This window comes from Rhodococcus sp. PML026 (assembly GCF_000963615.1).
GTDB classification, from domain to species: domain Bacteria; phylum Actinomycetota; class Actinomycetes; order Mycobacteriales; family Mycobacteriaceae; genus Rhodococcoides; species Rhodococcoides fascians.
On the sequence record NZ_KQ031373.1, the window covers coordinates 134,979 to 192,649 of the forward strand.

The following is a 57,671-nucleotide window of genomic DNA, read 5'->3' on the forward strand; positions in this document are numbered from 1 at the left end:
GCCCGCCCCGGCCAATGCAGCGAGATCGGCCGCCGACTGCGCCTGATGACGAGCGCCCACCGCCGAACCGACGTGCATCACCATCACCACGACGGCGATCAACGCCGACATCGCCAGCGCCGCCAACACCGTCGCCCCGCCCTCGTCATCACGCACACCTGATTTCATTCCGCTGCAACCGGTTCCGCAGCAGCAACCGCCTCCGCCGACAGCATCAATCCCGGCAGCGGACTCTCCACCTCCACCCGCGCGACGAAGAATTCACCGTCTTCGCGCACCGTGATCCGAGCACCCTCCGGCGCAACCCGCTCCCCTACCGACACAGCCCGGGCCCCATCACCTCTCGCCGCCAATCGAGCCGCTTCCCGCGCAGCGTCGACGCAGCCGATGTGCATCGTCACCGACACGATCGCACCGATGCACACCACGATCACTGCGACGATGGACGCGACGGCGATCGCCGCCTCCACCGTCACAGCCCCGTCCTCACCGCCCGGAATCAGACGGCTGTGTTGAGCGCTCGATCGATGATCCCCGTCAGCGCGGTCACGATACTGTCCCCCGTCACCACCGTGTAGAGCACCGCGCCGAACGCCGCGGCGGCGATGGTGCCGATCGCGTACTCCGCGGTCGACATACCGTCGTCCTCCACACCGAACAATGCGATTCGAGTCTTGATCTCCTGCAGTGCATTCCCCATCATGACGCTTCCCCTCCCAGTATTCCGGCGCGGCGTGTCCGCACCGGACGATTCGTTGTTCGGCGGTCACATCAGACCGCCGCCCAGAACATTGCCCGCAAGGCCGATCACCACGGGGACGATGCCCAGGCAAATGAAGGCGGGCAGAAAACACAGACCCAGCGGTCCGCTGATCAGCACACCGGCCCGTTCGGCCGCAGCCGCCGACGCGTCCTCGGCCCGAGTTCGTTGGGTGGCAGCCAGTTCCGTCATCGCCGACGCCATGGACGACCCGGCCCGGGCGGATCGTCGCGCCATCCGTGACAGCGCCTCGGTCTCCGGATCCTTCGCCACTGCGTCCCACGCCGTAGCCGCATCGGCCCCCAGCTCGAGTAGATCGGCGGCCTTGCGCAGAGCGATACCGAATGCGGGCGGAGCGGAGTGGGCTGCGGCCGCCGCGGCAGTCGAGATCGGAAGTCCGGAACGCAGACACGCAGCGAGAAGGTCGAACGTCGTGGCCACGGCGAGCGGATCGGGTCCGGAGTCGTCGACGGCATCGGTCGTCGAAAGCCCCGCAACCTCCACCCGCGACAAACCACCACGGGCAGCGGGGACGACGACCAATGCCGTTGCCAGACATAGTGCGATCGCCCACGTCATGTCGTCACCTTGCCGGTGATCGCATCGGTCCACAGCAGACCTGCGCAGCCGAGAGCGGTGCCGATGAGGAGCAGAATTCCGCCCAGCCCGCCGCCCAGCAGTATGCGCAGCGGATCGGCCCCCATCAGTTGTCCGAGCGCGACCCCGAGGACGGGCAGTCCAGCCAACACCAATGCAGTAGCGCGGGCCCCTGCCAGCGAGGCCTCGGTTCGTTCCCGGAATCGCCGACGTCCGAGCAGGTCCTCGCGCACGGCGTCGAGCAACTCGGCGAGTGCGAGGCCGTGTTCGTCGGCCACCCGCCACGCCGCCGCCAAACGGTCCAGTTCGGGGTTCAACAGTGGATCCGACGCGGCTATCCCGTCGGCAGCGCGTCCACCGAGTCGCGATCTGGACGCAGCACCGCGCAGCGCCTCCGATGCGATCCCGCCGCACTCGTCCGCAGCCACCTCGCCGGCAGTCGCCGGGTGAGCACCGACGCGCAATTCACCGATGACCACTTCGACTCCGGTTGCCAACCAATCCAATTCGGCCGTCCGACGGGCGCGTACGGTGCGACGGCCATGTCGGTACCATCCGGTACCGCCCGCCACGAACAGAGCCGCCGCGCCCCACGGACCGCCGATCCAGAACATGCCCACGGCCGACACCGACGCTACAGCCACAGGGAACGCCCACCCAGGAACCCCGACGGCACCTCGACCGCGGCGCGATAGTCGGCGAGAGCTGCTGGGCCACAGCATGAATGCAGCGGCCAGGACGCACAGTGCCGCCGTCATCGCATCTCGCCACAGCGCCGAGCGAGCAGTTCGTGCAGCCCGCGCCGCCCCGGCACGGCATCGGATTCAGCGGACCACGCCGGCACGATATGGACACGGCCTGTCGAATCCACCTCGACCAATCCGATCTCCCGCAATCGCCGCGTACCGTCGGCGCTCCGGTGGACGTGCAGGACGACCTGCACGGCCGCCGCAAGTTGACTGTGCAGGGCGTCGCGACCCATTCCGCCCAGTGCGGCAAGAGCTTCGAGGCGAGCGGGAACTTCCGAGGGCGAATTGGCATGGATGGTTCCGGCGCCGCCGTCGTGCCCGGTGTTGAGCGCCGTCATCAGGTCGATCACCTCGGCCCCGCGCACCTCACCGACGACGAGCCGATCGGGTCGCATCCGCAGTGCCTGGCGAACCAATTGCCGAACCGACACCTCGCCCACACCTTCGACGTTCGGAGCACGGGCCACCAGGCGCACCACATGAGGATGCGCCGGTGCCAACTCGGCCGCGTCCTCCACGCAGACGATTCGTTCGGCCGGGTCGACCTCGCCCAGCAGAGCAGCCAGAAGCGTGGTCTTTCCAGCGCCGGTACCTCCGACGACCAGAAACGCCAAGCGCGCGAGCACAATCCGCGCGAGCAGATCGTAGCCCTCCTCGGTCACCGCACCGGACGCCCGGAGCGCGGCGAGCCCCTGGGTAGCAGGGCGGAGCACTCGCAACGACAGGCAGGTTCCACCGCTCGCCACCGGTGCCAGCACCGCGTGCAGACGGACCCCGAACGCTCCCTGTCCGACGCCGGGTAATCGGCCGTCGACCCACGGCTGCGCATCGTCCAATCGCCGACCGGCCGAGAGAGCGAGCCGTTGCGCCAGCCGCCTGACCGCGGCTTCGTCGGCGAACTGGACTCCGGTGCGTTCCAGGCCTCTACCGCGATCGATCCACACCTGATCCGGCGCCGTGACCAGGACATCGGTCACCCCTGGCTCGGACAGGAGCGGCTCCAACGGTCCTGCTCCGGTGAGCTCGGTCTGCAGAATACGCAGTGCCGCAAGCATATCGGTGTCACCGATGACTCCCCCGGCCTCGGTGCGGATGGCCGCGGCAACGGTCGCCGGCATTGGAGACTGCGCCGAGGCAGCCAGCCGATCTCGTACGCGGTCGAGCAGATCGGCGGTGACGACTGCGCTCATGCGGCCCACCGCTGACCACCGGGCTTGTGCGCGAACGTATCCAGTACCACGGTTGCCGCCGCCGCGAGCGGTGACCGGCGGCCGAGAGCAAGTCCGCCCCGCTCGAGACGCTCGGCCAATCCCGGCTCGGCCCGCATCGACGTCAGCAGCGACAGGTCGAGGGCGGCCGCGATGTCCGCGGCCCGCAGTCCCCCGGGGGCGGGGCCACGAACGACCAATCCGACGTTCGCATTTCGACTCGAGATCTCGTCCGCTACTGCTTCTGCCGACGTCACGGCCCGCAATTCCGCAGGCAGCACCAGTACGACGAGGTCGGCCGCGGCGTACAGGGCGTCCGAGAGGTCATCGGAGTGGCGCGGGGCGTCGCACACCACGAGATCGCCTCCAGCGCGCCCTGCGTCGAGCACAGCCGCCGCGGAAACGGCCGAGAGTCCGGTTCGCCGGTCGTCGGTTCGCCCGAGTGCCAGCACCGACAATCCGTTCTTCGATGGCAGCGCGCCGTGGAGTGCGTCGCCGGATACTCGCCCGCCCTCGACGACGAGGCCGGACCATCGCAAACCTGGGGCGTTCTCCCAGCCGAGCAGCAGATCGAGGCCGCTGCCGTACCGGTCGGCTTCGACCATGAGTGTGCGTTGCCCCGTGCGACTGCTGCACAGGCCCAGCGCCGCCGCAAACGTGGAGGCACCCGCACCTCCGCGGGCACCGACGACCACGATGACGCCACCGCCGCCCGGCGATGTGGCGACGGGTTCACCGAGGATGCGAACGAGCGTGTCCTCGTCCGAGGGTAACGAGACGACGTGTTCGGCACCGAGCGCTGTGGCCGTCCGCCAATCGTCGAGTGTCGGCGAGGCGGCCGTGACCAGAACGACGCCGGGCCGCCGCGGAAATCCGCCTGCGAGCGCCGACTCGGCAGAAGAAAAATCGATCAAAATAGTTCCTTGGAATTCCCAAATCGGGCGCGCCGATCCGATACCGACCAGTAAGTTCTGCTCTTCCACAACACAATCCGCGGCTGCGGCGATTCGATACACGTCCTGACGCAGTCCGTGATGGTCGATCGACATCGACGCGTTCGCATTCGTCCGCCGTGAAATCGGATCCGTTTTCATGGACCCAAGCGTGCGCGAGAATCCGCTCGCGCGGCGCGCGACTTGGGGAAATGTGAATAGATCGGCCCCTGTGGATGAATACCGGTACCGCGGTACCAGTTTTCGGCCTACCCCGAAAAAGAGGACGACCCTCGCCAGGGGGGGAGGAGGCGAGGGTCGTCTGGTTCAGCCCCGGGGGGTCGGGCTGAACACCGCCCGGAATGAACCGGGCTCGTGGAAAATACTACACCCGTGGACGTCCTTGTTTGCAAGTTCAACCGTCTCAATTTGTGGACATGTTCGGAGCGAGTCGAGAAGAGAAGTTGCGCGACATCCACCGGTCACCACCGGCCACTATGGTGACAATCGTGACCCTCAGCGCAGACACCGACGACGCCCCCGCCGGCCGACGCGCAGCGCGCGTCGCCGCCTTCTTCGACCTCGACAAAACGATCATCGCGAAGTCCAGCACTCTGGCCTTCAGCAAGCCGTTCTTCGACCAAGGTCTGATCAACCGGCGAGCGGTACTCAAGAGCAGCTATGCGCAGTTCTTGTTCCTGCTCTCCGGTGCCGATCACGACCAGATGGAACGCATGCGCGCACACATCGCCGGTATGACCGCCGGGTGGGACGTCGAACAGGTGCGAGCAGTGGTGGCCGAAACCCTGCACGACATCGTCGATCCCCTCGTCTTCGCCGAAGCGGCCGATCTGATCGCGGACCACAAGCTCCGCGGACACGACGTGGTGGTCGTCTCAGCGTCGGGCGACGAGATCGTGCATCCCATCGCCGAACTGCTGGGTGCCGACCACAGCATGGCCACGACGATGGTGACTGTCGACGGCAAGTACATCGGCGAGGTCGACTTCTACTGCTACGGCGAGGGCAAGGTCGACGCCATGAAGTCCCTGGCGGCACAACATGATTACGACCTGTCCAAGAGCTACGCCTACTCGGATTCGATCACCGACGTGCCGATGCTGCGGGCGGTCGGGCACCCCACCGCCGTCAATCCAGACCGCGCGCTCCGCAAAGAGGCCTCGTCCCTCGGCTGGCCGATTCTGACATTCTCGAACCCCGTTTCGCTGCGCTCCCGCATTCCGAATCCGTCCGGAAAGACCGTAGTAGCCAGTGCTGCAGCAGGTTTCAGCGCCATAGCGGCCGGCGCGATCACCTACGGACTACTCCGCAGAAAACGATGAGCCCAAACCCTTGATGTGAGCGGCGTCACGGGGTACAAATGACGTACGGAAGAACGGAAGGCCAAGAACGAACCGGAAGAGAAGGTTCGCTTCTCCCGACCGCGATTCCCAGCACGGACACCGGCACCCACGCGGAGCTTGCCACCTAATGGCAGAAGCGCTGTGGGCCTGCGATATTCGTGGGTGATCAGCAAGAACCCTGCACCGGTTGCAGGGATGACCTCATCACCGTCGAGTTCTCGCCGAGGCCACGTGGTAGTCCATCACAGCCCACCTGTGCACGCTTGGTAACCAGGCGCTCCGTGCTAACGGGCGGCGACGTCGACGCAAGTCGGCATCGCCGCCCTTTTACGTGTGCACAACTCCTACTGTGCAGCTTCTGCAATCGAAGTCGCTTCTGCCGCACCAGCTTCGAATGCTCCGAGGCAGAGGATCACCCAACTACCGACGCCCGTTGCCGTGCCCTCGGCGAACCCGGCGGCTCCATCCCGGTACGCGTTCGCTCGACGCATCCAGCTCACCTCGGGCACGCCCAGGTTGTGCGGATCAAATCCCGACGATGCGGCCACCAACCTCGATGCAGCACGCGCGACGATGCCGTCGGCAGTTCCGAAAGGCCGCAGCGTCAACAGTTCACCGTGCACGACTGCGGCGATCACCGGAGCGGGCGCGGACGTTCCACCCGTCACCAACTGTGCGAGCAGATCGAGCCGCTCACCGATGCCGGCGTCCGTGCGCGGCCGACCGAGCGAGGACGCGTCGTCGACGAGATCCGCGGCAGCCAACAGATGTAGGCGGGCCAGCGTCTGCAGTGGTGCGCGCTTCCACGTCGACAACGTGTTCTGCAGGGCGTCACCATCGAGAGCAGCGGCCACTCGCAGCGCACCCGCCAGAATCGGGTCGCCCTCCTCGCCTTCGCGAGGGAAATCCATCGAACCGCCCTCGAGCGCGGAGGACGAACGAGCTGCCCGCACAGCGGCCTCGGCCGCGGTCGCCGGCCACCCACGACGATTGGCCTTGTGCCGATGCACGGCACCGAGGGCATCGCGTGCCCGTTCGGCGGAATCGACAACTCCGGGCAATTCCAGCAGCGGGGCGAGGGGGTCCGTCACGACAGACGACGGTACCCCCTCACCTCACGCTCTACTTCGCCCCTGCCGCCAACAACTCGGCGCGGGCCCGACGACGCTTGGCCTGTTCGGCCGGGTCGGGCACCGGGACGGCTGCGAGCAGCCGCTTGGTGTATTCATTGGTTGGACGACGCAGGATCTGGTCCGTCGTACCGAACTCGGCCAACTTACCCTTGTTCAGGACCGCGATGCGCTTGGCCAGCACCTCCACGACAGCGAGGTCGTGACTGATGAACAAGCACGCGAACCCGTACTCCCGCTGCAGCTCTTTGAACAGCTCGAGCACCTTTGCCTGCACCGACACATCGAGTGCCGACGTCGGTTCGTCGGCCACCAGCAACGTCGGCTCCAAGGCGAGCGCCCGCGCGATACCGACGCGCTGACGCTGGCCGCCGGACAGCTGGTGCGGATAGCGGTTGCGCATGGTCCGCGACAGGTGGACCCGGTCGAGAAGTTCCTCGACCTTCCGATTTCGATCTGCCGCACTGTGCTCGGTGTGCAACAGCATCGGTTCGGCGATCGACTGCCCGATCGGCCAGCGTGGGTTCAGCGACGAACCCGGGTCCTGAAACACGATGCCGACCTTGCTGCGCACCGACCGCAGTTCGCGATTCGACATGTTCGTGATATCGACACCACCGATCGACAACGAGCCGCCGGTGAGCTTGTTGAGCCCCACCACAGCCTTGCCGATCGTGGACTTACCCGAGCCGGATTCACCGACCAGGCCGACGACCTCACCCATCTCGATATCGAGGCTGACGCCGTCGACAGCCCGGAACACGGTACGGCCCGGGTACTCGATGACACCGTCGACGATGCTCAGTGCGCGAGTGTCCTCGGCCGCCTTCGGTGCGGCGACGGTCCCCGCGGCCACGGACTCGATGCTGCTGCCGAGGTGCGGAACCGACGCGAGCAACTGCTGTGTGTACGGATGCGACGCGTTCTTGAATATTGTTTGCGCCGCATCGGTTTCGACGATGACGCCGTCCTTCATCACCGCGATGCGGTCGGCCATGTCGGCCACCACACCCATGTCGTGGGTGATCAACACGATCGACGCGTCGATGCGGTTCCGGAGATCGCGCATCAGGTCGAGAATCTCGGCCTGCACCGTGACGTCCAGGGCCGTGGTCGGCTCGTCCGCTATCAGTAGCGACGGATCCGAGGACAGCGCCTGTGCGATCATGGCGCGCTGACGCTGACCACCGGAGAGCTGGTGCGGGTAGTAGTCCACCCGAGTCTCCGGATCAGGCATCTCGACAAGCTTGAGGAGCTCGACGGCCCGTGCCTTCGCTTCCTTCTTCGACAAAGAAGTGTGCGCCCGGATGGCCTCGGTGATCTGCCAGCCGATCGAGTAGACCGGATTGAGCGCCGTCATGGGCTCCTGGAAAATCACCGCGACGTTCTTGCCGCGGATGGGTGCGAGCTGCTTCTCGGGCAGCCCGACCAGTTCTTTCTCGCCCAGCACGATGCTGCCCGACACCCGCGAATTATCCGCCAGCAGACCGGGAATGGCCATCGCCGTCGTCGACTTACCCGATCCGGACTCACCTACGATGGCGAGAACTTCGCCTGCGGCGACCGTGAACGAAACGGTGTCGACGGCCTTGCGCCACACCTTTTCGACCTCGAACTCGACCGTCAGATCGGTGACGGTCAGGACCGTGTCCTTCTCAATACTCATGTCAGTTCCGTTTCGGATCGAGTGCGTCACGGAGTGCGTCGCCGAGCATGATGAATGCGAGCACCGTGACCGAGAGGAACGCGGCCGGGAACAGCACCAGGTGCGGCGACGTGAGGAACCTGGCCTGACCGAGGTTGATCTGTAGGCCCCAGGAGATCTCGGGCGCCTGCAATCCGATTCCGAGGAACGTCAGCGTCGCCTCGGCCGCGATGAACGTACCCACCGAGATGGTGGCGTAGATGATCACCGGAGCCAGCGCGTTGGGAAGGATGTGTCGCACCAGAATGCGGTAGGTCGACGCTCCCAATGCCTGTGCCGCCTGGACGTATTCACTGTTCTTGATCGAGATCACCGACGATCGCACCAGGCGCATCGCCGTCATCCAACCGAAGGCCACCAGGGCCAACGACACGGTGAAGATCGTGCGCTGGGCGGTGACGGTGAGCAGGATCAGGGCACCGAGCAGCAGCGGAATTCCGAAGAACACGTCCGTGAAGCGCGCCAGGACGCTGTCGATCGCACCGCCGAAGTAGCCGGCGAGAGCACCGATCAGAACGCCGATGATCAGCACGCCGATCACCGAGAGCACACCGATGGACAGCGAGATCCGCGCACCGTAGATGACGTTGGCGTAGTAGTCGCAGCCCTGGATGTCGGTGCCGAACCAGTGTGCTGCACTGGGTTTTTGACCGGAATTCGACAGCGAACACACTCGCGGGTCGATGCCGCGGGCGAACAGTTGCGGGAACACCGCCATGACCAACAGCACCAGCAGCAGGAACGTGCCGATGATGAAGAACGGGCTCTTACGCAAGAACTTCCACGCGTTACCCCAGAGGCTTGCCTGCCCGACAAGATCGACGGCCTCCCCGGTGGCGACATTTCCGGGCTGACCCTCCTCGGCGAGGTGGCGAGCTGCGCTCGAATCTTCCTTATTCATAACGAATCCTTGGATCGAGTACCGCGTAGAGAACATCCACCACGAGGTTGAAGAAGATGTAGAAGAACACGAAGAGCGTCACGATGCCGACGACGACGGCCCCCTCCTGGCGAGCCAGCCCGTCGTAGATCGCGCGACCGAGCCCGGGGAGGTTGAACACCGTCTCGGTCACGATCGCACCGCCGAGCAATCCGCCGACATCGGCACCGATGAAGGTGACCACAGGAATGAGCGAATTCCGCAGTGCATGGCGAACGATGATGCGACGGTTGCTGATTCCCTTGGACTTGGCGGTGCGGATGTAATCGGCAGCCATGGATTCGGCCACCGACGTACGCGTCAGACGAGCGACGTAGGCCATCGACAGCGACGCGAGCACCAGGCCGGGAAGCAGGTAACTGGACCACCCGTCGTTGATGCCGGAGATGGGAAAGATACCCAGCTTGAGCCCCAGCGTGAACTGCGCGATGAAGCCGAGTACGAACACGGGCACCGAGACCAGCAGCGTCGTCGAGATGAGCACCAGGTTGTCGAAGAAAGATCCGCGCTTCAGTGCGGCCAGCACGCCTGCCGCGATACCCATGACGGTCTCGATGACGACGGCGACGATGGTCAACCGGACCGTCACCGGAAGTGCCCGCTCGATGGTGTCGAGGACGGGACGGCCGGAGAAGTCGGTTCCGAAGTCGCCCTGGAAGAAGCCTGCGATGTACTTGAAGTATTGGACGAACAGATTGTCGTCGAGGTTGAACTCGTCTCGCAGCTGGGCGACGACGCCGGGTGCGAGGGGACGGTCTCCAGCAAGGGCGCGGATGGGATCACCCGGCAGCGCGTAGACCATCGCGAAGATCAAGAACGAGGAGCCGATCAGGACGGGAATCGTCAGCAGTAATCGGCGAGTGATGTAGCGACCCACTGTGTGTCTTCTCCTTGAACAAGGGACGAACCTGCGCCTCGGGTCTTGCCGGCGCAGGTCGGTGTGGGACGGTTACGCCCCACGGTTGAACGAGACCCGGTGGGTGACAACCGATTACGCCTGGTTGCCACCCACCTGGGCGCGCCGTCAGCTGACTACGACGTCTTCGAGGATGATGTTGCCTCGGTTGTCGATCTTGACGTCGGAGACGCGGTCGGACCACACGGCCTGGTTCAGGCCGTAGAACAGCGGGGTCGCGGGCATCTGGTCGATCAGGATGTCCTCGGCCTTCTGGTAATCCGCCGCTGCAGCGTCGATGTCCTCCGCGTTGTTGCCCTCGGCCAACGCGGCGTCGAATGCCGGGTCGTTGAAGAAGACGTAGTTGCTACCGGCCGGCGGGGTTGCCGCAGCCGAGTACAGCGGGGACAGGAAGTTGTAGATCGACGGGTAGTCCATGATCCAACCCGAACGGAACGGACCGGTCATGCCCTTGGCGTCCTGCAGCGGCAGGTACTGCGCAAACTGGAGGTCACCGCGCAGTGCGTAGTTCACGCCCAGGTTGTCACGCAACTGGTTGCCCACCGCGGTCATCCACGAATCGTGGCCCGCACCGGCGTTGAACCACAGGTCCACCGGCTGGCTGCGGTCGAACCCGGCCTCGTCGAGCAGACGGTTTGCCTCGTCGGGGTTGAGTTCGCAGTTGGCACCACATGCGTCCTCGCGGTAACCGTCCACGACGGGCGAGGCGAAAGAATTTGCCGGAGTACGGGTATCGGTGAAGATAGCGGTTGCGATGGCCTGACGATCGATGGCCATCGAGAATGCCTTACGCACGTTCGGATCCTGGAAGCGCGGATCGTACGTCGGGAACCCGAGAGAGGTGATGTCGGGACGTGCACGCTCGCCGTACCGGTCACCGAACTGATCCCGCGCGGTGGCCCACGCGTCCTCGGGCAGATCGAGCATGACGTCGAGTCCGCCGCCCTGAACATCGTTGTAGCCGGTGTTCAGCTCGGTGTAGACCTTGAAGTTGACGCCTGCGGACTTGGCGGCGTTGTCGCCTGCGTAGTCGTCGTACTTCGTAACGGTGAATCCCTGTCCCGGAACGAAGTCCGAGTCGGCCTTGAACGGGCCGTTACCGATCGGGCGAGCACCGAAAGCGTCGGGGTCGGCGTAGAACGCCTCCGGCAGCGGATCGAATGCGGTGTAGCCCAGCGTCAGTGGGAAGATGGCGAACGGTCCGTTGAGCTTGACGGTGAAGGTCGTGTTGTCGACGACGTTCAGTCCACTCAATTCGGTTGCAACAGGTTCTGCGGTGTCACTGCCCTGCAGATCTGCGTAGCCCTCGATGTTCTCGAAGAAGTACGACGCACCGAATGCGTTGGTGCTGAGCGCGTTGTAGCTCCACGCCTTGGTGTAGGACTCGGCGGTGACCGGCGTGCCGTCGTGGAAGGTCCAGCCATCCTTGAGCTTGATGGTCCACGTCGTGTTGTCCTCGGACTCGACGGACTCGGCAACGCCGTTGTACTCGACACTGTTGTCGTCGTCGTTGAACGTCACCAGTGGAGTGAACAGCGCCTCGAGAACCTGGCTGCCCTCGCTCTCGGTGGTGTTACCGGGAATCAGCGGGTTCTCCGGCTCGCCGATGTAGATGCTGTAGACCCCATCGGCACTGCCGCCGGAGCTCGAGCCCCCACCGCCACAAGCGGCGAGCAAGCTCGCACTCATCAGCACAGCCGTGGTGACTACCGCGGCACGTTTGATACGCAAGGAAATCCTCCATCCAGATGTGAACACGGGGTCGTCCGTGCTCAGTTCCTCGGGCGCGACGCCCGGGGATTCGTGGGCGACCGCAAGACACGGCCTGTGAGCCGTACCAACGATCTGATGGAACGAACTTTAGACACATCCTGAAACGAACATGTGAACTCCCCCGGGTTTTGTTGACCGGCGAGTAAGTCGGAAACATGATCGAAACGTTTCGGCAAGTCGATTTCCCACAGTGCGGGCAGAGTCGCCGAGACAACCTCCCGTCGACGACGGCGATGACCGTCCATCGTGCGGAAACAACCGATCACCGCAGATCAAGGGGTTGCAGCCGATTGCAACGGTGCGATCGCCATCACATGTGACTACCCTCACTAGGGGCTCGAGACCGGCTAGTGAGTGCCGTTTCATGGGCGAAAAGCATCGGACGAAAGAGAGCTATTCGAGATGACGACCAGTACCTCCGGCAGCGACGAGACCGCGGTTGCCTCCTACGCACCCTCGGCCGAGTTCGCGGCGCAGGCGAACGCTCAGGCGGATATGTACGCCGCTGCTGAGAAGGATCGGCTCGGGTTCTGGGCCGAGCAGGCCCGCCGGCTGCACTGGCACACCCCGTTCACCGAGGTACTCGACTGGTCCGACGCCCCCGTCGCCAAATGGTTCGCCGACGGCGAGCTCAACGTCGCCTACAACTGCGTCGACCGCCACGTCCTCGACGGCCACGGCGACCAGGTCGCCATCCACTGGGAAGGTGAACCCGGCGACAGCCGCGACATCACCTACTCCGATCTGCTCGCCGAGGTCAGCCAGGCGGCCAACACCCTGACCGAACTCGGCCTCGTCTCCGGCGACCGCGTCGCGATCTACATGCCGATGATCCCCGAGGCCATCGTCTCGATCCTCGCCTGTGCACGCCTCGGTCTGACCCACTCGGTCGTCTTCGCCGGGTTCTCCGCCACCGCACTGCGCTCGCGCATCGACGACGCCGAAGCCAAACTCGTCATCACCACCGACGGCCAGTGGCGACGCGGCAAGCCCGCCCCCATCAAGGACACCGTCGACGAAGCCGTCGACGGAGCCGCTTCCATCCGGAACGTTCTGGTCGTCAAGCGCACCGACTCCGACGTCGCCTGGACCGAGGGACGCGACCTGTGGTGGCACGAGACCGTCGCGAAAGCGTCGAAAGAGCATGAGGCGCAGCCGTTCCCGGCCGAGCACCCCCTGTTCATCCTCTACACCTCGGGTACGACGGGTAAGCCCAAGGGCATCATCCACACCTCCGGTGGTTACCTGACGCAGACCTCGTACACCCACCACAACGTCTTCGACCACAAGGCCGGCACGGACGTCTACTGGTGCACCGCCGACATCGGCTGGGTCACCGGGCACTCCTACATCGTCTACGGACCGCTCTCCAACCGCGCCACGCAGGTCGTCTACGAGGGCACGCCCAATTCGCCCGACGAGCACCGGCACTGGAACGTCATCGAGAAGTACAAGGTGTCGATCTACTACACCTCCCCCACCCTGGTGCGTACATTCATGAAGTGGGGCAAGGAGATTCCCGAGGCACACGATCTGTCCTCGATCCGCCTGCTCGGGTCCGTCGGCGAGCCCATCAACCCCGAGGCGTGGCGCTGGTTCCGCGACGTCGTCGGCGGCGGCAGCGCACCGATCGTCGACACCTGGTGGCAGACCGAGACCGGCGCGATCATGATTTCTCCGCTCCCCGGCGTCACATCCACCAAGCCCGGCTCGGCCATGACTCCGCTGCCCGGTATCTCGGCCAAGATCGTCGACGACGACGCCAAGCCACTGGGCAACGGCGGCAACGGATACCTCGTTCTCTCCGAGCCGTGGCCGGCGATGCTCCGCGGGATCTGGGGCGACATGGACCGCTACAAGGACACCTACTGGTCCCGCTACGCCGAGGAAGGCTGGTACTTCGCCGGTGACGGTGCCAAGTACGACGAGGACGGCGCCCTGTGGGTCCTCGGCCGCGTCGACGACGTCATGAACGTCTCCGGCCACCGCATCTCCACGTCGGAAGTGGAGTCGGCACTGGTCAGTCATCACAGTGTCGCCGAGGCTGCCGTCGTCGGTGCCGCCGACGAGACCACCGGTCAGGGCATCGTCGCGTTCGTCATCCTGCGCGGCGGCGAGGAGAACACCGGCGACGCATTGATCGCCGAGCTCAAAGCTCAGGTCTCCAAGGAGATTTCGCCGATCGCGCGGCCACGGGAAATCTCGATCGTGCCGGAGTTGCCGAAGACCAGGTCCGGCAAGATCATGCGCCGCCTGCTCCGTGACGTGGCCGAGGGCCGCGAACTCGGTGACGTCTCCACCCTCGTCGACCCGAAGGTGTTCGAGGCTATCAAGAAGGGTCGCTAGCGCTCCCATGTGAGTGGAACCTCGTAGCCCACTACGAGGTTCCACTCACATGCGGCGAAGCCGCTCAGACGCTGTCGAGCGACTGGTCTCGCGTTTCCTTCATGATGATCAACGAGATCAGGGTCAGCGCAGCGGCGATGGCGAGATAGACGCCCACCCAGCCGACGCCGTAGGAACTCACCAGCCAGGTTGCGATGAACGGGGCCACTGCAGCTCCGAGGATCGACGCGGTGTTGTACGAAATTCCCGAGCCCGTGTAGCGCACGTTCGTCGGAAACAGTTCCGGCAGAACGGCACTCATGGGCCCGAACGTCAGGCCCATCAGTCCCAGGCCGACGCACATGAACACCAGCATCTTGCCTGCCGACGCGGACGACGGGTCGGCGAACCAGTGGAACGACAGACCGAACAGCACGATCGCCGCGGTGATGACGATGAGCGTGGGGCGGCGGCCGTACTTGTCGGCCAGCAGCCCGGCGACCGGGATCAGCGCCGCGAAGAACAGCACCGCGATGAGCTGGAGTTCCAGGAAGTCCGTGTACGGAATCGCGAGCTTGGGCCCGTTGACGTCGGCCACCTTGCCTGTTCCGTAACTGACCACCCACGTCGTCATGATGTAGAAGAGCGAGTACGTGGCGAGCATGACGAACGTGCCGATGATCAGCTGACGCCAGCTCGTCTTGAACACCTGGGCCAACGGGGTCTTGACCTTCTGGCCGCGCTCGACTGCCAGCTTGAACACCGGCGTCTCCTCGAGCTTGAGGCGGACGTACAGGCCGATGATCACCATGATCGCGCTGAGCAGGAACGGGATGCGCCAGCCCCACGTGAGGAACGCATGGTCGGTGCCGGAGTTCGCGGAGTCGTAGCCGGTCGCGATGACGATGAGCAGGAAGATGCCGTTGGCGAAGAAGAAGCCGATCGGCGCGCCCAGCTGCGGGTACATCGCCGCCCAGGCTCGCTTGCCCGGCTTCGCGGTTTCGGTGGCCAGCAACGCCGCACCACTCCATTCGCCGCCGAGGCCGACGCCCTGAGTGAAGCGCATGAGCGCCAGCAGAGCCGGCGCCCACAGACCCGCCGCGGCGTAGGTCGGCAGGAGCCCGATCGCGAACGTCGCGACACCCATCGTCAGCAGGGACCCGACGAGGGTGGCCTTGCGTCCGATGCGATCACCGAAGTGCCCGAACAGAATCGAGCCGATGGGTCGCGCGACGAACGCCAAACCGAACGTCGCGAACGACGCCAGCAGCGCGGTCGTGTCGTTGCCCGCGGGGAAGAACAGGCGGGGAAAGACGAGCACTGCGGCCGTTGCATAGATATAGAAGTCGAAGAACTCGATGGACGTACCGACCATCGAGGCGATGACGATTCGGGACCGAGGCACCTGAGGTGCGGGAATTGCGCCGTCGTCCGTGACGGCGTGTGGTGAACTCACGAGTGCTCCTGAAGGGGAAAGTTCCCTGAAAATTACCTGATGAATACCTGAGAATTTCACGCCCCCGGGCCGTTCGTTGCCGATTCGTGCAACATTCCCGTGTTTGTCGCGACGGGCGGAGAGGTAACCGACGACGGGCCGAGCGTCGCTCGGCCCCCGCGGGACAGATAATCTGCTACTTAGGCACTACTGTCGATACGATCTTCCGCAACACCGAGCAGAGCGATCACCGCAATACCGAGCACAGCGATTACAAGGGGTCGAGAGTTGAGCGTCAGCAATGACAAGGGATACGGCAACGGCGTCCCGAACACGATTTCGTCGATACCTCTCACCGATGTCGATGCCCGCACACCCGGTAGCGCGAGCATCGGAAACCTGGTCAAGGACGCCACGACTCAGGTCTCGACCCTCGTGCGTGCCGAGGTGGCCCTCGCCAAGGCCGAGGTCACCGGCGAGGTCAAGAAGGGTCTGCAGGGCAGCGTCTTCTTCATCGTCGCGCTGACGGTGCTGCTGTTCAGCTCGTTCTTCTTCTTCTTCTTCGCCGCCGAGCTCCTCGACGTGTGGCTCTATCGATGGGCCTCGTTCCTCATCGTCTTCGTGTTCATGGTGCTGGTTGCCGGCCTGTTCGGGTTCCTCGGCTACCGCAGGGTCAAGAAACTGCGCAAGCCCGAGAAGACCATCGACTCCCTCAAGCAGGCGTCGACCGTGCTGCCGAACCAGCACGAGAGCATTCCCGGAATCCCCGGCTACAAGAAGTAGACGACGCCCGGCGAGTCGAGCAGTATGAATCATCCCGATCCGTCCACGGTCCGTTACCCGGGACAGTGGATCCATCGCGACATCCATGCCAACGGAATCCGGTTCCATACCGTGGAGGTCGGCGAGCATGCTCCCGACGCCCCGCTGGTGGTGTTGCTGCACGGCTTCGCCGACTTCTGGTACTCCTGGCGTCACCAGCTCGACGCGCTCGCGCGTTCCGGAGTGCGAGCGGTCGCAGTCGACCTCCGCGGCTACGGCGACTCCGACAAGCCCCCACGTGGTTACGACGGATGGACCCTGGCCGGCGACATCGTCGGTCTCGTTCGGGCGCTGGGGTACCCACACGCGACGTTCGTCGGCCATGCGGACGGCGGCCTGGTGTGCTGGGCAAGCTCGGCTCTGCATCCGCGAATGGTCCGCTCGATGGTCCTGATCAATGCACCGCACCCGATCTCGCTGCGCCGCGCCGTGCTGAAGGATTCCGAACAGCGCGGTGCTCTGCTGCCGCACTTCGTTCGATATCAAGTTCCGCTGCGCCCCGAGAAGCTGCTCACCCGGCGAGGGGGCGCGGCAGTCGAGGAGTTGATGCGCAGCCGCGCCGGGTCGCAATGGCAGCGCACCGACGATTTCGCCGATACCGCAGGCAAGATGCGCTCGGCCATCCGAATTCCCGGGGCCGCGCACAGCGCACTCGAATATCAGCGCTGGGCGTTCCGTAGCCAGTTCCGCGCCGAGGGCCGACGCTTCATGGACGCCGTCGACGTGAAGACCTCGATCCCCGTCGCGCAGATCAGCGGTGACCTCGATCCGTACGTCCTACCCACCACCCTCGATCGCGATCGGCACTGGGCACCGGGGCTGACGCGTCGAACAGTGCGGGACGTCGGGCACTACGTGCACCAGGAAGCCCCAGACGTCGTGTCCGAGGAAATCCTGCGCGTCGCGCTCGAAAGCTGACGTCCCGCCGTCAGACGATGCAGTCGCCGGTACCCACACTGACCGGCGCATCGAAGCTGCGGGCGAGCTCGTCCGAGATCTCGGTTGCGGTCAAGACGAATCCGGTATCGGGGTCGTCGACGGCAGCACCGAACACCACACCGAGTACCTCACCGTTCGAATTGACCAGTGGCCCACCGGAATTGCCCTGCCGCACCGATCCGCGAACCGTATAGACCTCGCGTTGAACAGTTCCGGTGCGGTAGATGTCCGGTCCGCTGAGGTTGATGATCTCGCGAATGCGCGCTGGGCTCGCCGTATACGGACCGCCGCCCGGGTAACCCAACACGATGGCGTCGGATCCGGATTCGGCCGGGTTCGGCGCGAACGGCAACACCGGAGCTTGCAGCTGCGAAACACGAAGCACAGCAACATCTTCTTCGGGATCGAACAGGACGACGTCGGCGTCGAGAGGGCCGTCCGGAGAATCGACGGTCACCTCGGAGGTACCGGCCACCACGTGGGCGTTGGTCATCACCAGATCCGGCCCGACGACGAAACCCGAACCCTCGAGCGCCTTCTGGCAACTCGGGGCGATTCCGTTGATCTTGATGACGCTCGCCTGCAACGCTATCGGGACGGGGCCTGCGGCGATCCCGGAGTCGGGAGCAGCGACGTCGGCGACCGGAGTGCGTCCGAACGGACCGATGACGTCCGGCAGCCCGGACGTGTCGAGCAGCGCCGAGAATTCCTTGGGCACCTGACGCAGCCACTCGGGTGCCACCTCGTCGACCTTGCCCAGGACCGTCGAGCCACGCACGGCACTGGCCACCTCGGGCTGCGACGAGGACGTCAGCGGAATGGCGAGCAACCATGCGGCAGCGAGCACGGCCGCGGCCTGCAGACCTGCCCCGATCGTGCTGTCCACGGATCTGGCTGAGCGCGAATGTATTCCGCTGCGCAACGCACGACCCAGAACCATGCCGGCCACCTCACCGACGATCACCAACACCACGATCAACGCGATACCGACGAACACCCTCGTGCGTGATCCGTCGACGTGTTCGAGCACGTGCGGTGCCACCAGAATCCCGGCGACGGCACCCAGAACGACTCCCAGAAACGCCAACGCCGACGCCACCGCCCCCTGTCGCCATCCCGACGTCGCCGCCAGCAGCGCGACGGCGAGCACCGCGATATCGACCCACCCTGAACCCGTCACCGATCGAGCCTCGCTCCTACCGCAGTCAAGCTGGCCTCCAGATCGCGTATATCCCCCGTGTCCCATTCGGACTCCCAGCCCGACACAGCGAGCAGGCCCGCCAGAATACCGCCCGTGAATCCCCACACCAGCATTCCCTGCACCGAGAAGGCCGGGCCCTGGTAGCCGGCGGGGTGACGCACCTGGAATCGGTTGGCCGGATCGAGCAACTCGCGCAGGGGAACTCGCACCACGCGCTCGGTTTCGCCGGCGTCGACGACGCGGACCGGGGTTGGACTCCGCCAGTACGAGAGCACGGGAACCACATCGAATCGAGACGGCGGCACGTAGATGCCGGGCATCGTCGCGAGCGGTACGACGCCGGCCGGGTCGAGACCGGTTTCTTCCTGGGCCTCGCGCAGCGCCGTTCCGATGGGCCCGTCGTCACCCGGGTCGGTGGCACCGCCGGGGAAGGCGATCTGCCCACTGTGGTCGCGCAAGGTCGACGCCCGCTGGGTCAGCAGAACGTCGGCCTCGGCGGGCAGCCCACCGGGCGCGGTCGGATCGGCGGCAGCCGGACCACCGAACAGCACCAACACCGCCGCCGAGCGGGTTCGATCGGCCGGCTGCGCCTGTCGTTGCAGCACCGGGTTGATGCCGGTGGTGTCGGTCAGTCCGTTTTCGCTGCCGGCGACGTCGAGCATGCGCCCGAGCCACTCGGGTGCGCTCACGACGCGACTCCGAGGTTCTCGCGGACTGCGTCGGCGATGTCGTCGACGCTTGTGAAGGGTTCGGTCAGCACCTTGGCGACAGTGCCATCCGCAGATATCAAAACGGATACGGGCAACACGTTCGGCGCTTCCGTCGCCGCGGCGACGCGTCCGGCACCGTCCTGAACGCCGGGCAGCGTGACGCCGTACTCGGCCAGACGGGTCAGCCCGTTGGACTCGTTGGCATCGTTGTGGACAGTCAACACCGTGACTGCATCACCCGCCCGCTGCGCGTATTGCTGCAGGTAAGGCAACTCCTTCGCGCACGGGCCGCACCAGTAGGCCCAGATGTTGAGCAGTGCGGGTCGCCCGGCCAGAGCCTGGCCGAGGTCGACGGACGAGCCGTCGCCGATGCATTCGAGGGTGATGCCCGTCAACGGTCCTGCTGCAGCGCCCGACGGCGTCGGACATGCGTCGAGACCGGCGGTCTGCCGCAGCGGTGCCAGAGCCTCGGGAGTATCGGCGGCCCGACGCTCGGCCGTCGACGGTCCTTGCTGCCCCAGACCGGGACCATCGGCGCGCTGCGTTGCCGGAGATTCATTGCGTGGCCAGAGGGCATAGACCATCCCGACGACGAGAATGAGCGCGACCAGAGACCAGCGGAGTGCAGCCTTGTTCACGACACGATTCCGGCGACAGCGAGCAGATGATCGGTCTCGGGACCTCTCACCAGGGCGGCAGCGGTCGCCGGATCGGTCGGGCCGAGGCCGAACGACGGGCAGTCCTTGGCGAGGACGCACACCCCGCACGCCGGCGTGCGGGAGTGGCAGACGCGTCGACCGTGAAAGATGACGCGATGGGAGAGCACGGTCCACTCTTTCCGCTCGATCAGCGCGCCGACGGCGTGCTCCACCTTGACCGGGTCCTCTTCTTCGGTCCACTGCCAGCGCCGTACCAACCGACCGAAGTGGGTGTCGACGGTGATGCCGGGAACGTCGAACGCGTTGCCGAGCACGACGTTGGCCGTCTTGCGGCCGATGCCGGGCAACGTCACCAGGTCCTTCAACGATGCGGGGACTTCGCCGTCGAAGTTCTCGAGTAACTTCTGCCCGAGCCCGATCAGCGAGTTGGCCTTGTTGCGGTAGAAGCCGGTGGTTCGGATGAACTCCTCGAGCTCGGTGCGGTCGGCTTCGGCGTAGTCGCGAGCTGTGCGGTATCTCACGAACAGTGCCGGAGTGACCATGTTGACGCGCTTGTCGGTGCACTGCGCCGAGAGGATGGTCGCGACGGCGAGTTCGAGGGGCGTGGTGAAGTCGAGTTCGCAGTAGACGTGCGGAAACGCGACCCCGAGCGTTCGGTTCATCCGCCGAGCCCGCCGCACGAGGCCGAGTCGCGTCTCCTCGCGTTTGCGCACGTCGGGGCGTTTCGGGGCTGTCGATTCCACGCCACAACTGTACGGACAAGAATGCGTAACGAACTACGCGAGCGCGCCGAGCTGTGTTTGTATCGAGACCTTTTCGGTGTTAACTGGCCGGTATGCAAGGACTCGCCGTGGTGCTCTTTCCGGTACTACTCATGCTCTTCGCACTCGCGATGGAGCGCGTCGAGTTCCGGCTCAGCAAGCTCGGCGTCCGGGAGCACGAAGTAGAGGAATTCCTCGATCAGGCGAGCAAGTCCGAGGTCGCCACACTGGCGAACGAGGGCTTCCCCCACGCCCTGGCTCGGTTCAACACCCGCAAGCGTCACCAGACTCCTCCGCGCACGATCGACACGCGCGACGGCATGGTCGACCAACGGGCCAGTTGAGCACCCAATTGTCCGCATTCGGATGAATTTACGGTGAACGCGAACAGACGTACCGTTCCTCTGGCAACCTGTGGTGGCGTCGATCACTCGGTTTCGGCCGAGTCGAAGTAGACTCCCCTGAGGTAATTGTTGTGTTTGAACATTGCATCGGCATCGACGCCTGAATCGCAGCGCGATTCGGTGGTGAGACGAGTGTGTACAGACGCCTTCGGGGGTGCGGGTCACCGCATCGCCGACATCCCAAAAGGAGCGCAAGTGGACGACGTCCTGGCACGGGCCGGCATCTTCCAAGGAGTCGAACCCTCTGCGGTTGCGGCACTGACGAAGCAGCTGCAGCCTGTCGATTTCCCCCGGGGACACGTGGTGTTCAACGAGGGTGAGCCCGGAGACCGGCTCTACATCATCGTTTCCGGCAAGATCAAGCTCGGGCGACGCTCCCCCGACGGCCGCGAGAACTTGCTGACGATCATGGGACCGTCGGACATGTTCGGCGAGCTCTCCATCTTCGACCCCGGCCCTCGCACGTCCTCGGCCACCACGGTCACCGAGGTGCGCGCGGTCAGCATGGACCGCGCTGCTCTCAAGGACTGGATCGATCAGCGCCCCGAGATCGCCGAGCAGCTGCTGCGCGTGCTGGCTCGCCGGTTGCGTCGCACCAACAACAACTTGGCCGACCTCATCTTCACCGACGTCCCCGGACGCGTGGCCAAGGCGCTGTTGCAGCTTGCCCAGCGCTTCGGCACCCAGGAAGCGGGATCGCTGCGCGTCACCCACGACCTGACGCAGGAAGAGATCGCTCAGCTCGTCGGAGCGTCGCGCGAGACCGTCAACAAGGCACTGGCCGACTTCGCACACCGCGGATGGCTGCGCCTCGAGGGCAAGTCCGTACTGATCTCGGACTCCGAGCGCCTGGCCCGCCGAGCTCGCTAGGCCGAGTTCCTTCGAGACAGCAGCTCGCTAGTTCTCCCTGAGGTAGGCCAGCTGCGTCTTGACCGACATCCGCGCAGCCGGCCACAACTTCTTGTCCACGTCCGAATAGACGTGGCGCACCACCTGCATCGGTTTGGCGTCGTCTCCGATCTCGACCAACGCCGCCCGCACCTGATCCAGCCGCTGCCGACGGTGAGCGCGATACAGTCGCGCCACCTCGGCGGTATCCGGAACATCGGCCCCGTGCCCCGGCAACACCGTCTTGCCCGCACCGGCGGCCTCGAGCCGATCGAGCGAATTCAGATAGTCCGCGAGCGAGCCGTCCTTCGGGTCGAGCACCGTGGTGCCGCGGCCGAGGATCGTATCTCCCGTCAGGACCGCGTCGTCGAGCACGAAGCTCACCGAATCCGCCGTGTGACCGGGCGTGTGGAGCACTCGGATCCGTAGACCCGCCGCATCGATGACCTCGCCGTCCGCCAACCGCTCGCCGCCGCCGTGCAGGAACTTCTCCCCCACCGCCCGCACCGGTGCCCCTGTCTTGCGGTGAAACCGTTTCAACCCTGCCGTGTGATCGGCATGGCGATGGGTCACCAGGGTCAGCACCACCGTGCCCGACGCGGCGACGGCGTCGAGATGGGCCTTGTCCTTCGGCCCCGGGTCGACGACGATGCACTCCTCGGAACCCGGTGCCCGCAGGATCCACGTGTTCGTTCCGTCCAGCGTCATCTTGCCCGGGTTCTCCGCGAGCAGAACCGACGCCGTGGGCGTCACGTGCCGGACCAGTCCGTAGGCGGGATGCGTCAAGTTCGAGTCGGCCATTAAACAACTGTAGGACGCCCACTGTTCTCGAGGTGGAACAGGACCGGTGCCGACGACTAACGTCGACGCATATGAAGATCGGACTCGTCGGAGCCGGCCCCTGGGCCCGCAAGACTCAGGCCCCCTCGCTGCTCGCCCATCCAGGAGTGGACTTCACCGGAGTGTGGGCCCGCAGACCGGACGCTGCGGCCGATTTGGGTGCACCCGTCTACGAGTCCTTCGACGCCCTGCTCGATGCCGTCGACGCGGTGGCGTTCGCGGTTCCACCGGCTGTGCAAGCCGGGTTCGCCCTCCGCGCCGCGCGAGCAGGCAAGCATGTGTTGCTGGACAAGCCCATTGCCGCCACCGTGGCAGAGGCCGAGGAATTGGCCGAGGCCGTCACCACCGCCGAAGTTCGTTCCATGGTGACTCTGACACTCCGATTCGCCCCGGAGACAAGGCAATTCCTCGCCTCGACAGCGGGCCGCCCCTGGGCAGCCGGCTCCGGAACCTGGTTCTCCGGTGCCACTCTCGGCGGGGCGTACTCGGAATCGCAGTGGCGACACGACGACGGGGCGATCCTCGACATCGGGCCACACGTCTTCGATCTCCTCGACGCGGCACTGGGAACCATTGCGCGCGTTGCCTACTCGCACCGCGACGTGGCGTCGGACAGTTGGACCGTTCTACTCGAACACGAGGGCGGCGCGCGGAGCACCGTCCAATTGTCGCTGCGGACACCGGTCATGCCGTCGCTCATGCGGATCGAGCTGTCCGGACCCGCCGGAGTCGACACCTTCACCGACCGATCCACGTCGTCGACCGACTGTTACGCCGTACTGCTGGACGAGTTCCTCGAGTCGGTGGAATCGGGTGTCGACCACGAATGCTCGGTGCACCGAGGACTGCACTTGCAGAGGGTGATTGATCGGGCGCGGGAGTGGGCACCCTGATCGTGTGACCACCATGGACGTCAAAGATGCGATGTTCCACTACACCTCGGCCCCGCATCGCTCGATGGACCAGTACACGACGTTCGTCTTCGACTCGGGGGACCACGAGCCACCGACGTTCGACGACGTCGTGGCCCACGTCGAGAGACGCGCTCGATTCGTTCCGAGACTGCAGATTCGCATCGGCGATGCGGTGGGTCTGTTGGAGTACCCCCGATGGATCAGGGACCCGACGCCGCCTCGTGACCACGTGGTCGACCACGATCTCTCCGACGGTCGTCACACACTGAATTCGTTTCTGGCCGAACGCGCGTGCGTTCCGGTCGATGCGACGACGCGGGCATGGACCGTGCACGTCGGCCGGGGCCTGTCGGGCGTCGACGGTATCCGCGGTGCGGCCACCGTCGTGATCGTTCAGGTCAGCCACGCATTGTCCGACGGGTCGGTCGGTACCCGCATCGTTCGAGCTCTCTTCGGACCGGACGAGCCGACCGACAACGTCACGTTCCCCGACGACCCTGCCGTCTCTCGTCCACGTCGCGTGCGAGATGCGGTCGTTGCGACGGCGCTCCTGCCCTACCGCTGGGCGCGGTCGCAGCGGCGGATGGGGCGGGCACAGCAGACGTATCTCGACGCAGTGCGGACCGGGGAGCTGGTTGCCCCCGCACCGGTCGAACCCACGCGCGTCAACGCCCATCCCGACGAAACGAGAGCGGTGCACGTCCTGCAGTTCCCGAAGTCGCAGTGGACGGGCGGGCCGGCCACCGTCACGGCTACCGCACTCACCGCCGTCGGAGCGGCGTTGTCGACGTATCTCGCGGCGCACGGAGAGAGGGTCGGCACCCGCATCCGCGCCACAGTGCCCACCGCGATCGAGACGTCGGCGGCCTGGCCTGCCGTCAACCGAACCGTCCCGGCTGCCGTCGATCTGCATCCCGAGCTCACCGACGTGCCCGACCGAGCATCGGCAGTGGCGCACGCGCTCAACCTGCAGCGTGAACGCGTGAACGATCGCCGCCACATCGACGCCACCCGGTCGGCCGAGCTCTACCCCGCCGCTCTACTGCTCGGCTTCGGTCGCCGCGCTCGGCTCGTCGCGCCTCGCAGCGGTACGCCCGAGCGTGTCACCAGCCATACCGTGGTGACGAGCGTCAATCGAACCGGTCTGGACCTCGAGTTGGGGTCGAGCCGGGCAACCCTGTGCGCGGGGGTCGCATCGCTGAGCCCGGGCTGCAGCATCACCCACGCCGTGTACGGATACGGGGACGTCGTCACCGTCTGTGTGACGGCCTGCCCGACGACGGTCCCCGATCACGCCGTGTATGCCGACCTGCTGCGTTCCGCAGTCGACGAGACCTGCGGTGCACTTCATGGGACGTCGACTACTGCAGTTCGACGATGAGCTCCACTTCCACCGACGCACCGAGCGGAAGTTCGGCGACACCCACGGCCGAGCGGGCGTGCTTGCCTGCGTCACCGAAAATCTCGCCGATGACGTTCGAGGCTCCGTTGACGACACCGGGCTGACCGGTGAAGCCCTCCGCGGAAGCGACGAAGCCGACGGCCTTGATCACGCGTGCGACCGAATCGATACCGACCAGCGCATGCACCGCGGCCAGCGCGTTCAACGCACAGATCCGCGCAGCTGCCGTGGCGTCCTCGGCCGACACGTCGGCACCCACCTTGCCCACGGACGTCAGGTTTCCGTCCACGATCGGCAGTTGACCGGAGGTGTAGACGAGCGAACCCACCTGTACGGCGGGGACGTACGCGGCCAGCGGCGGAACGACGTCGGGCAGCTCGATGCCCAGCTCGGAGAGGCGTTCGCTCCAGTTCGCCACGGCGTCAGCCCTTCGGACGCTTGAAGTACGCGACCAGTGTGTCGCCGCCGTTCGGTCCCGCCATGATCGTCACGAGCTCCCAGCCCTCGGAGCCGTAGTTGTCGAGAATCTGCTTGGTGGCGTGAATCAGCACCGGTGCGGTGAAGTACTCCCAGATGATCTTTTCGCTCATGACTCGAAGCCTATCGCCCACCGGAGTACGAGGGGTGCGTCACTGCGATCGGGTGATTCTCGGTTCTGTCGGACGACCGGCATCGCGTCTCTATATGGTCGAGGCGTGGGTACATCGAAGCAAGAGGGATGGCCGGCGAAGGCGGATGCCGCGCGGCTGCATTTCGTGTCCGGCAAGGGCGGTACCGGTAAGTCGACGGTCGCTGCCGCGCTGGCGTTGGCGCTGGCCGCGGGTGGCCGGCGAGTGTTGTTGGTGGAGGTCGAGGGCAGGCAGGGCATCGCGCAGCTGTTCGACGTGCCGCAGCTCCCGCCGGTGGAGACCCGCGTCGCCTCGGCGGACGGCGGCGGCGAGGTCTACGCGCTGGCGATCGACATCGAGACCGCGTTCCTCGAGTATCTCGACATGTTCTACAACCTCGGTTTCGCCGGCCGCGCGATGCGCAAGATCGGTGCCATCGAGTTCGCGACGACCATCGCGCCCGGCCTGCGTGACGTACTGCTGACCGGAAAGGTCAAGGAGTGCGTGGTGCGCACCGACAAGAAGGGCAACCGCGCGTACGACGAGGTGGTCGTCGACTCGCCGCCCACCGGCCGCATCGGAAACTTCCTCGACGTCACCAAGGCCATGGCCGACCTGGCCAAGGGCGGCCCGGTCCGCTCGCAGAGCGAGGGCGTGGTGCGGTTGCTGCATTCGTCGGACACCGTCGTGCACCTGGTCACCCTGCTCGAAGCATTGCCGGTGCAGGAGACGGCAGATGCGGTACGCGAGCTCGAAGCAGCCGACCTCCGCCTGGGCACGGTGATCGTCAACCGCACCGAGCCGACGTACCTGCCTGCCGACTCCCTCGAACCCATCGCCGAGGGCGAGATCGATGCCGTCGCAATTCAGGAGGGTCTGGCCAAGACCGGAATCACGTTGTCCGAGGCCGACTTCGCCGGTCTCCTGACCGAATCGATCGAGCACGCGTCGACGCTGTCCGCTCAGGTGGAGAGCGCAACACAACTCGACGAACTCGACGTCGCACGCATGACGCTGCCGATGTTGGCCGACGGCGTCGACCTCGGCGGCTTGTACGAGCTCGCCGCCACGCTCGCAGAACAGGGTGTCCGATGACTCGACCAGCAGCAACCGAACTCGACGTCGACCGCATCCTCACCGACCCCGCGTCACGAATCGTCGTGGTCTGCGGCGCAGGCGGTGTCGGGAAGACCACCACCGCAGCGGCGATGGCTCTGCGTGCCGCCGAACAGGGCAGGCGTGTCGTCGTGCTGACCATCGATCCGGCTCGCCGGCTGGCCCAGGCCCTCGGGCTCGGCGACCTCGACAACAGCCCGCAGCCGGTGAAATTGGGTGCCGACGCCAAGGGCGAACTGCACGCGATGATGCTGAACATGCGGCGCACGTTCGACGAGATGGTCATCGAACATTCGACGCCGGAAAAGGCGGCGCAGGTTCTGGCCAACCCGTTCTATCAGACTGTGGCGTCGTCCTTTTCGGGCACGCAGGAGTACATGGCGATGGAGAAGCTGGGGCAGCTGTCCCTCGACGCGTCGTGGGATCTGATCGTGGTGGACACTCCGCCGTCGCGCAACGCGTTGGATTTCCTCGACGCTCCGCAACGGCTCGGGTCGTTTCTCGACGGTCGTTTCATCCGGCTGTTGACCGCTCCCGGACGAGGAATCACCCGCGTCGTCACCAGCGCGATGAGCCTGGCGATGCGCGGCGTCTCGACCGTCATCGGCAGCCAAATGCTGTCCGACGCTTCGGCTTTCGTGCAATCGCTGGATTCGATGTTCGGCGGGTTCCGCGAACGCGCTACGCGCACATACCAATTGCTCCGCGAGGACGGCACCAGTTTCCTCGTCGTCGCTGCCGCCGAGCCCGACGCATTGCGCGAGGCCGCGTTCTTCGTCGAGCGACTCTCCGCCGAGAACATGCCGCTGGCCGGACTGGTGGTAAATCGGACGCATCCGACGTTGTCGTCGGTGCAGGCCGATCACGCGGCCACTGCCGCCGATCTCCTGGACAGAATCGACGACCCCGGTGCCGAACTGACTGCTGCGGTGCTGCGTATCCACGCTCAACGCGCGGTGACGGCGGCGCGCGAGGTGCGGTTGCTCAAACGCTTCACCGGCGCGCACCCCCGCGTGCCCATCGTCGGTGTTCCGTCCCTGCCGTTCGAGGTCTCCGACCTCGCCGCACTACGCGCGGTGGCCGACCAGCTGACCCGCAGAGGCTGATCGGCCGTTTCGGCAGGCGGTCAGATCGCCGCCTGCTGCTGACGCTGGGTCTCGAAGAATTCGGACCACGAGTCGACCTCGGGGTGCTGCTTGAGCAGTGCCCTGCGCTGACGCTCGGTCATGCCACCCCACACACCGAACTCGACGCGATTGTCGAGGGCATCCGCACCGCACTGCATCAGAACCGGGCAGTGCCGGCAAATGGTCGCGGCCTTGCGCTGCGCTGCACCCCGGACGAACAGCTGGTCCGGATCCGTGCCCTTGCACCGAGCGTGTGACACCCAAGCGATACGTGCTTCTGCTTCCTCTACATCGAGTCGCGTCGGCGCGGTTGTCGTGTGCATGGCGGATCCCCTTTACGTCTCGGTCGCCCTCACTGGGCGTCCTGGAGGCTCCGAGCAGTTTGTACCTCGGTGTCGAAGCACAAATTCTAGGAGCTGCCCCACATTCATTATCAAGTGTTATGCGAATCACACTGTGCTCATAATTTAGGTAAACCCGGCCCCGAATGCAAGACGGTGAGGTCACATTTCTGGTACGGGCGTCCCGAGCAGGGGCGCAGCGCACAACGCATGCGGGGCACTGCCGATCCGAACGAGGCACACGTACGCTGTGCTCTGTGTCAGTTGGAAAAACCGTGGCGAAGCTCGCCGGATGTTCAGCACTCGCCGGTGCATTGCTCGCCGGCGTGATGTTCCCCTTGGCCGGCGGGTTCGGGTTCGCGTCCAACCGCGCCGCCGATACCGTCGACAACGTCTCGGCCGAGTTGGTCGAGGGTGCCGTACCTGCTGTTTCGACGATGACCGACGTCAACGGCAACCCGATCGCGTGGCTGTACGAACAGCGCCGCTTCGAGGTACCGAGCGACAAGATCTCCAACGAGATGAAGCTGGCCATCGTCTCCATCGAGGACCGGCGCTTCGCGGAGCACCAGGGCGTCGACTGGCAGGGCACGCTGCGCGCGTTCCTGACCAACACCACCAGCGGCCAGGTCCAGCAGGGTGCATCGACCATCGACCAGCAGTACGTGAAGAACTACCAGCTGCTGGTCGTGGCGAAGACCGACGCCGAGCGACGCGCCGCCATCGAAACGACGCCCGCCCGCAAGATCCGCGAGATCCGGATGGCGTTGACCCTCGACAAGGAACTGACCAAGGACGAGATCCTCACCCGCTACCTCAACCTGGTGCCGTTCGGTAATGCCTCGTTCGGCATCCAGGACGCGGCTCAGACGTACTTCGGCATCGATGCCAGCCAGCTCAGCGCCGTCCAGGCCGCGATGCTCGCCGGCATGGTCCAGTCCAGCTCCGCCCTCAACCCGTACACCAACGAAGAGGGTGTGATCGAGCGCAGGAACACCGTGCTCGACACGATGATCCAGAACCTCCCCGAGCGTGCGGCCGAGCTCACCGCACTCAAGGCCGAGCCCCTCGGCGTGCTACCGGTCCCCCAGACCCTGCCCCGCGGCTGTATCGCGGCAGGAGACCGAGGATTCTTCTGCGACTACGCGTTGCAGTACCTCGCTCAGGCCGGAATCAGCCAGGAGCAGATCGACAAGGGCGGGTATCTCATCCGCACGACGCTCGACCCCGCGGTCCAGAACTCCACCAAGTCCGCCCTGGTCAGCAACACCAGCCCCTCGCTCGACGGCGTGGCGACGGTGATGAACGTCGTCGCCCCGGGCCAGGACCAGCACCGCGTCCTGGCGATGGGCAGCAGCCGCACCTACGGCCTCAACGCCGACGCCGACGAGACCGTGCAGCCGCAACCGCACTCCCTCGTGGGTAACGGAGCCGGCTCCATTTTCAAGATCTTCACCACGGCCGCCGCCATGGAACGCGGACTGGGCACCAGCGCAACGCTGCAGGTCCCCAAGCGCGTGGAGGTCAAGGGCGTCGGCGACGGTGGTGCTCGTAACTGCCCGGCCTCCACCTACTGCGTGGAAAACGCGGGCAACTACCCACCCGCGCTGTCCATAACCGACGCGCTGGCTCAGTCCCCCAACACGGCCTTCGTCAAGCTGATCGAGTCCGTCGGCGTCACGCCGACGGTCGACATGGCCGTCCGTCTCGGCCTGCGCTCGTACACGGACCCGGGTTCCTCGGGTGCCGAGCAGTCGATGGCCGATTTCCAGAAGAGTCAGAACCTCGGCTCGTTCACCCTCGGACCCACCTGGGTGAACCCGCTGGAGCTGTCCAACGTGGCCGCGACCTTGGCTTCCGGTGGCAAATGGTGCCCGCCGACCCCGATCGACTCGATCTTCGACCGCGACGGCAAGCCCGTCCCCGTCGCTCACCAGGCCTGCGAGCAGGTCGTCGAACCCGGTCTGGCGAACACCCTCGCCAACGCTATGAGCAAGGACGACCAGGCAGGTGGCACGTCCGCGTCCGCCGCTGCCTCGGCCGGCTGGAACCTGCCGATGTCCGGCAAGACCGGTACCACCGAGTCGAACCGATCCTCGGGCTTCCTCGGGTTCACCAACAATTACGCCGCCGCCGTGTACACCTACGGCGACTCACCGACGCCCAGCGAGATCTGCTCGTTCCCGCTTCGGCCCTGCGGTTCGGGAAACCTGTACGGCGGTAACGAACCCGCGAGAACCTGGTTCGACGCGATGAGCCCGATCGCCACCAACTACGGGCCCGTCCAACTTCCACCGGTCGATCAGAAGTACGTCCGCGGTTCGGCCAACGGACAGGTACCCGACGTCACCGGCCAGAGCCAGTCGTCCGCGACGTCCACGCTGCAGGGTGCGGGCTTCCAGGTGACAGCGGTGACGACGGCCGATCAGGCTGCGCGCGGAACCGTGGTGTCGACGTCACCGTCGGGCAGTGCGGTTCCCGGATCGAACATCACGATCTACGTCAGTGACGGATCGGTTCGCCCGGCACCGGCTCCGGCCCCTGCCCTGCCGCCGGGTATCCAGATACCGGACCTGCCGCCGGGTATCCAGATACCGGCGATCCCCGGGCTCACCGCTCCTCGCTAGTGCCTGCGGCAGTGGTGTGGTTACGGCCCTCCTGGGGCACATAACCGCACCACTGCGCGGAGCGCACTACAGGCGGTCTTTGACGGCCTTCGACAGGCGGGATCCATCGGCCTTACCGGCAGCGAGTCCCGACGCGATCTTCATGACCTGGCCCATCTGCTTCATGGCCGGTCGCTCGCCCAATACTTCGGCGACCTGGGCGATGGCGGTATCGACGATGGTGGCCAGTTCCTCGTCGGTCAGCGGAGTGGGCAGATACTCGTTGATGATCTGCGCCTCGGCGTGCTCGTTGGCGGCGAGTTCGCCGCGGCCGTTCTGCGTGTAGATCTCGGCCGATTCGCCGCGCTTCTTCGATTCCTTTGCCAGCACCTTCAGGACGTCGTCGTCGGTCAGTTCGTGGGCCTCCTTGCCGGAGACCTCCTCGGTCTGAATGGCGGCGAGGATCATGCGCAGCGTTGCCAGCCGGAGCTTGTCCTTCGCTTTCATCGCTGTGGTCAGGTCGGTTCGGATACGGGCCTTGAGTTCGGACATGGCAGAAACGCTACGCGGCCCAGCCGTCGGCTCGCGCGTCCATATCGGCTTGCTGCCGTATCGTGGACTGGGTGGCCGTTCACTTCAGTTCCTCGTTACTGCCAACCTCGGCGCAACTGCGCAGCGCTTCCACGCAACTGCGGTCGGTTGCCGAGCACACGCGCGACGTCGTCAGAGCGGCACCGCTCAAGAGCTCGGTGATCGGGACGGCGGGTGCTGCGGCCTTGGGCATCGGCTACGCCACCCTCGTCGAGCGCAACGCGTTCACGCTCCGTGAGACGTCGATGGCGGTGCTCGAACCCGGCTCCGCGACGCTGCGAGTACTGCACATCAGCGACCTGCACATGATGCCGGGCCAGCGGATGAAGCAGAACTGGCTCCGCGAACTGGACCGCCTCGAACCCGACCTCGTGGTCAACACCGGCGACAATCTGTCGCACCAACGCGCCGTTCCCAGCGTCGTGCAGGCTCTCGGGCCGCTGCTGTCGCGTCCAGGGCTGTTCGTGTTCGGCAGCAACGACTACTTCGCACCCAAGCCGAAGAACCCCTTCAGGTACTTCGACAAGAACCACAAGCGCACGACGGGCGAGTCGCTGCCGTGGCGTGATCTGCGGGCTGCGTTCTCCGAACGCGGTTGGCTCGACGTGACGCATGTCCGCCGCGAACTCGAGGTCGCCGGAGTCCGGATCGCATCGGCGGGCGTCGACGATCCGCACCTGAAGCGCGATCGCTACGACACCATCGCGGGCCAGCCGAACCCGTTGGCGGATTTGCGCCTCGGCATTACCCACTCCCCCGAGCCCCGGGTGTTGGACAAGTTCGCGCAGGACGGTTACGACCTCGTCCTCGCCGGGCACACCCACGGCGGCCAGCTGTGCCTGCCGTTCTACGGTGCGCTGGTGACGAACTGCGAGATCGATCGCTCCCGGGTCAAGGGTCCGTCCAAGTGGGGTGCGCACACGCAGCTCCACGTGTCGGCCGGTCTCGGGACATCGCCGTACGCGCCTGCCCGCTTCTGCTGCCGCCCCGAAGCAACCCTGATCACGCTCACTCCTGCCCCCAGAAAGGGCCCGAAGGACGTCTCCGACGAGGGCGTTTCGCGTTCTGAGGCAGTCGTGAGTTAGACTTCTCCAGCGGTACACGGGGTGTGGCGCAGCTTGGTAGCGCGCTTCGTTCGGGACGAAGAGGTCGTGGGTTCGAATCCCGCCACCCCGACAGTTGGACCACGAAAAGGGACCCACTCGATTCAGTCGAGCGGGTCCCTTTTCTTTGCCTGATCGGCGCTACTGTGAGGCATGCCGACCCCCACCCGCGTTCATGTCACCCATCGGTTCGCTTCGTCTCCCGACGTCGTCTTCGCGGCGCTGTCCGAACACGAGAACCTCGGCCCGTTGTTCCTGGCCAAGATCCGCCGGGTGCGCGATGGAGACACCTCACGCAACGGCGTCGGATCGGCTCGTAGCCTGAAGCTGGGGCCACTCCCCGCGTTCGAGGAGACCACAACCGTCTCCGAGCCGAACACCCTCATCGAGTACCGCATCACCAAAGGTGGCCCGCTACGCGGTCATTGGGGTGTGCAGAAGCTGACCCCCACCACTGACGGCGGTACCGAACTCGACTACACAATCGGATTCGACGCCCCGATCCCCGGTCTCGCCGCGATCGTCGGCAAGGCGTTGACGTCGAGCATCTCGAAGAACCTGCCGCGCTTGGCTCGGTAGCACTGCCGCACAACGACAAGACCCCGATCGATGGTCTCGATCGGGGTCTTCTCGTGTGTGCTCAGCTGGACGCAGCGCGCAGCTTCTCCAACAGCGGGCCGGCCGCCTCGGCCAGGAAGCGCTCCTGAGTTTCGTCGCCCACCTGGACCAGCGCGATGTCGGTGTAACCGGCCTCCCAGTACGGCTTCACGGCCTCGACGATGGCGTCCAGGTCCGGTCCACACGGGATCGTGTCGGCCACATCCTCTTTCCTGACGAACTTCGTCGCACCGGCGAAACCGGCCGTCGTCGGCAGATCCGCGTTGACGGCCCAGCCGCCGGCGAACCAGCGGAAGCGGTCGTGTGCGCGATCGATGGCGGCATTCTTGTCGGGATCCCACGAAATGGGGATCTGGCCGATGGAGCGCGCCGGGCCCTCGTGGTTGTCCGACCACGCCTTGACGAGATCCGCATCCGGCTCGGTGGCGATGAGGTGATCGCCGTACTCGGTGAACCTCGCCACGGCCTTCTCGCCGCCGGCTGCGATGCCGATCGGGACGCCGCCCTCGGGCAGGTCCCAGATCCGAGCCGAGTCGACGCGAAAGTGCTTGCCCTCGTAGGTGACCAGGCCACCGGCGTGCAGTGCGCGGATGATCTCGAGTGCCTCGACGAACATGTCCTGTCGCTTGTCGATGGACGGCCAGCCTTCACCCACGACGTGCTCGTTGAGGTTCTCGCCGCTGCCGAGGCCGAGGGTGAAACGTCCGTCGGCCAGGATCTGCAATGTCGCCGCCTTCTGGGCGACGACGGCCGGGTGGTACCGGATGATCGGGCACGTCACGTACGTCATCAACTCGACGCGCTCGGTGGCCTGCGCGACCGCACCCAAAGTGGTCCACGCGTAAGGAGAGTGGCCCATGGACGAGAGCCACGGCGAGTAGTGGTCACTGCTGACCTCGAAGTCGAAGCCGACCTTCTCGGCTCCGACGGCGTACTTCACCAGCTCTTTGGGACCGCTCTGCTCGGTCATCAACGTGTATCCGAAATTGGTCATGCTGTTCTCCTAAATTGTTGCGACGGAACCGGCGTCGACTCGGTAGTTGGATCCGTTGACGAAGGACGCGCGGTCCGAGCACAGGAACGTGATCACCGAGGCCACTTCCTCGGGTTCGCCGCGGCGTCCCAGTTCCATGTACGGGCGCTCCTCGTCGAGGAAGCTCTCGATGGCACCGTCTCTGTCGGTGCCCTTCTCTTCGGCTCGCTTGTCCATCATCGCGTCGGTCATCGGGGTGTGAATGAATGCCGGGGAGACCGCGTTGACCAGCAGGCCCTCCGACGCATAGCTGCGCGAAAGCCCCTTGGCCAGAGCCAGAACTCCGGCTTTGGCCGAGCAGTAGGGCAATTCGTCGTCGTACGGCTGCACGGCGTCCTCGGACGTCAACAGCACGATGCGCCCCCATCCACCGCGCCGGAGGGCGGGGAGAAACGCGCGCAGTAGGCGGACCGGGCCCATGAGGTCGATGTCGAGGGTGGAGCGCCACCCTTCCTCGTCGATCTCGTGGAACAGCCCCTGAGCGCCGGTGACGCCGGAGGACTGCACCAGAATGTCGATGTCGCCCACGGCCTGCTGCGTGCGCACTGCCAGGTTCTCGACGGCCTCGGTGTCGGTCACGTCCGCGGCGAACGCGAACAGCTGTCCTTCCGCTGCACCGAGTTTCGCGGCGGCTTCGTCCAGCGAACTCTGGTCCTTGTCGCTGACGACCACACGGACGCCCTCGGCCAGCAGCAGCTTCGCAGTGTGCCACCCGATGCCGGAGTCGGCTCCGGTCACCAGTGCGGCTCTACCGTCGATTCCCAAATCCATTCGATCCCACTTTGCGCTAGAGGTCGGTTGTCAGGCTGTGGCGTCGTGCGAACGCGCGATGGTCAACGCCGCATTCACCAGGGCCAGGTGGCTCAAGCCCTGCGGGAAGTTACCCAGAAACGACCCATCCGAAGCATCGATCATCTCGCTGTACAGCCCGACGTCGTTGGACATTTCCACCAACTGGTCCATCAGGGCCGTGGCCTCGTCGTCTCGGCCGACGCACGACAGCGCCGACACTCGCCAAAACGCGCAGGCCACGAACGTGACCTCTTCCTCGGCCACTCCGCTGTAGCGGTACATCAACGGCCCGGCACCGAGCTCCTCGCCGAGCGCATCGATCGTGGCCGAAATACGTTCTCCGCGATCGAAATTCATCTCCGCTGCCAACAGCACCGACGCGTCGAGCCCGTCGGCTCCCGGGTACGCGAGGTATGTCTGCCGCTCCTCGGACCAGCACTCGGTTTCGATGTACCGCCGTATGCACTCCTTCTCGGCTTTCCACCGATCCGGTATGCCCGGGATCTCCCCGGCTTCGGCCAGGTGCACCGCGCAGTCCAGTGCCTGCCAGCACCCCAGCTTCGAGCTCGTGTAGTGCTGCTCCACCTCGAGCTCCCAGATACCGGCATCCTTGCGCTGCCACGAGTCGCAGGCCTCGTCCGCGATGGTCGCCAACAGCCGACCGGTTTGCGCGTCGAGAATGTTGCCCGCGTCCACGTACTGCCGAATGATCGAGAACAGGTCTCCGAAGATCATCAGCTGGAGTTGGTCCGCCGCGGCGTTGCCGTTGACCACCGGTCCGATGCCGCGCCAGCCGGGCACGTCGGGCTGCTCTGTGCCGCCCGGCAATTCGCCGCCGAGGGTGTAGAACACGTTCACCAACGGATCGTTGACTCGAATGACCTTCAACAGCCACGCGACCGCCGCATGGATTTCCTCACGCAGACCGAACCGTTGCAGCGCCCGAATGGTGTACGCGGCGTCGCGAACCCAGGCGTAGCGGTAGTCCCAGTTCTTGCCACCGGTGCGATTCTCGGGCAGTGACGTGGTCGCTGCCGCCGCGATAGCACCGGATGGGCTATGCAGCAACAGCTTCAACGCCAACGCGCTGCGAGCGACGTGCTTCGCCCACGGGCCCTCGTACGAGAACTCGTCCGACCAGACGCGCCAATTGTCGATGGTCCGGTCGATGCCCTCGTCGAGGTGTTGAGGATCCGGCAGAGGCAGTGGCTCGTTCTCGGTTCCGACCACACCGATGACGTGACGCGAACCCGAGCGCGTGGTGAAGATGCCGCTGATGTCGCGATCCGCGAGCTGCACGTCTTCGATCCCCAAAGTCCGGACTGCCAGCGTCAATCCGTCGACGCGCAGGACGGTTCCGTGCTCGGTGTCGTACGCCCACGGCGACGCGATACCGAGCATCGTCCCCGGTGCGACGGACCACGTCATGTCCACTGTTCCGTCCAGTCCGTCGATGCGGCGCGCCAACTCCACCCACGGCAATCGCCCGGCCACACCTGTGTTGAGCGAGTCGGTGATTCGGACCGTACCGCCGTCGGTGCGGAACGTGGTGGTCAGAACGTTTGTGCCGGGCACGAATTCGCGCTCGACGGTGAACTCGCCTCTGGGCGTCAGTTCGATGTACCCACCGTGCGGGGCGTCGAGCAGCGAGGCGAACGGCGGTGGCGAATCGAGATTCGGTACCGGGAACCAATCGATGCGGCCGTCGTCGGCGATCATCGCGACGGTCCGGCCGTCACCGATCGCGCCGTAACTTTCGATGGGGACGTACCCGTCGACCCTCGGACAAGGCTTTCGGAAGTTGCTCAAGCACTTGCCTTGCCGGCAAGGATCGGGCTCTCGGCGAGGTGTTCCAGCAGATCGGCCGGGTCGTCGAACACTGCCACCGCACCCGCGTCGAGCAGCTCTGCGCGTGAGATACCGCCGCTCAGCACGCCGATGGCCCGCACCCCTGCCCGGCCCGCGGATTCGATGTCCCACACGCTGTCTCCCACCATGATCGCGTGTTCGGCGTCGACGCCGGCGCGCTCGAGCGCAACACCGATGATGTCGGGCTCCGGCTTTGCCACCTCGGCGTCCTCGCCGGATGTCACCACCGCTACCGAATCCTCGACCTCGAGCAGATCACGCAACGTCGACAGCTCGGACTCCGGAGCGGACGTCGCGAGCACCACGGTGACCTCGCGAGTGTTCAGCTCTGCCAACAGCTCCCGTGCACCCGGCAGAATTTCCAAGGTCTGCGACGCGGCCGCGTAGTACTCCCCGTGCAGGGTTTTCGCTTCCTGCGCGAGCGCGCTGTCGGACGAACCGACCAACGCCTCCAGCAACTTCGACCCGTCCATCCCGATACTGCGATGAATGCGCCACGACGACACCTCGTGCCCGGCATCGCGGAACGCGCGGGACCACGCGTCGACATGGACGTAATTGGAATCGACGAGCGTGCCGTCGATATCGAACAACACCGCGTCGACCTTCGGAGCACTTTCAGACATGGGCGTACGAATACCCATGGGCTGTACACGCAAACAAAACGGGCCCCTCACCACCGGTGAGGGGCCCGCATCGAATTCAGGTTTCAGCTGGCCTGGGCCTGCCACATCCAGTGCAGCTGCTCGAGCCGAGCAGTGATGGCGATGAGCAGGTCCTGCGTCACCGGGTCGGCTTCCGCGGTATCGGCGACGCGTCCACGCAGCCGGTCGACGACGGCAGCGATGTTGTCGACGATGGCCGGCACCACTTCGCTGTCCTGGGTCCACCCGGCACCGAAGCCCTTGGTTCCGGCCGTCGAGGAGACGGTGGCTGCCCGGCCGTCCGGGCTGACACCGATCGCGGTGGCGCGCTCGGCCGCCTGATCGGTGAATTCACGTGCAGCAGTGACCAGTTCGTCGAGCTCGAGGTGCACGGACCGGAAGTTCTTGCCGATCACGTTCCAGTGCGCCTGCTTCGCGATGAGCGAGAGATCGATCAGGTCGACGACGGTGCCCTGCAGAGCGTCGCCCGCGATCTTCTGCTGACCTGCGTCGAGGGTGCTGGTGATGGGGTTCGTCATGATGTGGCCTCCCTGCCGTTGTACGACGGTGTGCATCGCACGCCATTATTGTGCTTCCGTCTGTATTGCACAACGGCGGCGCCGCGCCGGTTGTTCCGGGATCGGCGTCGTTGTGACGCCGATCCTAGGAACGTCCGGATCAGACCTTGGCGGCCTCGTCGGCAGGATCGTCGATCGCGCCGGCACCGGTGGTGGGAGCGGTCTCGTTCTGCTGCGACCGAACACCTTCCTCGACCTTCTTGCCGAGCTCGGGGTCGACGTTGGTCCAGTACTCGAACACTCGGCTCAGAACCGGCTCGCTGACGCCGTTGAGGACGTGTCCGACGATGTTCCCGACCAGACGCTCGCGCTGCGCATCGTCCATGACCTCGCGGACGAGGGCTCCAGCTTGGACGAAGTCGCCGTCCTCGGGGTGCTCGATGTAGCCGGTGCGGACGAAGCGAGGCTCGAAGTCCCACGCTCCGTCGTCGCCGTACTTGTTCGTGTCCGCCGACGGACCGCCGAAGGAGTTCGGCGCGTAGACGGGCGTCTCCGGAGAGTTGAACGAGTACCGCATGTTGCCGTCCTTGGAGTACGAGTTGACCTCGGACTTCGGGGCGTTGACCGGCAGCTGCGCATAGTTCGCTCCGATGCGGTAACGATGCGCGTCCGCGTAGGAGAACACGCGGCCGAGCAGCATCTTGTCGGGGCTGAAGCCGATGCCGGGCACGGTGTTGGACGGCTCGAACGAGCTCTGCTCGATCTGTGCGAAGAAGTTCTCCGGGTTCCGGTTCAAGGTCATCTTGCCGACCTCGATGAGCGGGTAATCCTTCTGCGACCAGACCTTGGTGAGATCGAACGGGTTGTACTTGTAGTTTTCGGCCTCGTCGTACGGCATGAGCTGGACCTTGAGGGTCCAGCTGGGGAAGTCGCCGTTCTTGATGGACCCGAACAGGTCCTGACGGTGGTGGTCGGGTGACGTACCCGCAACCTCGTCGGCCTTGTCCTGCGTCAGGAAGTCGATGCCCTGATCGGTCTTGAAGTGGAACTTCACCCAGGTCTTCGTTCCGTCCTCGGCGATGAGCTGGTACGTGTGCGAACCGAAACCGTCCATGTGGCGGAACGACTTCGGGATGCCGCGGTCACCCATGAGCCACGTGACCTGGTGCGCCGACTCGGGCGAGAGGGTCCAGAAGTCCCACTGCATGTTGTTGTCACGCAGACCGGAGTCGGGCATGCGCTTCTGGCTGCGGATGAAGTCCTGGAACTTGATCGGATCCTTGACGAAGAAGATCGGCGTGTTGTTGCCGACGAGGTCCCAGTTGCCTTCCTCGGTGTAGAACTTCAGCGAGAAGCCGCGCGGATCACGCCAGGTGTCGGGGCTACCCTGCTCGCCGGCGACGGTGGAGAACCGTGCCAGCATCTCGGTCTTCGCGCCGGGCTGCAACGCCTTCGCCTTGGTGTACTTGCTGATGTCACCGGTGATCTCGAGCTCGCCGAACGCGCCCGCGCCCTTGGCATGCACGACGCGCTCCGGGACTCGCTCGCGGTTGAACTGCGCCATCTTCTCGATCAGGTAGTGATCGTGCAGCAGGATCGGGCCCTGTGCGCCGGCGGTGAGCGACTGATCGTCGCTGGCTACGGGGATTCCCGAGTTACTGGTGGTGGGCTTGCTGGTGGTCGGCTTGGTCATACGAAGCCTCCTGATGGCTGTATCGAGTCCGAGAGGGCTGTCCCGGACGAAATCTGTGCGGCCGAGGGCGCGGCCGGATTCTCATGGGGAATGCCCGTACTCACGCGGCATAAACCCTCGAGCTCGACCACCAGCATGCCATCAATCTGTACTAAGTCAAGAAAAGGATTGCCGTCAGGGCACCAGCCGCGCCTCACCCGTCCGCATCGAACCCGACACGATCTGCAACCCGAAATACGTGCCCGACGGCATCCAGCGATCGAGCGTCGGCCCCGACGCATCCACCTGCACTCGGGCCAACCTGGCTTTCCCCTTCAAGCTCGCGACGCCCAGAGCCGATCCGCCGGGCACCGGCTGCGCGAACCCGATCGATCCGCGCATCGGAAATGCGGGCCCGAAGCCGCGGGAGCCGGTCCGCACCGACCAGTCCCCACCGCTGACCCCGGCCTTGTTCAGCACGTCGCCGTCGAACTCGGCCAGCACCTTGGGCAGATGCCAGTTGGTCCTGCCGCCGTGCACCGACGTCGCGGAATCGACGGCGATGAACGGCACCGACATGCGCGGAATCTTTCCGACGTCCCGGCGCAACACCGGGCTCGCCAGTATCTCGCGGTAGGGACCGACGGGTGACGTCATGTAGTCGACGACCATGCACATCGTGATCGGCAACGTCTTCGCGCCGGCGGGAGCGAAATCCGACGACCGGGCGCGATGCCACCAGATCGTGGCCCGGACGTTCGCCGGCCACGGCGCTGCGGGGCTGACCGGCCAATCGGTGCGCTCGGTCTCCGACTCGGCGACGCTCCACATCAGGAGTCCCTCCCCACGACGGTCAGCGGCAGGCGCAGCGCGCCCGGCGCGGTCACCGGCACCACCGGGTTGGACGGCTGAACCGGTGCCACCTCGACATAACCCGAGCCGACGGCAGGCCTACGGTCCGGCTCACCCTTGTTGGGCCACAACGCCATTGCCCGCTCGGCCTGCGCGGTGATGGTCAGAGACGGATTGACGCCGAGGTTGGCGCTGACGGCAGACCCGTCGAGCACGTGCAAGCCCTCGTACCCGTACACCCGCTGGTAGCCGTCGATCACACCGGTGTTCGGTGAATCACCGATGGCGCAGCCGCCGAGGAAGTGCGCGGTCATCGGAATGTTGACGATCTCGGCGATCGACCCGCCCGGATCGCCGCCGATCTTGTCGGCGAGCAACCTGATGGCCGTGTGCCCCTGCGGAATCCACTGCGGCGGGGGATCGCCCGCCCCGGGCCGACTCGTCAGTCGACGCCCGAACGGCCCCTTCTTCGAGCCCAGCTCGAGGGAGTTGTCGTCGGTCTGCATCACCAGAGCGATGACGGTGCGTTCGGACCACCTGTGGACCGACAGACTGCGGGCCGCCGCGCCGGGGTGACGCAGCGCCACTCCGAGCGTCTTGAGAATCCGCGGCACCTTGCCGCCGCCGTCACTGAGAACGGTTTGCAGCAGCCCGATCGCGTTGCTGCCCTTGCCGTATCGCACCGGTTCGATGTGCGTGTGATCGTCCGGGTGGAACGACGAGGTGATCGCCACTCCCTCGTGGTAGTCGACCTCGCGTCCGCGCGCCGTTGCGGCCAGTACGGCCTCGGAGTTGGTACGTACCAACGAACCGATCTTGTTCGACAGCCGCGGCAACGAGCCCTTCTCCTTCGCGGCGAGCATGAGCTTCTGCGTTCCATAGGTGCCCGCCGAGAAGACCACCTGATCGGCGGTGATCGTCTTCTCCTTGCGGCGCAGCTTGCCGCCGGTGCGGCGCGTCACCACGTCGTAGCCGCTGCCGTTCGGGCGGACGTCCACGACGGTCGTCAGCGGAAGGATGTGTGCGCCTGCACGTTCGGCGAGATACAGGTAATTCTTGACGAGGGTGTTCTTCGCGCCGACGCGGCAACCCGTCATGCACGAACCACACTCGGTGCACCCGGTCCGCTCGGGGCCGGCACCACCGAAGAACGGGTCGGGTGCGGTCTTGCCACGGTCACCGAAGTAGACGCCCACCGGAGTCGAGGTGAACGTGTCGCCCACGCCCATGTCCTCGGCGACCTCCTTCATGACCTTGTCCGAGGCAGTGATCGTCGGGTTCGTCTCGACCCCGAGCATCCGACGCGCCTGGTCGTAGTACGGATTCAGCTCACGCTTCCAGTCCGTGATGGCACCCCACTGCGGGTCCTCGAAGAACTTCGTCGGCGGCTGGTACAGCGTGTTGGCGTAGTTGAGCGAGCCTCCGCCGACGCCTGCCCCCGCCATCACCAGCACGTCGGGCAACAGATGGATACGTTGGACGCCGTAGCAGCCGAGCGCCGGAGCCCACAGGTACTTACGCAAACGCCAACTGGTCTTGGGCAATTCGTGATCGGCGAACCGTCGGCCGGATTCCAGCACCGCCACCCGGTAGCCCTTCTCGACGGCCCGCAGCGCGGCAACGCTGCCGCCGAACCCGGAGCCGATGATCAGTACGTCGTAGTCGCTCATGCGGAAACCGCCTTCTTGTCTGATTCACGGGTGTCGGAGACGAGTCGGTAATTCGAGGTGTCGAACGTTCGCGTCTTGTTGCGGAACCGGAACGTGTACGTGGGCCACATCGTCGAGTTACGTCCGTTGGCGTCGAGGTACCAGCTCGAGCAGCCGCCGGCATTCCAGACTGTGCCGTCGAGAGAAGAGTCGACCCACGAGTTGTGCTGCTGCTGAGCGGATTCGGACACCTCGACGGCGGTTGCCCGGTGGTCCCGCATCTCACTGAGCGCCGAGACGACGTAATTGGCCTGCGACTCGAGCATGTAGACGATCGAACTGTGCCCGAGATTGGTGTTGGGGCCGTACATCAGGAAGAGGTTCGGGAACCCGGCGACGGTGGTGCCCAGGTGGGCCTGCGGGCTACCGCCCCAGCGCTCCGCGAGAGTACGACCATCGCTGCCGCGCAACAAGTGCGACACCGGCGGTTCGGTCGGGGTGAACCCCGTCGCGAAGATGATGGTGTCCACCTCGTAGTTGCGGCCCGACGCGTCGACGACGCCGTTCTCGGTCACCGACGTCAGGCCCGATGTCACCAAGTCGACGTCGGGTCGATCCAGCGTCCGCAGCCAATCGTTGGACAGCAGAAGACGTTTGCAGCCGGGTGCGTAGTCGGGGGTCAGAGCCGCCCTCTTCGTCGGGTTCTTGACCTGACGCTTCAGGTTGGCCTTCGCGAATGCCTTGACGGCGGGCAACATCCACGGGTTGTCGGCCAGAACGGTCACGTATGCCTCGCGGTACCCGTAGATGATGCCGCGAACCGCGCGATGAGCCGCGGGGACCTTCTCGTACAGAGTCCGCTCGACCCGGCCGATGGTGCGGTCCAGGCGCGGGATGACCCAGGCCGGTGTGCGTTGAAAGACGGTGAGCCGCTGGGCCTTGTCGACGATCTCGGGCACGAACTGCACCGCCGACGCTCCGGTGCCGATCACGGCGACGCGCTCTCCGGTGAGATCGTGCTCGTGGTTCCACGTCGCGGAGTGGAACACAGTTCCCTGGAATGTGTCGATGCCCGGGACGTCCGGGATCTTCGGCGTCGACAGTGCGCCGGTGGCAGCCACGAGAACTCTGACGCTCGCCGCGCCCTTCGAGGTCTGCACGGTCCACCGCTGGTCCGTGTCACTCCAATCGGCCGACAGCAGTTCGCAATCGGCGACGATGCGATCCCGCAGGTTCAGCCGATCGACCACCGATTGGAGGTAGTCGAACAGCTCCGGTTGGCGCGCGAAGGTGTGACTCCACTTCGGGCTCGGCGCGAACGAGAACGAGTACAGCGACGTCGGGACATCGCACGCACACCCGGGGTAAGTGTTGTCCCGCCATGTGCCGCCCACCTCCGACGCTCGCTCGATGACGGTCACGTCGGCACTCGGATCGGCGGCGAGGATCTTCGCCACCGCGGCGAGACCGGCGAAACCGGCTCCGACGACGAGCACGTCGAGTTGTTGGGGCAGTGCGGAATTCACGAGTCCATCACCTTTTCGGACCAGACGGGGAGGAGCCGTCCGCGCAGCTGCGCGTCGGCTTCGGGGGTACGGAACAGAGCCGATACAGCGAGCCCGCGTGCCAGCTCGACGCTGAGCTCGATGGACTCGGTGGACATGCGGCTACCCATGACGATCTGAGCGCCGCTCTGGATGGCCTCGGCGACGCGTCGTTCGAGCGGAACCATGGCCTCGTGCAGAGCCGGATCGGTACGTGCCGCGACCCACAGCTCGAGCGCGGCATAGAACAGCGGGCCCGAGAACGCGTCGACGAGGATCTCGGGTCCGCGTTCCGGATCGGGCTCGGCTTCCAAGATTTCGGACAGGCGGCGGTCGACGAGATGCTCGACGGCAGCGGTCACCAACGTCTCCTTGGTCGGGAAGTGGTGCAGCTGCGCTCCACGGGATACTCCGGCACGCCGCGCGATCTCCTGCGTGCTGGTCTTCGAGAAACCCAGCTCGACGAGGCACTCGATGGCTGCATCGAGCAACTTTGCGCGGGTCCCCGCGGTGCGTTCGGCCTGCGTGCGGCGCGGGGTAGGCGCGCCGTCGCTGAGCTCTGTGTCGGTAGTCACACTTCGCACAGTAGCGCCAAAACAACAAACAGTCCAGCCTGACTTTAAGTTTTGTCACAACTGCGCTCATCACTCCGATCTCGAACGAAGACCCCGCCATCGCGAGAGCCAATCGTCGCGCGGATATCGGGCACACCCACGTTCCCGGGGGGCGGGCACGTCTCACGTCGACGGAAAGGATCCACCGTGACCGGTAATTCGGTGCGTCCCCAGGAGGCACTTCCAACGAATGATCCTCGTTCGACGGACTCCGGATAAGGAAAGGCACCGTGGCGGCGTTCGTCGCGAATGCGCACGCGCTCCGCGACGTGGAACCCGGGACCGAGGCTCACGACGAACTGATCGCGACGCTGAAAGAGCTGGCACCGCAGCTGGCGGCAATCTAAGTGTTCGAGGTGTTCGAGCCACGGGACCCACAGATCGCACACCTGGTGGACGTCGCGACTCACACCGACTGACCGACAGTTTGTGCCGACTCGCCGCGGGCAATACCCCGGCCATGGCTCTCCCCTCGCACGGCCGCTTCGAGTACTCCCCCATCGTCGATCGGCCGCGGTTCGAGTGGCCGGGCGGGGCGCGGCTCGCGGTGTACGTCGCGGTCAACTGCGAGCACTTTCCGTACGACGACGGGCAGCCCGGCCTCGGTTACACGCCTGCGATGGACCAGCCCAACACGTACAACTGGGGCTGGCGTGAATACGGTAACCGCGTCGGCGGCTTCCGCATCGCAGAGACATTGCAGCAGTGCCAAATTCGGCCGACACTGCTGGTCAATACTGAGGTTTACGAGCACGCCCCGCAGCTGACCGCGGCGTTCCGAGCACTCGACGCCGAGGTCGTCGCACACGGCCGAACGAACGCGGTGCAACCGAACGATCAAGACGAGGACACCGAACGTCGCTCCATCGAGGATGTCACCGCCGCGATCGAACGACACGAGGGAGCACCGCCCCGAGGATGGATGAGCCCCGGTGCCAACCCGAGCCGCGTCACCGAGGACCTCCTCGCGGAGCGCGGTTACCAGTACACCTTGGACTGGCCCGTCGACGACCAACCGGTGTGGCTACAGACCCGCGGCGGCCCGCTGCTCAGCGTCCCGTATCCCCACGAGATCAACGATCTGCCGATGTTCGTCCATCACCATCAGACCGCAGAAGCGTTCGAGCACAACATCATCGGAAGCTTCGACGAGCTGAAGGAGAACTCGGCAAGGCAACCGGTGGTGCTCGCGATTTCCGTGCACACCTTCCTCACCGGGCAGCCTTACCGACTTCGACGGTTCCGTGCTGCACTCGAGCACCTGACCGCCAACAACGACGGCGTCTGGTTCACCACCCCCGGCGACATCGCGGCGCACTACCGCACGGTTGTACCTCCCGTCCGATAGATCGGCTGGACCGCTGTCGGCGTGGAGTCAGGCGGCTCGTTGTTTTCGTCGGTGGTAGCTGGGAAGGGGGTGCTGTCTGGGGTCGACGGATTCCGGCGGGATCGCGTACGGGTGTCCGTCGTCGCCCATGATGAGCTGCCAGTCGCTGTGGTGGACGAGGCGGTGGCATTCTCCGCAGACGAGCGCGAGGTTGTTCAGGTCGGTGGGGCCGCCGTGTTCCCAGAATCTGATGTGGTGGGCTTGGCACCACTGTGCGGGGCGGCCGCACATGACGCAGCAGGTGTCGCGGATGGTCAGGGCGATGCGTTGGTCGTCGCTGGCGAGTCTGGTGGTTCGTCCGAGCGCGAGTGGTACGCCGTGGTGGTCGACGATGACGGGGGTGAGGTCGGCGTCGCAGGTGACCAGTTCGGCGAGGAAGCGGCTGATGGGGCCGGTCCAGTCGAGGTGGAACGGCCAGTCCGCGTCGCCCGGCTTGGGGACAGACTTCTGCCCGGCACCAGCACCACCGGCTGCTGCTTTGTTGCGAGCAGCAGCGCCTCCCCTCTCGGGAACAGACTTCCGCCCGGCACGGTCGACATCGCCACCATCACCACCGGACGCTGCTGCGCCGCGAGCAGCCATACTCCCTGGGCTGGAGGCAGACCTATGCCCGGCGCTACTACCACCGCCACCATCACCACCCGTCGCTGTTTTGTTGCGAGGACCAGTGTCGCCCGGCTCGGGGAAAAGCTTGTTCCCGGCACCATTACATCCAGCTGCTCGGCCGCCGCGAGCAGCGATATCCCCTCGAGCCACTCCATCCGGACGCGAGCCGTTGCTGTCGCCGCCGTTCGAGGCGCTCTTCGCGACCGAATCGGTGTCGCCCGAATCCGTTGCACCGCTATCGGATTGCTTGTCACCGTCGTGGGCGAGCAAGTCCCGCAGGGGAACGATCAGGTGCACCGACGCCCGCGACCCGCCCGCCGACCCGTGGGTGCCGCCGCGGAGGTGTCGGTCGAGGATCTGATCGAGTGCATCGGCCCGGCGCTTCGACGGGCTGCGTGGATCGCGTTCACCGCCGGGACCGGGTCGCGGTGCCGTCAACGGCGACAGAGCGGTGAGAAGCTTCTCGGCGAGGAGTCGGTCGATGTTGCCGCCGACCTGGAAGCGGCCGTTGGCCAGAGCTTGCAGGTCGAATCGGTTCAGGTCTAGGTTCTCCGACACCGGTCGCGGTGCAGGCGTCGGTGGAACAGGCTCGGGCGCAGGTGGTTCCGGATCGGGAGGCGTGCCGCTAGTGGTCGCTGTATCGTCTTTTCGCCGCTCCTGATCGTGGCGTTCCTGTTCCTGCTGTTCCTGCTCTCGTCGTTGTTTCTCGGCTTTCGCGTGTCGTGCTCGGGCGTCGTCGGCGGCAGCATGCGCCAAAGCCTGCGCGCGGGAGGTCACTTGGCCGGCGGTGTTGCGCATCGCGGTGTCGAGCAATTCGGCGACTATTCCGTTGCGCCGGTCCTGATTCAACGTCGGGTCGGCCACCAGAACGACGTCGTATCCCTCGGCGATGGCGGCGGCGTGAGCGGTGTGGACCCGGCCGTCGGCGAGGGCGTCGAGCACGGTGGGGTGATCGAACAGCCAGTACCCCAGTGCGTTCTGGCGGGCTGCTGACCCGTCCGTGATGCGCACCGACCTCGCGTACCAGCGGGTGACGGACGAGTGCCCGAGTTTCATCGCCAAGCCGCGGCGGTCGATGTCGGCGAGCAACGTCAATCTGGTTGCGGCGAGGGCATTTTCGAGAGAGGTCACGTCGGCGAGCTCGGAGACCAATTCCTGGTCCCCGAGCTCGAACACATCCCCCCATGTCTTCACACCACGAAAGCTATACCCACCCACCGACAGACTTTTTCGACGAGCCCCTTACAACGTACGCACGCTGTTGTTGCGCGCATTGTGGGTCAGCTCGGCCAGGCCGAGCTCTTCGAGCAACGGCGGCAAGTACATTCCGAAGCGGCCGCGGTATCCGTTCCTGAGTCCGTACCAACCGCCGACCGGATTGTCGGGCGAACGCCCCCACGCTTCGACCGTGTCCGGCGCAGCCGGCTTCTTTTCGTCCGCAGCACCGAGTAATACCCAGTCGGCGCGTTCGGTGAGCCAACCGTACAGGTCTTCGATTGCCTCGATGCGGTATCGCAAGGTCGTCGACCCCACCTGGCACACGAGGGCAGGTGGCTCGTGGTCGGGATCGCGGTACATGGTGTATGCCGAGGTGCCGGGGGCGGTGGTGAGAGCCCACGGGCCGGATCTGGTTCCGCTGCTGGTCATGGACGGTGTCCGTTCCGTTGACGCAGTCAGCCGACAGGCAGGAATGTCGGCCGCCTACGGGGATTGCCGTACAGGCTCGGTCAGTGTGGACCGGCCGGACCATGAGCGCAACCCCGCTCCCGACCCCGCAGGGGTCCGGGTATGTGCGTCACGGAGCGACGGTGCGGTACCGCAGCATCATTTCGTGGTCCTCGTGGTCGAGCATGTGGCAGTGCCACATGTACCCCTGCAGTTCGGTCGGCCCCGGAGCCGGCATGTCGTGACCACTCATGTCGTGACCGCTCATATCGTGACCGCCGTGGTGGGCGGCCGGTCCCGCGAAGGTGGCGTCGGGATCGAAGCCGAGTTCGTCGGCCGTCGGGAATCGGACGAGGATCTGGGTGACGGTGCCCGGGTACGTGTTGACGGTGTCCTTCCACCCGGCTTCCCAGGTGGCCGGCGGCACCGAGGGTCCGGTGAGGAACTTCTCCACCGGCGGAGCCCATTTGGTGCCGAACGTCGGCCGCGGGAAGTCGCGTTGGTACGCGGCGAGGTCGATCGGAATACGGCCAAGCGTGCGAAAGTGTGCTAGGTGCAGGTGAATCGGGTGTGGCTCGACCGTCGTGTTGACGATGTTCCACATCTCCACGGTGCCCTGCTTGGGCATCTCGATGTCCGGGTCGGAGTACCGCAGGTTGTTCAGGTTCATCAGCGTCATGTCGAGGTTCAACCCGCCGGAGGGCTGGTTCACGGTGACGGTGCGGGTGAAGGTGGGGGTCGGCAACGCGGGCAACAGATCCGGCTGCCCCTTTCCCCCGCGCAGCAACGACGGCATGCCGCCCCGGAACCCCGCCGCGGACGCGACGCGGAACTGACAGAACATCGGCATCGGGACGGCTCCGAGCGATGCGGCTTGCGCCGGCGGCGGCTCGTCGTTGAGGAGCTCGACGAGAGCACCCGACTCGACTGCGGCGAAGTCGACGAGAATGTCGGCGCGTTCGGCGGGTGCGAGTCGAATACTGGTGGTTTCCACCGGCGCATCGAGCAGTCCGCCGTCGTTTCCGATGACCCAGAATCGTAACTTGTTGGTGAAGAACAGGTTCCACACGCTGTACGACCCGGCGTTGACGAGCCGCAGCCGGTACATACCCCGTGCGACTTCCATCGTCGGCCAGATCTTGCCGTTGACGACACCGACGTCTCCGGTGCCGCCGCCTTCCCATTTACCCTGCGGCACGGTGATATTGGAGCGGATACTCATGCTGCCGTCGGGGTTCATGATCTTTTCCTGGAGTACCAGCGGCAACTCGAATTCGCCCGAGGGTAGACCCAGGGCGTTGTCGGATGTGCCGGTGTCCCACCGATCACGGACGAGGTTCATCCCGAGCAGGCCCGCGTAGACGTTGATGCGCGTCATCGACATGGCGTGGTCGTGGTACCAGAGTCCGGCGGCGTCGTTCAGACCCGAGAAGTTGTGCGTCATCGACTCACCCGGGCGCACCAGCATCTCGGAGTGCCCGTCGCTCGCCGGCTCGGTGATGGCACCGTGCAGGTGCAGTGCCGTCGGCGTCATCGTGCGATCCATCTCGCTCATGCCGTGCAGCGAGGTGTCGATGTCGGCGGCGAGCGGATTCCCCGCGGTGGTGTTGGAGTACTTCAGCGTCCACGGCTGGCCCTGCTGCGATTCGATGGTGGGCCCGAGGTAGTCGCACTGTCCGTAGCCGAACGTAGGCGCGGGCCTGAGATCGGCGTGGAATGCGTGGGTGGCGCTGTGCGCGTCCAGGCTCACCTCGGTTCCGCTGATCAGCGGCAAGCGCGGTAGCTCGTCGCGGAACGGCGTCAGCGGCGGCGAATGGAACAGCAATGGACTCTGCCCGCGGAAGAAGTCGTCGGCCAGCGCTCGACGAGTCGTCGACGCCACGGGTATCGCCGCTGCTCCGGCTGCCACTGCGGCCGCCGCCAGCCCACGTAGGGCGGTGCGTCTGGACACGGAGCCGCTCACCCGGCCACCTTCCTCCTGGTTGTGATGGGGCCCATACTATGTGCTGGTCGGCTCCCGCCGTCACCCCACACTCGGATCGTCCGGCACGTTCCTGCCGGTGGAGGGATCTATTTCGTCATGGCAACAATTTCTTTCGAGCGCACGACCAGGCTTTTTCCCGGCTCCGACACCCCCGCGGTGAACGAGCTCGACCTGCACATCGAGGACGGTGAGTTCCTCGTTCTGGTCGGCCCCTCCGGGTGCGGCAAGTCGACGTCGCTCCGGATGCTCGCCGGGCTCGAGGAGGTCAACTCGGGACGCATCCTCATCGGCGGCAAGGACGTCACCAATTCCGAACCCAAGGATCGCGATATCGCGATGGTGTTCCAGAACTACGCGCTGTACCCCCACATGACCGTCGCCGAGAATATGGGGTTCGCGCTCAAGCTGGCGAAGGCGAACAAGGAGGACATTCGCACTCGCGTCGAGGAGGCCGCCAAGCTACTCGACCTCGAGCCGTACCTCGACCGCAAGCCCAAGGCGCTCTCCGGCGGCCAGCGGCAGCGAGTTGCCATGGGGCGCGCCATCGTTCGGCAGCCCCAGGTGTTCTTGATGGACGAGCCGCTGTCCAATCTCGACGCCAAACTGAGGGTTCAGACGCGGACGCAGATCGCTCAGTTGCAGCGTCGACTCGGCACGACGACGGTCTACGTCACGCACGATCAGGTCGAGGCCATGACGATGGGTGATCGCGTCGCCGTCCTGAAAGGTGGTGTGCTGCAACAGTGCGCCACCCCGCGTGAGCTCTACCGAACCCCGGTCAACGCATTCGTCGCCGGGTTCATGGGCTCACCGTCGATGAATCTGTTCCGCGCTCCGGTCACCGACGGCGGCGTCCGCCTGGCCGATCAGGTAGTCCCGGTCCCACGTCAGACGCTCGGTTCCGCCACCGAGGTGATGTTCGGCATTCGTCCCGAGCACATCGAGATCGCGAGCAGCGGAATAGCTCTCGAGATCGACGTCGTCGAAGAGCTCGGTTCCGAGGCCTTCGTGTTCGGCCGCGCGGACATCAACGGCCGGACCGAAACCATTGTCGCTCGGGCCGATTGGCGCAGCCCGCCCGAGAAGGGCGATCGCGTTCACGTCCGCATCGACGAAGCCCATGCGCACATCTTCGACGCCTCCGCCGAAGGTCACCGCCTGAACTGACCGTCGTGCGCGTTGTGCGTACCCCTGGGGACACACAACGCGCACGACCTCAGACCAGGAGCTCGGCGATCTGAATAGTGTTGAGCGCGGCACCCTTACGCAGGTTGTCGCCCGAGACGAACAGCGCGAGTCCGCGGCCCTCGGGGACGCCCGGATCCTGGCGGATGCGGCCGACGAGGGAGTCGTCCTTGCCTGCGGCTTCCAGCGGCGTCGGTACGTCGACCAGCGAGACACCCGGTGCGGAGGCCAGCAGTTCACGAGCGCGTTCCACTGACAGCGGTGAAGCGAACTCGGCGTTGATCGACAGCGAGTGCCCGGTGAAGACCGGAACGCGCACGCAGGTGCCACTGACCAGCAGGTCGGGCAGTCCGAGGATCTTGCGCGATTCGTTGCGTAGCTTCTGGTCCTCGTCCGTCTCGCCGGATCCGTCGTCGACCAACGCGCCGGCCAGCGGCAGGACGTTGAAAGCGATGGGCGCGACGTACTTGTTCGGAGCCGGGAAATCGACCGACGAACCGTCGTGCACCAGTTTTTCGACGTCGTCGATGACGGCGCGTGCCTGAGTGGCGAGCTCGTCGACGCCGGCGAGGCCGCTACCGGACACCGCCTGGTAACTCGAGACGATCAACCGCTGCAAGCCGGCTTCGTCGTGCAGCACCTTGAGCACCGGCATGGCGGCCATGGTGGTGCAGTTGGGGTTGGCGATGATGCCGCGGGGCGGGTTCTTCGCCGCCTCGGGGTTGACCTCGCTGACCACCAGCGGCACATCGGAGTCCTTGCGGAACGCCGACGAGTTGTCGATGACGGTGGCACCTGCGGCAGCGAATCGCGGTGCCTGCTCACGCGAAAGCGTGGCACCGGCCGAGAACAGTGCGATGTCGATACCGGTGAGGTCCGCGGTGGACGCGTCCTCGACGATGATCTCCTCGCCGCGGAACGGCAGCTTCTTGCCCGCCGAGCGCGCGGAGGCGAAGAAGCGAACGGTGTCGGCGGGGAAGTTGCGCTCCTCCAACAGGGTTCGCATGACGGCACCGACCTGGCCGGTGGCTCCTACGACTGCAACTGTGGTCATGGCTATCGTCCTGTTCCTGCGTGCACGACGGCTTCTTCGTCGCCGCCGAGATCGAAGGCGGCGTGCAGTGCGCGCACGGCATCGTCGAGCTGAGTGTCGCTGCACAGCACCGAGATACGGATCTCGGAGGTGCTGATGAGATCGATGTTGATGCCGGCGTCGGCGAGGGCCTCACAGAACGTCGCGGTGACGCCGGGGTGGCTCTTCATACCGGCACCGACGAGCGAGACCTTGCCGATGTGGTCGTCGTAGAGCACCTGCGCGAAGCCGATATCGGCCTGCAGCTTGGTGAGCTTCTCCACGGCCGTCGGACCGTCGGCCTTGGGGCAGGTGAAGGTGATGTCGGTCTTGCCGGTGTCGATCTTGGAGACGTTCTGCAACACCATGTCGATGTTGATCTCGGAGTCGGCCACGGCGCGAAAGACCTTGGCGGCGTAGCCCGGTGTGTCGGGCAGACCGACGACGGTGACCTTCGCCTCGCTGCGATCGTGTGCGACGCCGGTGAGAATTGCTTCTTCCACTGGAATGTCCTCCATAGATCCGGAGACGATCGTTCCGGGTTTGGTGGTGTACGACGAGCGCACGTGAACGGGAACGTTGTAGCGACGGGCATATTCGACGCAGCGCAGCATGAGCACCTTCGCGCCGCAGGCTGCCATTTCGAGCATCTCCTCGAACGAGACGGTCTCGAGGTGGCGTGCGTTGGGAACGATGCGCGGGTCTGCGGTGAAGATGCCGTCGACGTCGGTGTAGATCTCGCAGACGTCGGCGTTCAATGCCGCGGCGAGCGCGACGGCGGTGGTGTCGGACCCACCACGACCGAGCGTCGTGACGTCCTTGCTGTCCTGGCTGACGCCCTGGAAGCCGGCGACGAGCACGATCGAGCCCTCGTCGAGTGCGCTGCGGACGCGGCCGGGGGTGACGTCGATGATCTTGGCGTTGCCGTGCACGCTGGTGGTGACGACGCCTGCCTGGGAACCGGTGAACGACCGTGCCTCGGCGCCGAGCGAGTGGATGGCCATCGCGACCAGTGCGTTGGAGATGCGTTCACCCGAGGTGAGCAGCATGTCCATCTCGCGGGCGGGCGGGGCCGGGCACACCTGCTGTGCCAGGTCGAGCAGTTCGTCGGTGGTGTCGCCCATCGCCGATACGACGACGACAACGTCGTTGCCCGCCTTCTTGGTCTCGACGATTCGTTCAGCGACGCGTCGGATACGTTCGGCGGTCCCCACCGACGATCCACCGTACTTCTGGACGATGAGAGCCACGCGTTTTACCTCCGCTGGATAGCCGACAATCGTTCGATTGTCCGCGGGTCACCTTACCGAGCGAATGCCCCGAGCAGTGGGCCGGGTAGCTCCGAGCTGGGACTTTAGGGCCTCTCGCCTGCCTTAACATGTTCAAGTGACCGTTCCCGAACATCTCCCACCACCGCCGGCACGAGGTCTGAAGGTGCTCTTCGGGCTCCCCGCCGTCGGCCGGCGTTGGCCCGGTGGACTGCGTTCGGCGCTGGCGTTCGGTGTTCCGGCGATCCTGGCGTGGCTGCTCGGCTTCCACACCGAGGCACTGCTGGTGGTCTCGGGCAGTTTTGCGGTGATCTACGGCGAGGGCCGTCCCTACCGATCGCGGTGGTGGGTGGTGCTGACCGCAGGGGCCGCCCTGGTGGCCTCGGTGTGGCTGGGCGCGACGGCCGGTCGGCTCGCCCTCGACTTCGGCGAGACCGGATGGGCGCGGATGATTCCGGTGACCGTGTTGTCGGTTCTCGCTCTCGTCGCGGTCTACGTCGTGGCAGCGCTGCGACTCGGCCCGCCCGGAGCCTTCTTCTTCGTGCTGGTGTGCGCGGTGGCGTCGTACCTCCCTGCCGCCGACATCAGCGCGACCCGCGGTGCCGTGTGCGCGGCGATCGGTGTGGCGTCGGCGCTGGTGGTCGCGATGTCCGGGGTGGTGCGTGACCCGAGGGGTCCCGAACGGGCGGCCGTCGGTGCGGCCGTGGCGGCGATCGAGAAGTACACGACATCGCCGACGGCGTCCGTGGGCGATCGACATACCGCCGCCTCGCGTCTGCACGCGGCGTGGGCCGCGGTGTACGAGGCCGGGTCGACGCGCGGGACCTCGCGCCCCGCGCTGGTACAGACCCTGTTCGACGCCCATCTCGCGTTTGCGGCTGCCACGAGGGCGCGCGCCGGTGCAGTCCCGGATCCGGAAAGTGCGGTGGAATCGCCACGAGATCAGCTGCCGCTGGCTCGTCCGGGCATCGGGTATCGGTTGAAGCGGTCGTTGCATAGAGATTCGCACGCGGCGTCCACGGCGATCCGGGTGTTCTGCGCGGCGGCAGGTGCCGGCGGGATCAGTGTGGCGATGGGTTTGAGCAGGCCGGATTGGGCGATCCTCGGCGCGGTCCTGGTGCTCCAGCAGGGGCCGGATCGTGTGCACGGGACGTACCGCGGCATGCAGAGGCTCGGCGGAACGCTGGCCGGAGTGGTGCTGTTCTCGGCGATCTATCTTTCGCCGCTGACCGGTCTCGCGGTGATCGTGGTGTTGATGGTGCTGCAGTTCGCGATCGAGATCAGTGTGGCGCGCAATTACGGTCTCGCCGTCACGTTCATCACCCCACTCGCGTTACTGATGGGCACCATCTCGCATCCGGGCGCTCCGCTCGGCGGCATCGTCGTCGATCGGGTGGTGGAGACCGCGGTGGGCGTCGCCCTTGCCTTCGCGGCGCTGTGGTTGTTGTTACCGGGCGCCTTTCGGCGCGCGCTGCTGTGGTCAGATCGACGGGTTCTGGAGTTGACCGACCGATTGTTGACGGCCCTCCGAAGCGAAAACGTTTCGGCGGCAGCCACGATGGAGCTACGACGAGATATCCAGTTCGAGCTGGTCGGTGCCGCGCTCGCGGGAGCCGAAGCGGCGCACAACGATCGCCGCTGGGCGCATCGAATGTGGGAGAGGCATGCAGAGGTCGACCACCTCGGATACGAACTGCTCGCACGGTGTTGGACCGCGGACGATGTCGGACGACCGAACGACATCGATCAGTGGCAGCGCAGGCACGACACCGTGACCGGAAAATTCGACTCCCGAACCCTGGGGTAGGCGGTCGGTCTGCGGTAGTACACTCACCCCATGCTGCGAGCTCTCCTTCTTAACAGCCGCGACGGGGTCTGAGACCAGACTGGCTTCCCGTCGCGGGGTTCGTTGCGCCGGTCGAACACCATTGCTCTGATCTGTACGGAGAGACGAAGACCATGTCACCAGCCGACGCATTCACCTCGGGATCCCGCACCATCACCCCTCCCTCACGGCCCGCGCCCAGCGACCAGCCTGCGTGGAACACCCAGAAGAACTCCTCGATGCCCACGTTCCGTTATCGGCCGTTCGCCGAGGAAGTGGAGCCCGTCACCCTCCCCGACCGCACGTGGCCGGACAAGATCATCGACCGGACGCCGCAGTGGTGTGCAGTCGATCTGCGTGACGGCAACCAGGCGCTGATCGATCCGATGAGCCCGGCCCGCAAGCGCCGCATGTTCGATCTGCTGGTCCGAATGGGCTACAAGCAGATCGAGGTCGGCTTCCCGTCCGCCAGCCAGACCGACTTCGACTTCGTCCGCGAGATCATCGAGGACGGCGCGATTCCCGACGACGTCACCATCCAGGTTCTGACGCAGTGCCGTCCCGAGCTGATCGAGCGCACGTTCGTCGCGTGCGAGGGCGCTCGCAGCGTCATCGTCCACTTCTACAACTCGACGTCGATCCTGCAGCGCAAAGTGGTGTTCCGGGCCGACCGTGACGTCATCAAGAAGATCGCGACCGACGGTGCTCGCAAGGTTCTCGAAGAAGCGGCCAAGTTCCCCGATACCGACTGGCGCTACGAGTACTCCCCCGAGTCCTACACCGGCACCGAACTCAGCTACGCCAAAGAGGTGTGCGACGCGGTCACCGCTGTCATCGACCCGACGCCCGAGAAGCCTCTGATCCTGAACCTGCCGGCCACCGTCGAGATGGCGACGCCGAACGTCTACGCCGACTCGATCGAGTGGATGAGCCGCAACCTCGATCGTCGCGACAGCATCGTGCTGTCTCTGCACCCGCACAACGACCGCGGAACCGGTGTTGCCGCAGCCGAACTGGGCTACCAGGCCGGTGCCGATCGCATCGAGGGATGCCTGTTCGGCAACGGTGAGCGCACCGGCAACGTCTGCCTGGTCACGCTCGGCCTGAATCTGTTCACCCGCGGCGTCGATCCGCAGATCGACTTCTCCAACATCGACGAGATTCGCCGCACGGTCGAGTACTGCAACCAGTTGCCCGTCGCCGAGCGCCACCCCTACGGCGGCGACCTGGTGTACACCGCGTTCTCGGGCAGCCATCAGGACGCCATCAACAAGGGCCTCGATGCCATGAAAGTCGCCGCAGACGAACAGGGTTCGGACATCGGCGACATCACCTGGCAGGTGCCGTACCTGCCCATCGACCCCAAGGACGTCGGCCGCACCTACGAGGCCGTCATCCGCGTCAACTCGCAGTCCGGCAAGGGCGGCGTCGCGTACATCATGAAGTCCGATCACGGACTGAACCTGCCGCGTCGCCTGCAGATCGAGTTCTCCCAGGCCGTCCAGCGCATCACCGACGGTGAGGGCGGCGAGGTCTCGCCGAAGGAGATGTGGGACGTCTTCGCCGAGGAGTACCTGACGCCGATCCGTCCGCTCGAGCGCATCAAGCAGTCGGTACAGGCTGCCGAAATCGACGGCGGAACCGACACCATCACCGCCACGGTCAAGGTCGACGGCGTCGAGCAGGAAATCTCCGGCTCCGGCAACGGGCCACTCGCCTCGTTCGTCGACGCGCTGTCCACCATCGGTTACGACGTCAGCGTCCTCGACTACTCCGAGCACGCACTGTCCGCAGGCGACGACGCCCAGGCCGCCGCCTACGTCGAAGCCTCGGTCACCTCGCCTGCAGGTGTCGCCACCACCGTCTGGGGCGTCGGAATCGCGACCTCGATCACCACGGCGTCACTGCGCGCTGTGGTCTCGGCCGTGAACCGCGCGCTGAAGTAACTTCGCTGCTCGACGACACGCCGCTCACCTTTTGGGGTGGGCGGCGTGTTGCGTTGTCGAGC

The 57,671-nt window shown here is 65.5% G+C and carries 54 protein-coding genes and 1 tRNA gene; 18 read left to right on the forward strand and 37 right to left on the reverse strand.

Annotation, left to right across the window (positions count from 1 at the left end; all coding sequences use genetic code 11):
- The 7 genes from VF34_RS24665 to ssd form a co-directional block, all read right to left on the reverse strand.
- The coding region (locus VF34_RS24665; RefSeq protein WP_045841437.1) for a pilus assembly protein TadG-related protein at nt 1-168 on the reverse strand (168 nt) is incomplete at its 3' end.
- Nucleotides 165-476: a TadE family type IV pilus minor pilin gene (locus tag VF34_RS11240; RefSeq protein WP_045841438.1), complete on the reverse strand. Its 312-nt coding sequence runs from the start codon at nt 474-476 to the stop codon at nt 165-167. The genes VF34_RS11240 and VF34_RS24665, both read right to left, overlap by 4 nt.
- 23 nt (nt 477-499) lie before the next feature.
- Nucleotides 500-703, reverse strand: a complete 204-nt coding sequence (locus VF34_RS11245; protein WP_176456762.1) for a DUF4244 domain-containing protein — start codon at nt 701-703, stop codon at nt 500-502.
- 63 nt (nt 704-766) lie between these two features.
- Entirely contained in the window at nt 767-1,339 is a 573-nt protein-coding gene (locus tag VF34_RS11250) for a type II secretion system F family protein (protein ID WP_045841439.1), read from the reverse strand.
- Nucleotides 1,336-2,115, reverse strand: coding sequence for a type II secretion system F family protein (locus tag VF34_RS11255; RefSeq protein ID WP_045841440.1), 780 nt, complete (start codon nt 2,113-2,115; stop codon nt 1,336-1,338). The genes VF34_RS11250 and VF34_RS11255 overlap by 4 nt, the downstream gene beginning before the upstream one ends.
- Nucleotides 2,112-3,296 (reverse strand): TadA family conjugal transfer-associated ATPase, encoded by a 1,185-nt coding sequence (locus VF34_RS11260; protein WP_442970637.1) that lies wholly within the window; start codon nt 3,294-3,296, stop codon nt 2,112-2,114. Before VF34_RS11260 ends, VF34_RS11255 begins: the two co-directional genes overlap by 4 nt.
- Entirely contained in the window at nt 3,293-4,408 is a 1,116-nt protein-coding gene (gene ssd / locus VF34_RS11265; protein ID WP_082079185.1) for a septum site-determining protein Ssd, read from the reverse strand. Before ssd ends, VF34_RS11260 begins: the two co-directional genes overlap by 4 nt.
- A gap of 335 nt (nt 4,409-4,743) precedes the next feature.
- Between ssd and VF34_RS11270 the strand changes: the two genes are divergently transcribed.
- Nucleotides 4,744-5,589, forward strand: a complete 846-nt coding sequence (locus VF34_RS11270; protein ID WP_205914341.1) for an HAD-IB family hydrolase — start codon at nt 4,744-4,746, stop codon at nt 5,587-5,589.
- Between the two features lie 365 nt (nt 5,590-5,954).
- Here the strand turns inward: VF34_RS11270 and VF34_RS11275 are convergent, their stop codons facing one another.
- The 5 genes from VF34_RS11275 to VF34_RS11295 all read right to left on the reverse strand — a co-directional run bounded on the left by VF34_RS11275 (nt 5,955) and on the right by VF34_RS11295 (nt 12,032).
- The gene (locus VF34_RS11275) at nt 5,955-6,701 is read right to left on the reverse strand and encodes a hypothetical protein (protein ID WP_032364740.1); all 747 of its coding nucleotides are present in this window, start codon (nt 6,699-6,701) and stop codon (nt 5,955-5,957) included.
- A 31-nt stretch (nt 6,702-6,732) separates the two neighbouring features.
- The gene (locus VF34_RS11280; protein ID WP_045841442.1) at nt 6,733-8,406 is read right to left on the reverse strand and encodes an ABC transporter ATP-binding protein; all 1,674 of its coding nucleotides are present in this window, start codon (nt 8,404-8,406) and stop codon (nt 6,733-6,735) included.
- Between the two features lies 1 nt (nt 8,407).
- Entirely contained in the window at nt 8,408-9,346 is a 939-nt protein-coding gene (locus tag VF34_RS11285) for an ABC transporter permease (RefSeq protein ID WP_032369308.1), read from the reverse strand.
- Nucleotides 9,339-10,262, reverse strand: coding sequence for an ABC transporter permease (locus tag VF34_RS11290; protein WP_032369307.1), 924 nt, complete (start codon nt 10,260-10,262; stop codon nt 9,339-9,341). Before VF34_RS11290 ends, VF34_RS11285 begins: the two co-directional genes overlap by 8 nt.
- 147 nt (nt 10,263-10,409) lie before the next feature.
- A complete protein-coding gene (locus VF34_RS11295) occupies nt 10,410-12,032 on the reverse strand; it encodes a peptide ABC transporter substrate-binding protein (RefSeq protein ID WP_032399640.1) in 1,623 nt (540 codons plus the stop codon).
- A 444-nt stretch (nt 12,033-12,476) separates the two neighbouring features.
- On the opposite strand from VF34_RS11295, the gene acs reads away from it, so the two are divergent.
- Nucleotides 12,477-14,420, forward strand: a complete 1,944-nt coding sequence (acs, locus tag VF34_RS11300) for an acetate--CoA ligase (protein WP_045841443.1) — start codon at nt 12,477-12,479, stop codon at nt 14,418-14,420.
- Nucleotides 14,421-14,484: 64 nt separating this feature from the next.
- Here acs and VF34_RS11305 read toward each other — a convergent pair whose 3' ends face one another.
- A complete protein-coding gene (locus VF34_RS11305) occupies nt 14,485-15,855 on the reverse strand; it encodes an MFS transporter (RefSeq protein ID WP_045841444.1) in 1,371 nt (456 codons plus the stop codon).
- A 267-nt stretch (nt 15,856-16,122) separates the two neighbouring features.
- On the opposite strand from VF34_RS11305, the gene VF34_RS11310 reads away from it, so the two are divergent.
- Both VF34_RS11310 and VF34_RS11315 read left to right on the forward strand, forming a co-directional pair.
- On the forward strand, nt 16,123-16,617 hold the full coding sequence (locus tag VF34_RS11310; RefSeq protein ID WP_032373800.1) for a phage holin family protein: 495 nt from the start codon (nt 16,123-16,125) through the stop codon (nt 16,615-16,617).
- 24 nt (nt 16,618-16,641) lie between these two features.
- A complete protein-coding gene (locus tag VF34_RS11315) occupies nt 16,642-17,574 on the forward strand; it encodes an alpha/beta fold hydrolase (RefSeq protein ID WP_032373799.1) in 933 nt (310 codons plus the stop codon).
- 10 nt (nt 17,575-17,584) lie between these two features.
- Here the strand turns inward: VF34_RS11315 and marP are convergent, their stop codons facing one another.
- Genes marP through nth form a run of 4 tightly spaced genes read right to left on the reverse strand, consistent with a single transcriptional unit; the run spans nt 17,585 to nt 20,908 of the window.
- On the reverse strand, nt 17,585-18,775 hold the full coding sequence (gene marP, locus VF34_RS11320) for an acid resistance serine protease MarP (RefSeq protein ID WP_032364547.1): 1,191 nt from the start codon (nt 18,773-18,775) through the stop codon (nt 17,585-17,587).
- Nucleotides 18,772-19,458: an NUDIX hydrolase gene (locus VF34_RS11325; protein ID WP_032364742.1), complete on the reverse strand. Its 687-nt coding sequence runs from the start codon at nt 19,456-19,458 to the stop codon at nt 18,772-18,774. The genes marP and VF34_RS11325 overlap by 4 nt, the downstream gene beginning before the upstream one ends.
- A 23-nt stretch (nt 19,459-19,481) precedes the next feature.
- Nucleotides 19,482-20,090 (reverse strand): TlpA family protein disulfide reductase, encoded by a 609-nt coding sequence (locus VF34_RS11330; RefSeq protein ID WP_045841653.1) that lies wholly within the window; start codon nt 20,088-20,090, stop codon nt 19,482-19,484.
- Between the two features lie 50 nt (nt 20,091-20,140).
- Complete coding sequence (nth, locus tag VF34_RS11335; protein WP_032373797.1) at nt 20,141-20,908, reverse strand: endonuclease III; 768 nt, start codon at nt 20,906-20,908, stop codon at nt 20,141-20,143.
- 92 nt (nt 20,909-21,000) lie between these two features.
- Here nth and VF34_RS11340 point away from each other — a divergent pair, with 92 nt between their 5' ends.
- Both VF34_RS11340 and VF34_RS11345 read left to right on the forward strand, forming a co-directional pair.
- Entirely contained in the window at nt 21,001-21,270 is a 270-nt protein-coding gene (locus tag VF34_RS11340; RefSeq protein WP_027494493.1) for a hypothetical protein, read from the forward strand.
- 255 nt (nt 21,271-21,525) lie between these two features.
- Nucleotides 21,526-22,200 carry a Crp/Fnr family transcriptional regulator gene (locus VF34_RS11345; RefSeq protein WP_027494494.1) on the forward strand — a complete coding sequence of 225 codons (675 nt, stop codon included), beginning with the start codon at nt 21,526-21,528 and terminating at the stop codon, nt 22,198-22,200.
- A gap of 27 nt (nt 22,201-22,227) precedes the next feature.
- Here the strand turns inward: VF34_RS11345 and VF34_RS11350 are convergent, their stop codons facing one another.
- Nucleotides 22,228-23,019, reverse strand: a complete 792-nt coding sequence (locus VF34_RS11350; protein WP_032373796.1) for an MBL fold metallo-hydrolase — start codon at nt 23,017-23,019, stop codon at nt 22,228-22,230.
- A 71-nt stretch (nt 23,020-23,090) separates the two neighbouring features.
- On the opposite strand from VF34_RS11350, the gene VF34_RS11355 reads away from it, so the two are divergent.
- The gene (locus VF34_RS11355) at nt 23,091-23,951 is read left to right on the forward strand and encodes a Gfo/Idh/MocA family protein (RefSeq protein WP_032373795.1); all 861 of its coding nucleotides are present in this window, start codon (nt 23,091-23,093) and stop codon (nt 23,949-23,951) included.
- A 13-nt stretch (nt 23,952-23,964) separates the two neighbouring features.
- Nucleotides 23,965-25,353, forward strand: a complete 1,389-nt coding sequence (locus VF34_RS11360; RefSeq protein ID WP_230595225.1) for a wax ester/triacylglycerol synthase domain-containing protein — start codon at nt 23,965-23,967, stop codon at nt 25,351-25,353.
- Here the strand turns inward: VF34_RS11360 and VF34_RS11365 are convergent.
- Together VF34_RS11365 and VF34_RS24970 are read right to left on the reverse strand one after the other, a co-directional pair.
- Complete coding sequence (locus VF34_RS11365) at nt 25,334-25,792, reverse strand: RidA family protein (protein ID WP_027494498.1); 459 nt, start codon at nt 25,790-25,792, stop codon at nt 25,334-25,336. The two genes, VF34_RS11360 and VF34_RS11365, sit on opposite strands and share 20 nt — an antisense overlap.
- 4 nt (nt 25,793-25,796) lie before the next feature.
- Nucleotides 25,797-25,964: a Sp36 family protein gene (locus tag VF34_RS24970; protein ID WP_072691993.1), complete on the reverse strand. Its 168-nt coding sequence runs from the start codon at nt 25,962-25,964 to the stop codon at nt 25,797-25,799.
- Between the two features lie 105 nt (nt 25,965-26,069).
- On the opposite strand from VF34_RS24970, the gene VF34_RS11370 reads away from it, so the two are divergent.
- On the forward strand, nt 26,070-27,077 hold the full coding sequence (locus tag VF34_RS11370) for an ATPase BagA (RefSeq protein ID WP_027494499.1): 1,008 nt from the start codon (nt 26,070-26,072) through the stop codon (nt 27,075-27,077).
- Nucleotides 27,074-28,204 carry an ATPase BagB gene (locus VF34_RS11375; protein WP_027494500.1) on the forward strand — a complete coding sequence of 377 codons (1,131 nt, stop codon included), beginning with the start codon at nt 27,074-27,076 and terminating at the stop codon, nt 28,202-28,204. The genes VF34_RS11370 and VF34_RS11375 overlap by 4 nt, the downstream gene beginning before the upstream one ends.
- 20 nt (nt 28,205-28,224) lie before the next feature.
- On the opposite strand, the gene VF34_RS11380 is transcribed toward VF34_RS11375, so the two are convergent.
- A complete protein-coding gene (locus VF34_RS11380; RefSeq protein WP_008712729.1) occupies nt 28,225-28,548 on the reverse strand; it encodes a WhiB family transcriptional regulator in 324 nt (107 codons plus the stop codon).
- Between the two features lie 293 nt (nt 28,549-28,841).
- On the opposite strand from VF34_RS11380, the gene VF34_RS11385 reads away from it, so the two are divergent.
- The gene (locus VF34_RS11385; protein WP_032373793.1) at nt 28,842-31,193 is read left to right on the forward strand and encodes a penicillin-binding protein; all 2,352 of its coding nucleotides are present in this window, start codon (nt 28,842-28,844) and stop codon (nt 31,191-31,193) included.
- 66 nt (nt 31,194-31,259) lie between these two features.
- Here VF34_RS11385 and VF34_RS11390 read toward each other — a convergent pair whose 3' ends face one another.
- The gene (locus VF34_RS11390) at nt 31,260-31,724 is read right to left on the reverse strand and encodes a GatB/YqeY domain-containing protein (protein WP_032373792.1); all 465 of its coding nucleotides are present in this window, start codon (nt 31,722-31,724) and stop codon (nt 31,260-31,262) included.
- 197 nt (nt 31,725-31,921) lie between these two features.
- Between VF34_RS11390 and VF34_RS11395 the strand changes: the two genes are divergently transcribed.
- The 3 genes from VF34_RS11395 to VF34_RS11405 all read left to right on the forward strand — a co-directional run bounded on the left by VF34_RS11395 (nt 31,922) and on the right by VF34_RS11405 (nt 33,445).
- Complete coding sequence (locus VF34_RS11395; RefSeq protein ID WP_231578232.1) at nt 31,922-32,848, forward strand: metallophosphoesterase; 927 nt, start codon at nt 31,922-31,924, stop codon at nt 32,846-32,848.
- A gap of 17 nt (nt 32,849-32,865) precedes the next feature.
- A tRNA-Pro gene (locus tag VF34_RS11400) sits at nt 32,866-32,939 on the forward strand.
- Nucleotides 32,940-33,019: 80 nt separating this feature from the next.
- Nucleotides 33,020-33,445 carry an SRPBCC family protein gene (locus VF34_RS11405; protein ID WP_027494505.1) on the forward strand — a complete coding sequence of 142 codons (426 nt, stop codon included), beginning with the start codon at nt 33,020-33,022 and terminating at the stop codon, nt 33,443-33,445.
- Nucleotides 33,446-33,506: 61 nt separating this feature from the next.
- Here the strand turns inward: VF34_RS11405 and VF34_RS11410 are convergent, their stop codons facing one another.
- The 10 genes from VF34_RS11410 to VF34_RS11455 form a co-directional block, all read right to left on the reverse strand.
- Complete coding sequence (locus tag VF34_RS11410) at nt 33,507-34,478, reverse strand: LLM class F420-dependent oxidoreductase (RefSeq protein WP_045841445.1); 972 nt, start codon at nt 34,476-34,478, stop codon at nt 33,507-33,509.
- Nucleotides 34,479-34,487: 9 nt separating this feature from the next.
- Complete coding sequence (locus VF34_RS11415) at nt 34,488-35,288, reverse strand: SDR family NAD(P)-dependent oxidoreductase (RefSeq protein WP_027494507.1); 801 nt, start codon at nt 35,286-35,288, stop codon at nt 34,488-34,490.
- Nucleotides 35,289-35,318: 30 nt separating this feature from the next.
- Nucleotides 35,319-37,118, reverse strand: a complete 1,800-nt coding sequence (locus VF34_RS11420) for a glycoside hydrolase family 15 protein (RefSeq protein ID WP_032373789.1) — start codon at nt 37,116-37,118, stop codon at nt 35,319-35,321.
- A complete protein-coding gene (locus VF34_RS11425; protein WP_032373788.1) occupies nt 37,115-37,804 on the reverse strand; it encodes an HAD family hydrolase in 690 nt (229 codons plus the stop codon). Before VF34_RS11425 ends, VF34_RS11420 begins: the two co-directional genes overlap by 4 nt.
- A gap of 83 nt (nt 37,805-37,887) precedes the next feature.
- A complete protein-coding gene (locus VF34_RS11430) occupies nt 37,888-38,361 on the reverse strand; it encodes a Dps family protein (RefSeq protein WP_027494510.1) in 474 nt (157 codons plus the stop codon).
- 139 nt (nt 38,362-38,500) lie between these two features.
- A complete protein-coding gene (locus tag VF34_RS11435; protein WP_027494511.1) occupies nt 38,501-40,033 on the reverse strand; it encodes a catalase in 1,533 nt (510 codons plus the stop codon).
- Nucleotides 40,034-40,207: 174 nt separating this feature from the next.
- Entirely contained in the window at nt 40,208-40,843 is a 636-nt protein-coding gene (locus VF34_RS11440) for a hypothetical protein (RefSeq protein ID WP_032373787.1), read from the reverse strand.
- Nucleotides 40,843-42,534 (reverse strand): GMC oxidoreductase, encoded by a 1,692-nt coding sequence (locus VF34_RS11445; protein ID WP_032373786.1) that lies wholly within the window; start codon nt 42,532-42,534, stop codon nt 40,843-40,845. The genes VF34_RS11440 and VF34_RS11445 overlap by 1 nt, the downstream gene beginning before the upstream one ends.
- The gene (locus VF34_RS11450; RefSeq protein WP_045841446.1) at nt 42,531-44,039 is read right to left on the reverse strand and encodes a flavin-containing monooxygenase; all 1,509 of its coding nucleotides are present in this window, start codon (nt 44,037-44,039) and stop codon (nt 42,531-42,533) included. The genes VF34_RS11445 and VF34_RS11450 overlap by 4 nt, the downstream gene beginning before the upstream one ends.
- Entirely contained in the window at nt 44,036-44,641 is a 606-nt protein-coding gene (locus VF34_RS11455) for a TetR/AcrR family transcriptional regulator (protein ID WP_371128968.1), read from the reverse strand. Before VF34_RS11455 ends, VF34_RS11450 begins: the two co-directional genes overlap by 4 nt.
- Before the next feature lie 490 nt (nt 44,642-45,131).
- On the opposite strand from VF34_RS11455, the gene VF34_RS11460 reads away from it, so the two are divergent.
- Complete coding sequence (locus tag VF34_RS11460) at nt 45,132-46,019, forward strand: polysaccharide deacetylase family protein (protein WP_032373785.1); 888 nt, start codon at nt 45,132-45,134, stop codon at nt 46,017-46,019.
- A gap of 27 nt (nt 46,020-46,046) precedes the next feature.
- On the opposite strand, the gene VF34_RS25575 is transcribed toward VF34_RS11460, so the two are convergent.
- The 3 genes from VF34_RS25575 to VF34_RS11480 all read right to left on the reverse strand — a co-directional run bounded on the left by VF34_RS25575 (nt 46,047) and on the right by VF34_RS11480 (nt 50,292).
- Nucleotides 46,047-47,858, reverse strand: coding sequence for an HNH endonuclease signature motif containing protein (locus VF34_RS25575; RefSeq protein WP_052062962.1), 1,812 nt, complete (start codon nt 47,856-47,858; stop codon nt 46,047-46,049).
- Nucleotides 47,859-47,906: 48 nt separating this feature from the next.
- Nucleotides 47,907-48,311, reverse strand: a complete 405-nt coding sequence (locus tag VF34_RS11475) for a DUF6855 family protein (RefSeq protein ID WP_032373784.1) — start codon at nt 48,309-48,311, stop codon at nt 47,907-47,909.
- Nucleotides 48,312-48,459: 148 nt separating this feature from the next.
- Nucleotides 48,460-50,292: a multicopper oxidase family protein gene (locus tag VF34_RS11480; protein WP_032373783.1), complete on the reverse strand. Its 1,833-nt coding sequence runs from the start codon at nt 50,290-50,292 to the stop codon at nt 48,460-48,462.
- Between the two features lie 117 nt (nt 50,293-50,409).
- On the opposite strand from VF34_RS11480, the gene VF34_RS11485 reads away from it, so the two are divergent.
- Nucleotides 50,410-51,480 (forward strand): ABC transporter ATP-binding protein, encoded by a 1,071-nt coding sequence (locus tag VF34_RS11485; RefSeq protein WP_027494521.1) that lies wholly within the window; start codon nt 50,410-50,412, stop codon nt 51,478-51,480.
- A 49-nt stretch (nt 51,481-51,529) separates the two neighbouring features.
- Here VF34_RS11485 and VF34_RS11490 read toward each other — a convergent pair whose 3' ends face one another.
- Nucleotides 51,530-52,552 (reverse strand): aspartate-semialdehyde dehydrogenase, encoded by a 1,023-nt coding sequence (locus VF34_RS11490; RefSeq protein WP_027494522.1) that lies wholly within the window; start codon nt 52,550-52,552, stop codon nt 51,530-51,532.
- A 2-nt stretch (nt 52,553-52,554) separates the two neighbouring features.
- Entirely contained in the window at nt 52,555-53,820 is a 1,266-nt protein-coding gene (locus VF34_RS11495; protein ID WP_027494523.1) for an aspartate kinase, read from the reverse strand.
- 136 nt (nt 53,821-53,956) lie between these two features.
- Here VF34_RS11495 and VF34_RS11500 point away from each other — a divergent pair, with 136 nt between their 5' ends.
- Complete coding sequence (locus VF34_RS11500) at nt 53,957-55,645, forward strand: FUSC family protein (RefSeq protein WP_032373782.1); 1,689 nt, start codon at nt 53,957-53,959, stop codon at nt 55,643-55,645.
- Nucleotides 55,646-55,797: 152 nt separating this feature from the next.
- Nucleotides 55,798-57,609, forward strand: a complete 1,812-nt coding sequence (gene leuA / locus VF34_RS11505) for a 2-isopropylmalate synthase (protein WP_032373781.1) — start codon at nt 55,798-55,800, stop codon at nt 57,607-57,609.
- Nucleotides 57,610-57,671: the final 62 nt, after the last annotated feature.

Bases quoted from the DNA above. Each gene is read 5' to 3' on its own strand.
- VF34_RS11460 (WP_032373785.1), top strand. From the start codon at position 45,132: ATGGCTCTCCCCTCGCACGGCCGCTTCGAGTACTCCCCCATCGTCGAT.
- VF34_RS11380 (WP_008712729.1), bottom strand. From the start codon at position 28,548: ATGCACACGACAACCGCGCCGACGCGACTCGATGTAGAGGAAGCAGAA.
- VF34_RS11330 (WP_045841653.1), bottom strand. From the start codon at position 20,090: ATGGTCTATGCCCTCTGGCCACGCAATGAATCTCCGGCAACGCAGCGC.
- VF34_RS11485 (WP_027494521.1), top strand. From the start codon at position 50,410: ATGGCAACAATTTCTTTCGAGCGCACGACCAGGCTTTTTCCCGGCTCC.
- VF34_RS11270 (WP_205914341.1), top strand. From the start codon at position 4,744: ATGGTGACAATCGTGACCCTCAGCGCAGACACCGACGACGCCCCCGCC.
- VF34_RS11285 (WP_032369308.1), bottom strand. From the start codon at position 9,346: ATGAATAAGGAAGATTCGAGCGCAGCTCGCCACCTCGCCGAGGAGGGT.
- VF34_RS11430 (WP_027494510.1), bottom strand. From the start codon at position 38,361: ATGACGAACCCCATCACCAGCACCCTCGACGCAGGTCAGCAGAAGATC.
- VF34_RS11475 (WP_032373784.1), bottom strand. From the start codon at position 48,311: ATGACCAGCAGCGGAACCAGATCCGGCCCGTGGGCTCTCACCACCGCC.
- VF34_RS11245 (WP_176456762.1), bottom strand. From the start codon at position 703: ATGATGGGGAATGCACTGCAGGAGATCAAGACTCGAATCGCATTGTTC.
- VF34_RS11255 (WP_045841440.1), bottom strand. From the start codon at position 2,115: ATGACGGCGGCACTGTGCGTCCTGGCCGCTGCATTCATGCTGTGGCCC.
- VF34_RS11250 (WP_045841439.1), bottom strand. From the start codon at position 1,339: ATGACGTGGGCGATCGCACTATGTCTGGCAACGGCATTGGTCGTCGTC.
- VF34_RS11435 (WP_027494511.1), bottom strand. From the start codon at position 40,033: ATGACCAAGCCGACCACCAGCAAGCCCACCACCAGTAACTCGGGAATC.
- ssd (WP_082079185.1), bottom strand. From the start codon at position 4,408: ATGAAAACGGATCCGATTTCACGGCGGACGAATGCGAACGCGTCGATG.
- VF34_RS11390 (WP_032373792.1), bottom strand. From the start codon at position 31,724: ATGTCCGAACTCAAGGCCCGTATCCGAACCGACCTGACCACAGCGATG.
- acs (WP_045841443.1), top strand. From the start codon at position 12,477: ATGACGACCAGTACCTCCGGCAGCGACGAGACCGCGGTTGCCTCCTAC.
- VF34_RS11415 (WP_027494507.1), bottom strand. From the start codon at position 35,288: ATGGATTTGGGAATCGACGGTAGAGCCGCACTGGTGACCGGAGCCGAC.
- VF34_RS11260 (WP_442970637.1), bottom strand. From the start codon at position 3,296: ATGAGCGCAGTCGTCACCGCCGATCTGCTCGACCGCGTACGAGATCGG.
- VF34_RS11445 (WP_032373786.1), bottom strand. From the start codon at position 42,534: ATGAGCGACTACGACGTACTGATCATCGGCTCCGGGTTCGGCGGCAGC.
- VF34_RS11405 (WP_027494505.1), top strand. From the start codon at position 33,020: ATGCCGACCCCCACCCGCGTTCATGTCACCCATCGGTTCGCTTCGTCT.
- VF34_RS11425 (WP_032373788.1), bottom strand. From the start codon at position 37,804: ATGTCTGAAAGTGCTCCGAAGGTCGACGCGGTGTTGTTCGATATCGAC.
- leuA (WP_032373781.1), top strand. From the start codon at position 55,798: ATGTCACCAGCCGACGCATTCACCTCGGGATCCCGCACCATCACCCCT.
- VF34_RS11340 (WP_027494493.1), top strand. From the start codon at position 21,001: ATGCAAGGACTCGCCGTGGTGCTCTTTCCGGTACTACTCATGCTCTTC.
- VF34_RS11325 (WP_032364742.1), bottom strand. From the start codon at position 19,458: ATGCTCGACGTCGCCGGCAGCGAAAACGGACTGACCGACACCACCGGC.
- VF34_RS11440 (WP_032373787.1), bottom strand. From the start codon at position 40,843: ATGTGGAGCGTCGCCGAGTCGGAGACCGAGCGCACCGATTGGCCGGTC.
- VF34_RS11410 (WP_045841445.1), bottom strand. From the start codon at position 34,478: ATGACCAATTTCGGATACACGTTGATGACCGAGCAGAGCGGTCCCAAA.
- VF34_RS11350 (WP_032373796.1), bottom strand. From the start codon at position 23,019: ATGGCCGACTCGAACTTGACGCATCCCGCCTACGGACTGGTCCGGCAC.
- VF34_RS11375 (WP_027494500.1), top strand. From the start codon at position 27,074: ATGACTCGACCAGCAGCAACCGAACTCGACGTCGACCGCATCCTCACC.
- VF34_RS11355 (WP_032373795.1), top strand. From the start codon at position 23,091: ATGAAGATCGGACTCGTCGGAGCCGGCCCCTGGGCCCGCAAGACTCAG.
- VF34_RS11360 (WP_230595225.1), top strand. From the start codon at position 23,965: ATGGACGTCAAAGATGCGATGTTCCACTACACCTCGGCCCCGCATCGC.
- VF34_RS11315 (WP_032373799.1), top strand. From the start codon at position 16,642: ATGAATCATCCCGATCCGTCCACGGTCCGTTACCCGGGACAGTGGATC.
- VF34_RS24970 (WP_072691993.1), bottom strand. From the start codon at position 25,964: ATGAGCGAAAAGATCATCTGGGAGTACTTCACCGCACCGGTGCTGATT.
- VF34_RS11280 (WP_045841442.1), bottom strand. From the start codon at position 8,406: ATGAGTATTGAGAAGGACACGGTCCTGACCGTCACCGATCTGACGGTC.
- VF34_RS11490 (WP_027494522.1), bottom strand. From the start codon at position 52,552: ATGACCACAGTTGCAGTCGTAGGAGCCACCGGCCAGGTCGGTGCCGTC.